Here is a 57,671-nt window from a genome sequence, read left to right as displayed (position 1 = left end):
GCTGATCATTATTACAATGCCGAAGACCTCGGTAAATTTGGGAACATCGGTGAATACCAAAAGGACATGGCCGATAAGTTTTTTTCCTATTATGGCGAAGTATTTAAGGATGGGGCACTGACGGCGAAGGAAAAATCATTAATTGCTTTGGCGGTGGCTCATGCGGTACAATGCCCTTATTGTATTGATGCCTACAGTAGCGATGCCTATGAAAAAGGCTTTAGCGAAGCACAGATGATGGAAGCGGTGCACGTGGCATCGGCCATTAAAGGTGGTGCGGTATTGGTACATGGCGTGCAAATGATGAACAAGGTGAAAAAAATTAGTATGTAATGATCAAATCCTTAAAAGTTCTGCAAAACCCTTTAGCTAATAGTTCATACCAACTGGATATATTAGAGCACAATTCTACGCAAAAACATACTTCGTTCAAAGAGAAAGTTGCGGACATAGGTATGTTTCCACTGTTGGCCAGTGGTGTAGATATTTTCCAGGTAAACATGGGTAAAATGTGTAACCAGGTTTGCAAACATTGCCATGTTGATGCAGGACCCGATCGTAAAGAGATAATGACGCAAGATACCATGCAGCTTTGCTTGAATGTGTTAGCCAAATCTCCAATTAAAATAGTTGACTTAACAGGTGGTGCCCCTGAACTAAACCCTGATTTTAGATGGTTTGTAGAACAGATTAAGGCTTTAGGGAAGCACATAATTGTGCGCTGTAACCTCACAATTATCTTAGCCAATAAGCGTTTTCATGATCTGCCAGAATTTTTTAAACGACATCAGATAGAAGTAGTTTCCTCTTTACCTAGTTTTACGCAGGACAGGACGGATAAGCAACGTGGTGATGGCGTTTTTGATGATTCTATTAAAGCACTTCAAATGCTGAACGCTGTTGGGTACGGGATGGCCGATACCGGGCTAACCCTAAATTTGGTTTATAATCCGGCAGGTGCTTTTTTACCGCCATCGCAGGATGCTTTGGAGAAGGAATACAAGTTTGAATTGATGAAAAATTATAACATCAGTTTCAATAACCTTTTTGCTATTACCAACATGCCTATCAGCCGTTATCTGGATTATCTGTTGACGACTGGTAATTATGATAATTATCTGGAAAAGCTGATTGGTGCTTTTAACCCGGCTGCAGTTAAAAATGTGATGTGCCGCAACACCATTTCTGTAGGGTGGGACGGTTACCTTTACGATTGTGATTTTAACCAAATGCTTGACTTGAAAGTTATCCCGAATACCTCGCAGCATATAGCAGATTTTGATTTGAGTTTATTGCAAAACCGCGAGATCATTTTAAAACAACATTGCTACGGCTGTACCGCGGGTGCTGGTTCAAGTTGTGGCGGTGCAGTTGCTGAATAAATATAGACCGAATGAAAAAATACCTGGCAGAGTTTATGGGTACCTACATTATGGTTTTTTGCGGTACAGGTGCGGTTGTTATAGATGAGCAGGTACATACCGTTACCCATTTAGGAGTAGCAATTACTTTTGGTCTTGTGGTGATGAGTATGATCTATGCGTTAGGTAGTGTTTCAGGTGCGCACATGAACCCGGCAGTAAGTATCGCATTTACCCTGGCTAAACGCTTTCCGGCTAAATGCCTTATTCCTTATATTATTAGTCAGTTTACTGGTGCAACACTTGCTAGTTTAACTTTAAAATACCTTTTTCCACTAAATACAGATTTGGGCTGGACAGTGCCTTCCGGGTCAAATTCACAGTCATTTATATTGGAATTCATACTTACCTTTATTTTAATGCTTGTAATTATAAATGTAGCCACTGGAAGTAAAGAACAAGGCATGTTTGCGGGTCTTGCCATAGGAGGTGTTGTTTTATTCGAGGCGCTTTTTGCAGGGCCTATATCTGGTGCTTCTATGAACCCTGCCCGGTCTTTTGGCCCTGCTCTTATTACTGGAAATTTAAACACCTTATGGATTTACATATTAGCGCCTGTTGCAGGAGCGGCACTCGCTGTGTTGTGCTGGATGTACTTTTTTAAACAATCTCCGCAGCTTAAAGAAAAGCATGATGAGTAATTTTAATAAAGTAACGAGGACAGCACTCATCATATTTGTACGGCATCCGGAGTTAGGTAAAGTTAAAACCCGCCTGGCAAAAGGGATAGGTGATGAAAAAGCGTTGGCGGTTTACAATTTATTATTGAGCCATACCCAGCAGATCACTATTCCTATTAATTGCTATAAATTTATTTATTACACCGATCAGGTGATAGAAAATGATATTTGGACTTTCCCTGGTTATACCAAAAGACAGCAATTTGGGGCTGATTTAGGCGCAAGGATATCCAATTCTTTCAAAGAATTATTTGATCAGGGTTTTAAACGGGTAATGATTATTGGCAGCGATTGTTATCAGTTACAAACAGCCATAATTGAACAAGCGATGGCTAGGTTGGCAGTTAATGACGTAGTTATAGGCCCCACTTTCGATGGCGGGTATTACCTGTTGGGTTTAAATCGTTACGTGCCGGAGTTATTTAGGGATAAAGCCTGGAGTACAGACCAGGTAACTAAAGAAACCATAGCAACCGTAAACCAGCTGGAATTAACTTACAGCTTAATGCAAAAGTTGCATGATGTAGACGAGGCGGCAGACCTAAACTTAAACGGGATAGATATTTAGCGGTAATGAAGCATCTCCTTATATTTCAAAGCCATGCTTTCTTGACTTGCCCCATTTAGATACATTCTTACAATGGTATAGTTAGCCTTTTGAACGTTAAACCATCCATTGGTATCATACTTTCTGGCAGAGATAAGTACTGGCTTTTTGATGATCTTATATTTTCCCAGCTTCCTTGCCCGTGCACAAAATTCAAACTCTTCCATTATCTTCATCGTTCCGTCAAAACCACCAGTTTGCTGAAATAGTTTTGTCGTAATAAATAGCGTTTGATCTCCACCCATACCTCCAAAGGTATCTAAACGGCTCAGAAAAGCGTTAAGTTTAAGCAACCAAGATTTACTATTATAAGTAGAAAGATACCTGCCCATATCAAAGCCGGCTTCAATAGCATCTATAATATCAGTTATGTAGGTTTCCGGTGGTAAAGTATCTGCATGGACAAAATAGAGTAGATCGCCTTTAGCGATTGATGCGCCAAAATTCATTTGTGCTGCACGGCCCTTTTGAGGGGAGACCACACTTATTGCACCAGCTTGTTTGGCACATAAAGGTGTATCGTCGGTACTGCCGCCATCAACAACAATAATCTCTTGTAAATTATTACTGCCAAATCGGATTAAATATTTGGTTAGTTTGCCGATATGCTCGGCTTCATTGAAAACAGGAATTATTATGCTTACTTTCATGGATGGTTCTTCCTAATCTGCTCAGGTGAAATCTACGTATATAAAATCAGTACTTGATAAAAATTATAAAAGTCATGACAAATAAACTCTTATATATCATCGGTTTTTACTTGCTGTTATCGTTCAATTTACAAGCACAGCAGGTTAAGCTCATTAAAGTTTCACAATTAGAAAGCCGTATTAAACAAGGTAAGGATACTACTTACGTGATTAACTTTTGGGCAACCTGGTGCAAACCTTGTGTAAAAGAATTACCTGAATTTGAAAAGTTTAAAATGGCGGTAAAAGGTAAACCGGTAAAGGTTATCCTAATTAGCACCGACCTTAAATCCAAGCTGGAAAGCGGTGTGCAGCCTTTTGTAAAAGCCCACCACTTAACCGGCGAAGTGTATTTGCTTAATGAGGCGCCAAACTCTTACAATGAAAAAATAAGTGCTGATTGGTCTGGTGCGCTACCGGGAACCCTCATTGTTAAAAATGGCAAAAAGAAGTTTCACGAAGCGAGTTATACTTATGATGAATTGGTGGCAGCTGTTAAACAGGTTGATTAAGCCAATCAAGCGTTTTACTTACTCCTTCTCTTAAAGGAATTATGGTATAACCTATTTCCTGCTCGGCCTTTTCAGAGCTAACGATCCATTGCTTATTATATTTGCGAACAAAAGGAGGGGTAATCATTGGCTTTTTTCCTAATAAATGCGCCAATATTAACTGTATTCGAGATAGAAACAGCATAACAGGTAAAGGAACATTATACATTTTCCTTTTAATACCAGTAAGTTCATCTACCATGCTGAAAAATTCATTGTAGGTAGCATTTATACCACCCAGCAAATAACGTTCACCGGATTTAGCTTTTTCCATAGCAGCTATCAGTCCGTTTATCGTATCATCGATATAAACGTAGTTGCCTATGCTTTTTCCGTTACATGGTTTGATCTTCCAATGGCCGCTGATATACATTTTCATCAAACGGGTAAAGCCATTACTTTCGGTTAATAATCCGGGGCCATACACCCGGCTGGGGTTGACAATAATACCCCGGATACCTTTAGGAATATAGGCCTTAAGCAGTTTTTCAGCATCCACTTTGCTTTGCTCATATAGCGTCTCCAGTTTGGGGTCAGGGTTGGTTAATTCACACACGGGTTTTCCATCCATTGAATCTCCTACAACCCCGGCAGTAGAGGTGAAAAGTACATCGGTAATACCCAAGTGCAAACAAGTATCTAAAACGTTTTGAAGCCCTTTTACATTTATGATATGAAAGCGCTGCGGATCTTTATGCCATACCGATGCCAAGGCTGCGAGGTGGTAAACTTGCTTGCAACCAGCCATTGCAGTTAACAGAGAATCAGGTTCTAAAATATCTCCGGTAAATAACAGGATATTTGGATGATTCAATAACGATCTTCCTTTTTGCTCATTACGTACCAGCGCGTGTATGGTATGCCCATTAGCTGCCAATTGTAAAGCCAGTTTTTGCCCTAGATAACCAGTAACACCTGTGATAAATATTTTCATAGGCTGAGTTAATTAGCAACAGCCACCACCGTCATAAAACCAGGTAGAGTTTGAGATAAAAATATCATCATGTTTCAATGCGGCTAAATTCCCGGCCGTTTTATCGCATACTGCTAAAGGTTGGTTAGGCATCAAAACGTGACCTTTTTCATCATCAAAATATTCTTTTTCTCCATAATAGATTGCCGCTTTCCCGGTAAATATACAAGGGCCGTCGGCAGGCATTGGGTCTTTAATGGCGCAAACCTCCACACTTTCAATATAAAGCAATTCATCAGTTGGGTATTGACCAGGAGCTAAAATGCGGTAGGGTCTTTTAGCCCTTATTTCTATGGTACCGAAGCCGATGTCGGTTATGCTTTTGATATAATCACTTAATGTCAGCGAGCCAGTAAGGCATAAGGCACGTAACCTATCGTCATTACGTAAGGCTTCATTCATAGGCTGGTCGCAGATCGGATCAGACATCACCAATCTGCCGCCAGGCTTTAGCACCCGGTATATTTCGGCTAATGCTTTTTTGAGGTCATTTTCTTTAAAAATATTAAAAAGGCAATTTTGACCTGCTACATCTATGGAATTATCCGCTACAGGTAAAGCTAAAGCAGAACCTTTTCGCAGATCAATAAACTCCTTTTTGAACCAGGGATTTAACTTTTCCGCTTCCAGTAAATTGTTGGCACAGCTTTGCAGCATTTCTTCCACAATATCAACGCCTATAACACCCCGGTCATTTCTGTTAAAATAGGAAAATTGCAAAAGCTCCATACCACCACCAACGCCAACATAAAGTATAGTTGGTTCATTAACTAGATCATTGGCACTTACTATAGCACCACAGCCGTAATTCATTTCCTGCATTATCTTGGGTATTTCCAAGCCAGGAAAGGCGTTCATGGGTGTTGTAGTACAACAAAGGCCAACATCAGGTTTTAACGCGGCGTTGCGATATACGTTTTCCGTTTCATCAAGATAGCTACCCATTTTCTTAAATTTATAGTAAATATACGTTGTTTATTAAACGACGGCTTTTTAAATTGATAAAAAACCGAACCATCTTCCAACTAATGAACCAGGAAATAGTGTCAATTGCCTCGGGGACAAATAACCAAAGCAAAGAGTTAATTTTAATATATTAAAAGTACATTGAAGTCTTATAGTATCAAAATTTAGGATTTCGCAGCCAGATAAGCCAGCTAGGAATCACTTTCAGTTTAAACATTAAGATTAACCTTCTTTCCTGTTTTGGCAGCAAGGTAAATGGCTTCAATAATTTTTAGATCTTTCAATCCTTCCTCACCGTTAACAGGTACTACTGGCTTGTTATCTTCAAAAATAATAGTTGCCATTTCATCCATTTGTACAGTTTGATGAGTGGTTATGGGCTGTGTGAGTTCACTTTTGTGCGTTCTACCCTTAATAGGGCCATAACCGGTAGAGGGTTGCATTTCTGCAAACCCATTATCGCCACTCATAAAAAATCTATCCAGGTAGTTGATGTTATAGCTAGATAAGCAGGATGCTACTGCACCGCTTGGAAAACCAAACTGAAATTGTATGGTTTCATCTACACCTTCTTTAAACTTTAATGGGTCGGTTTTGGTTTCCTGTGCCGTTACCCAGATTGGCTCTTCGCCTACCATGTATCTTGCTCCGTTAATGGCATAGATGCCAATATCCATCATTGCTCCACCGCCCGCAAGTGCTTTGTTTAATCGCCACTGATTAGGATCGCCTGCCTTAAAACCACATTGCGCCTGAAAAAACATAATCTTACCAAATTCTCCTGCTTTTCTCATTCTGATCACCTCCAACGTGCGGGGCTCAAAATGCATTCTGTAGCCAATTAATAACTTTACATTTGCTTTTTTGCAAGCATCAATCATTTCCTGTGCTTCTTTTGGATTTAAGGCCATTGGTTTCTCGCATATCGCATGTTTGCCGGCTTTTGCCACACGGATAACCTGACTGTGGTGCAATGCATTCGGCGTTATCACGTAAATCGCATCTATATCTTTATTATTTTTTACCTGATCGAAGTTCTCATAGTTATAGCAATTCTTTTCCGGGATGTTGTATTTCGTTTGCCATTCTTTAATTTTTGAAGGCGTACCACTAATAACACCGACCAATTTGGCTTTGGTGCATGCTTTCATGGCTTCAGCTACACGGGTGCCATAGCCACCTAATCCCATGATGGCTACACGGAGCACCTTGCCATCGTAAGGCTGTTCGAAATGGTTTGGAGTATCTGCAAACGATGCTACGGAACCTAACTGCAGCATTAATGCTGAAACACCCATTTTTTGTAGAAAATCTCTTCTGCTATTCATATTTGAACTTTTGCTGTGTATCGAATTTAGTAAAACACTAAGCAATTCTTAGAATCACACGGTTTGTATTGCTAATTAACTGATTTACATCATGTAATTTAACAATAAGTTTTTCTATTTAGTTTTTGCGATGCGATTTTCCATTCTGTTTGAATGATAATGGAATCGAATTTTTCATAAAATCAACCTTATTGCCAGGATTATGAAGTTTTATTGCTATCCAATTATATTGCAAAGGCATCATTAAAACAAATTCTTAGTTTGCAAGGTTGATATGTAAAACCCATAACAATGAAAGCAATCTGGAACAATGAAATTATAGCAGAAAGTGATGATACAATTGTAATTGAAAACAATCATTATTTTCCTGCGTCATCCATAAAAAAAGATTTTTTTTTGGATTCTAACAAACATACCACTTGTCCGTGGAAAGGTGAAGCTTCGTATTATACATTAGTAGTTGATGGAGAAAAAAACAAGGATGCGGCATGGTTTTATCCAAATCCTAAAGATGCTGCCAGAGAGATTAAAGATTACGTTGCTTTTTGGAAGGGCGTAAAAGTTGAATAATCAAAAATTTTAATAGCAATATTAAAATCAGAAGCCCCTTAACATTTCAAGTTAAGGGGCTTCTTTTTGTTAAAACTATCCAATCATTTAAAAAAGTGCATTTATCGTGGCTAACACATGCATCTAAAGATTTTCCAAACTTTCTATCTATTCTAATGGTTTTAAGATTAGTTCAAACCATGAATTATGAAAAACAATTTGAATTTTTTAAAATTGAGCGTTAGCCTTTCATTGCTTTTTGCTGTATCTACTACGTCACTAAAAGCATATTCTAATGCGATAAAATCTATAACTATTCAAGATAGTTTAGGTTCTTCAATGTTTTTACAACAGGCTGCAATCTTAACCAATGAAGCACTTTTAACATCTAAAATTGCTGCGGATAGGGCAAATAATAGCCAGTTGAAAAGTTTAGGACAACAAATGGTAGATAAAAATATTCAGTTGACGGATGAACTTCGTAAGCTGGGTAAAATTAAAAATGTTAATGCCGTTAATACTAGTCCTCAAAGCGGACTAAGACCAGATGGGCGTATAGATTCGGCACCTATAAATCTGCAAGATACTTCTAGGCTTAATAATGCAACAGGTGAAGCTGTGGGTTCATCTAAAACTGCTAATTCAACACCTACCGATGATGTTGATGTGGCTAAAGAAATTGTTATGCTTAAGGGTTTAAATGGTTCAGCCTTTGATAAGGCATATCAAACAATTGCCGTAAATAATCAGACTAAATTAGTGGCAATATTACAGAAGGGTACTATGTCAACCGATATTGAGATTAAAAAATTTGCTAAAAAAGCGTTAACAATTACTAAATCAAATTTAAAAAAGTTAGAAAAAATGAGTTTGTAATAGCAATATTCTAAACCTTAAGTTTTAGCAATTGTAAATATTTCCATCGAAGTATTGCGACCTTTAAGCAAATGCTCGCCTATCGAGGTTATGTTGAATAAATCAGATATTTCCAGTTCCTGAATAAGATTTTTTGAGATTAAAATATCTACATTAAACTGGTTACAGAGTGCTTGTATTCTTGCGGAAACATTTAGAACATCTCCAGAAAAAATAATCTCTTTCTTTAACGAGCCAATTTCTCCAGCTGTAACTTTCCCTATATGTAAGCCAGCCTTAAATTCGGGCACAATGCCAAAAGTATCGCTATAAATTTGTGATTGTTTTGCCATTAATGACTTCATGGCGAAAAAACATTCGATGCAATTGTTGTTTTTTATTCCATCTTTAAGTTTCCAGCTTACAATCATTTCATCACCAGCGTATTGATAAATTATTCCACCATAATCAATCACAGCATTCGAGAGATCAAAGAAGTATTCCTTAAGCATTTCAAAATATCTTAAATGGCCAAGATTCTGTGCTATTGTTGTTGATGATTTCATATCTAGAAACATAAATATCCGCTCTTCTTCTATTGGATGATGATATTTTCCTAGAAAGAAATTGCTTAATGTTCCAGGACCGATACTGTCGTTAAATTCAGCATAGAATTGAGTGATTATGATTATTGACGCTATATAGAGCAAAATACCAACTAACGAGTAATTGGTGAGAAATGTCCAAACCGGAACAAATAAATTTAATGTTTGGTTATTTCTTTGAACGATTGTAGCATTTATAAGTAAAGCTATGGTGAGGAAAATGATTACAATTGCCAGATAAATAATCGATTTAAGGACTATCTTTCTCGTAAAGCTTTTTCTAATAAACCATCTACTAAAAAAACGAATCTCTAATACCCCTGTAATCAAACCCATTATTAGTCCTGATATGGATAGTGTTAAAATATTTCTTAAAAAGTTATATTCAATGCCAGTGGAAGGATAATAATCTAGATTTCCAAGAATGCCAACCTCTAATGCTGCATAAATCAAGCTAAAAATAAACCATAGTATCCCGAAAGGAACGACTCGATTAATATTTCTTCGGGTTTTAGGTGAGAGCATAAATCAATAGGTTTATCAATAATAGTATTTATTATAGAAATACCAATGCGAAGTATAAGGGTAAATTCCAGAATCACTATAAATAATAATTTCTTAACATCATTATAACTGAATACCTGCAATTATATGATAGGTTTGATGGTATCGAACGAAGGAATGGTCTGGTTAATTGGTTCGTAATTTAGACAATCCATCAACTTGTATTTCAATATAAATCCTGTGATTATATTTGTTTAACTTACTAAAATAATAATCGATGAATGCCCTAATAATCGATAATAATTATATCGCCAGTTGCATGGAGAGGATGATCAAATTGTTCCTTACCAAAATGCATGTGTGAAATCGGCCGAACTATTAAAAAATGGTAAGCTAATTATCTATCCCGGATTTCCTCATGGAATGCCAACTACAGAAGCTGCAACCATTAACAAAGAACTTTTAGCTTTTATTGAATCTTAATCAGTAGCTTATAAATATTTTATCGCGTAGAAATACTAATAAACTTCAATATGAGCTGAATGGGTATAAAACATTTAAATTTTTTATACCCATTATTTATAATTTTTAATTTAACCAGGTGCAAGATGGCTTTATTGCTATTTAGATGATGAAATGGTGGAATATTAGAAGTTGATTGTATTTAATATCAACAGTTTCTTTATTACCTCAAAATCTTGCGCATCATGATATCAGTTTGTATATCATCGCCCATTTTAAAAACATGTTTATCAAAAGCTAGAAATCCGTTTTTTTCATAGAATTTAATTGCTCTTGGATTTTCTTCCCAAACGCCCAGCCAAATCGATTTTAAACCTTTTTGATGCGCTACTTCCAAAGCTTTATCATACAGCAATTGACCAATTTTTTTCCATGATAACTCGCTTTAACATAAATCCGTTCAATTTCTAAAGCAAAGGGATCCTGAAGCTCCGTCTGAGCTTTTCCAATATTAACTTTCAAATAACCGATTGGTACATTATTATCCCATGCTATAAAAAACATCGATTCTTTATTTGAAAGTTCGTCTATTATTTTCTCATCACTAAAACTTTCTGACAGATATGTTTCCATGTTCTCTCCGGTGTTACTCTATGCAAATGTTTCAAAAAAGGTGTCCTTACCGATTAACTGTAGGGATTTATAATCCTCAACAGAGGTCGGAGTGATACTATGAGTTTCCATACTTAGTTACTAAACCTCAAATTTAAAATTAGAAAGAACATTTTTAATAAATTAATATTTTCTAATAATCTATAATATTTAAGAAATTGTTAACATCGAGTTGGTAAGAATGATGCATTTAAGAATTATTGAAACTTACAATGCAAAATGCTTAACAGAAATTCCTTTAGGGAATGAAAACTTTGAGTAGTTTTTTCTTGTTATAAGTCCAAGAAATAAACAAATGAAGAATATATTTTTAATATACATTTTGCTTTTATTTAGTAAATCGCTCTTGGCTCAAGATAATAAAAGCAAACCTTATACTCTCTTTCACCCTGTTCCAAAAGCTACTGTCCGGGAAATGGAAACAGACAGACCAGGTATTACAGAATCTCCAATAACGATTGATGCTGGTCATCTTCAATATGAAAGTGATTTGTTTAGATTAGAGAGACAGCAGAGCGATGAAGCTTTAACCAATACTTTTCTTTTTAATCAGTCAAACCTAAAACTAGGACTTACGAACTCAACAGCTCTTCAACTTGTAGTTCAAAGTTATACCTATCAAACAGAAAAGTCAGGTGATGGAACAATAGAACGTGCTCAAGGATTTGGCGATATCACCTTGCGCATTAAGCAAAACCTGTTAGGAAATGATAAAGGGAATTTTGCAATCGCAGTATTGCCTTACATTAAATTTCCGACCTCGAAAGTGGAAAAAGAAAACCGATATGAGGGAGGTCTTATCATACCAATGGCTTTAAAGCTGCCTAATGAATGGAAACTTGGCATCCAAATGGAGGTTGACAGATTGCAGAATACTGAGGATGCCGGGCTACATACAGAACTTCTTCAGTCCCTTTCCATCGAACATGACCTAGTAAAACACCTTAGCGGCAGTGCTGAAACCTATTATAGTTATGACTTAGCACATCACCACTGGAATAATTTTTTAAATGCAGCACTACAACTTGAACTTGCAAAAAACGTTAAGGTTGATGGAGGCTTAAACTATGGAATTCAGCACGATGCCATGAAAAGTTATTTCTTAGGTTTGTCATTTAGACTTTAGAAAATAGAACTATAAGTAATATCAGAGATAATTTATCATAAGATCAATCATTTGCTTTTTATCAATTTGCTAAAAGTGGATAAAGTTGTTTTGCAACCTAAAACAAAGTTAAAGCGCAGTTTGAATCAGTTTGTCAATCTCGTTATTAAATGATTCAACAAAGTCCGTATAATATTTTCCGGTTGCTGGTCCGCTATAACCGGTATGGATTTGCGCTACCTCTCCTTTTTTATTAATAATTATCATGGTAGGGAAAGAGATAAAATTCTTGAGTCCTGGAAGCGATTCGGCAACCTGTGTTTTATCTGGTGTACCAGCAATAACCTGGTCATACTTTATGTTGAATTTCTCCCGAAATCTTGTAAGCGCCTTTCTAACATAGGCCGAATCAAGCTGCCTTTCATAATGTATGCCAATCACTTCAATGCCACGGTCGCGATTTTTTTCATACCAGGGTGCAATAAAAGAAGCTTCATCAACACAGTTTGGGCACCAGGTTCCGGTAATGGTTAATATAACCACTTTGTTTTTGTATTTCTCATCAGTTAACGAAATCTTTTTTCCATTAACATCTGGAAGTGAAAATGACAATGTTTGATATCCATCTTTTAAAAAGGTAAGTTTTGTTGCATCAGGTAGTGCAGCATTTTTATTTTTATTACCGTCAAAATTAGTGTCTCCTCTGGCACTTATTATCGCTCCAGATAGGGTTCCATCATCTGCAAATGAACCTTTATAATAGGAGGGATTAGAACCAATAAAGCTCGATAGGTAAAAATTTCGACCATCTACAATGCCTTCCAAGTACCTGGAATCGCCAGTTATACGTAAAAATGTCCCAGTTAATTTGTTACCTGTTTGCTTGAACAGTCCAACCGCTTTTTCATCCTTTCCATCTTTGGATTTAAAGCTGATGTCATATTTTCCAGAGAAATCTGCAGCAGGAGTTTTGCCACTTTCTTTAAATCTGTAACTATCTTTTCTATTTGCTGATAGAGATATTGGTTTGCCAGTTTTATCTTGTTTTCTAAGCACTCCAACTAGTGAATCATTTTGAATTTTAAAAGCAAGTTCGTTGTCAAATTGGTCAAGCTTAATCAAAAGTGAATCATCTTTTTGAATCACCCATCCACCATCAAAATGTTCTTCCGCATTAATAAAGGATAGAAATGGTTTATCATCTTTTTGTTTTACCTCGAAATTGAAAGGAACTTCCGTGCCAGGTTTAATTAAAAATATGCCTCTCCAATTTCCAATAGCAGAAAATTTGCTTGCAGCATTTATTGTGGACTTTGGACCATTAGATTTTAAGTTCGCCTCTTGCGCACTGGCTTGAAGTTTAAAAAGTGATGCAAAAATTAGTAAGGATATAGAAGTAATTTTCATGGATGTATTCTTGGGAATGTCAAAGGTAGTTATCATTTCATCCTTAAAAAAATTAATTCAATAAAATCTATAGAATTTATAGACTATTGAATTTAAATATTATCTTTGCGCCAGTTGTTTTGAAATACTTATCAAGAAAGGTGGAGGGAATGGCCCTGTGAAACCTTAGCAACCAGTCTATAAAAGATATGGTGCTAATTCCATCCCAAATTATATGGGTTAGTTAAGTCAGTTGAATGCGAAATTATTAAAATAATATATGAGAGCACTCCTGATTTACAGGTGTGCTTTTTTTGTTTAGTACAATCTAATGTTATAGAATATTTAACTTTTAAAAATAAATAATATGAAAAAATCTAACGAGCCAAATTCTATCTATTGCTGTAAATCAGCCATCCATTAACACACTTATTTTATATGGATAAACCCATCACAAGCATCAATTGATGCTATGAATTTTTAAAAACCAGTCTTCAATTTTAAATGTAAAATGCGCCAAAAAAGGCGATATGGGATTGTTTTGCCCAAATTTTTGCAAATTTTTTAACTAATTATTTTTTATTTCTATGTACAAAATTTTTAAGCGACTCATTATTTTAATTTTGCTTTTGCTCCCCGCAATTGTTGATGCTCAAAACGTTTCCATTACGGGTACGGTGAAAAGTTCAACAGGAGAAACCCTCCCGGGTGTATCTGTATTATTAAAGGGAACAAAACAAGCTGTAACCACTAATAATGCAGGCAGTTTTAACATCACTGTTGCGGGTAAAGGCATTCTGATTTTCTCCTATATCGGATTCTCATCTAAAGAGGTTGAGGTATCGGAAAGCAATAAAATTGTAGAGGTTGTTTTAACGGAACAAAATAATGCCTTAAACGAAGTTGTGGTTACAGCGCTTGGCATTTCGCGACAAAAGAAATCTCTAGGTTACGCCGTTCAGGAATTAAAAGGAGAGAATTTTACTGAAGCCAGAGAAACCAATCTGGTAAATGCCCTTGCTGGTAAAGTTGCTGGTGTTCGGGTTACCAACAGTCAGGGCGATATGGGTTCATCAAGGGTGGTTATCCGTGGTGAAACCTCAATTTCTGGCAATAACCAACCGCTTTTTGTTGTAGATGGTATTCCGGTAGATAACTCTCAACTTAATTCGGCAGGAGCGAGAGATTACGCAAATACAATTTCTGATATCAATACTAACGATATCGAATCGATAAGTGTTCTTAAAGGGCCAAATGCTGCGGCTTTGTATGGTTCCAGGGCAGCGGCCGGGGTAATCATTATCAAAACCAAATCTGGTAAAAGCCAAAAAGGTCTTGGCGTATCCTTTAACTCCAATGCGGTAATAGAAGGTTTATTAACGCTTCCGAAATATCAGGATGTTTTCGGTCAGGGCTCTGAAGGAAAGTTTAGTTATGTGGATGGTAAGGGCGCAGGTATAAACGATGGCGTAGATGAAAGCTGGGGTCCAAGGATGGATGGGCGGCTGATTCCACAGTTTTTTTCTAAAGGCGTTGCTGTACCTTTTGTAGCCAATCCAGATAATGTTCGCGATTTTTTTCAAACAGGTTACGCTCTTTCTAATGGCATTGCGATAGAAAACGCGAGCGAGAAGTTTGATTACAGGCTATCTTATAATAATTTAAAACAGGTTGGTGTGGTACCAAATTCGGGGCAGGATAAAAATTCATTTGCTTTAAACACAACTTTAAGGGTTACTCCGAAATTAACGCTTACCGCAAATGCAAATTATAGCAAGCTTGGGTCGGATAACCTTCCGGGTACAGGCGGATCGAGGTCAACAAGTACCATGCTGCAATTTACCTGGTTCGGCCGGCAAGTTGATATCAATCAGCTCAAAAATTATCTTGATGAAAATGGTAACACTTTTAATTGGAACAATAGTTATTACAGTAATCCGTATTGGGTAGCTTATGAAAATACAGTTTCGCAAAATAGGAACAGGCTTATTGGAAGCATCGGCTTAAATTATAAAATTATCGATGGACTGAACTTCAATTTTCGTTCTGGAACAGATTATTATAACGACCGGCGTAAAATAAAAGTTGCTTATGGAACTAACGGCACCCCATTCGGATCCTATACCGAAAGTGCATTTACCGTAAACGAAAATAATACTGATGCAACGCTAAGTTACACCAAACAATTAAACGATGATTTTAGTCTGGAAGCGTTATTAGGAAGCAATATCCGTTCGAGATATATAGAGCAAAATGATCAGAGTGCCCCAAGGTTAGCTGTGGCCAAGTTGTACACATTGAACAATTCAAGAGATCCACTTACATCATCCAACAATTACAGTAAATTAAAATCTTACAGTGGATACGTGTCCGCTCAACTCGGATATAGAAACTATCTGTTTGTAAATGTTACGGCCCGTAACGACTGGTCTTCAACGTTGCCAGCGCAGAATAGATCATATTTTTACCCTTCATTTAATGGTAGTATCGTGCTTACTGAAGCTTTTGATATCAAAAGTGAAGTGTTAGATTATGCCAAAATCCGCGGAGGCTGGTCTAAAGTTGGTAAAGATGCCGACCCTTATCGGTTAATCAATACTTATTCCTTTAGCGCACCATTTGGCAGCAATCCTCAACTTACTGCATCAACAACAGATTTAAATGCTGATTTAAAGCCAGAAACAACAACTTCATCCGAATTGGGAGCAGAAGGGGTTTTGTTTAAGAAACGCCTTCGGTTTGATCTGAGTGTTTACAATACCAATAGTTATGATCAGATTTTAAGTGTTGATGTAAGCCAAAGTACGGGTTTCCGTTCTAAATTGCTTAATGCAGGAAAAATTAACAATAAGGGAATAGAAATTCAATTGGGTTTAACGCCAATAAAGAAGCAATTCACCTGGGATATTGATGTAAACTATGCGGCTAACAGAAGTAAGGTTATAGAATTGGATAAAGCAGGTTTACTGCAAAACTATGTGGTTGCTACCAGTTCTGCGCAGGTTATTGCAGCAGTTGGGCAACCCTATGGAACCCTTTTTGGAAATGCATTTTTAAGGGATAACAATGGAAATATTGTGGTTAATGCAACTGGCGCTCCCCAAACTGACCCTACAAAAAGGGTGTTGGGCAAATATACGCCTGATTGGATTGGAGGAATATCAAACACATTTAGCTACAAAGGGGTAAGCCTGGGTGTTTTAATCGATGCGAGCTTCGGTGGCTCCATTTACAATGGTACCTATTCAACCGGAACATATACAGGCGTTTTGGCGTCAACCTTACCAGGAAGAGCCGCAGAATTTGGTGGCATATCTTATTACTATCCAGGAAATGTAAAAGCCAATGGTGCGGTAAGGCTTTCTACTGGAACTGCCGCCCCGCAGGGTGTAACGGTTTATGATGACGGGATCATATTTGATGGTGTTACAGCAGATGGCAAACGGAACGATAAAATAATTTCTGCACAAACCTATTACAAATCTTTTCGCACCATTGATGAGGCTAATATTTTTGATGCCTCTTACGTAAAATTACGCGAGGTAAAGCTAAGCTATAACTTGCCTTCAACTTGGGTTCGTCAATTAAAACTTCAAGGCGTTTCGGTTGCTTTGGTCGGAAGGAACCTAGCCATACTACATCGTAATGTAGAAGATATCGATCCTGAAGTGGCTTTTAATACAGGCAACGGACAAGGACTGGAAAGCCTTTCAAATCCTACAACCCGAACTTTTGGCATTAACCTGAACATTAAATTTTAATCACACATGAAAAATAATTTTATTTATATACTGATTTTATTTGCCGTTTTGTCTGGTTCTTGCAGTAAAGAGCTTGATGAGGTAAACATCAACCCGAACGCGACAGAGAATGCTCAGCCCGACTATTTGCTGACAGCTGCAATAAAGAATACGACAGATGCCTACTGGGGTACAACCAACAATATGAACTCCAGTTTGTTATTTGCGCAACATTGGGCCAAAATTCAATACACCGAAGAAGATAGATTTATTTACTCCAACAGTAGTTTTACCTCACTTTGGTCTACCTTGTATTCACAAAGTATTAACGGCTTTAATAAAATTATAGAGATAGGTAACAGCACTTCAAATTCTAACTACATAGGTGTGGCGCTAACGCTGAGATCTTGGTCATTCCTGCTGCTTACAGATGCTTATGGAGATATTCCATATACCCAGGCCGGTAAACTAAATGAATTTATTACCCCGAAATACGATAAACAAAGAGATGTATATTTTGGCCTGTTGGACGATTTAAAGGCTGCGAAAATTGCGCTTGATCCTGCAGGGAAGAGCATTGCAGGCGATATCATCTACAATGGGAATATTACTAGATGGAAAAAATTTGCTAATGCCTTGCGATTAAGAATCGCCTTAAGAATTGCAGATAAGGAGCCTGCAAAAGCTAAACAGGTTTTAGATGAAATAAAAGCTGACGGTGATGCCTATTTTAGCGATAACACCGATATAGCGCAACTAATATATCAGATATCGCCTCAACAAAACCCGGTAAGCGCACAGTTTGATACGCGTGATGATTACCGCATTAGCAAAACGATTGTAGACAAATTGTTTACGCTCAATGATCCACGCTTGCCAATTTTTGCAAGTAAAACCCAAACTGCTACACCAGAAGAGTATGTAGGTGTACCTAACGGATTAACCAATTCGGAAGCCAGCAACCTGGGTTTTGCGAAAACATCCAAACCTGGCGTTTACTTTCTTGCTCCACAATCGCCTGCTGTGATTTACAGTTATGCCGAACTATTGTTTAATAGGGCAGAGGCGGCTGCCCGTGGATTGACTACTGAAGATGCCTCGCTTTTATATAGGCAAGCGATAACAGCTTCTTTAAAACAATACGGCATTTCAGATGCGCTGGTAACCAATTATCTTTCCCAGTCAGCGGTTCAGTATGATGCAACAAATTATAAAAAATCAATTGGTGAGCAAAAATGGATTAGCCTTTTTGGTCAGGGTTTAGAAGCCTGGACAGAACAACGAAGATTGGATTATCCTAAGTTAACGGTTTCTGTAAACACAGTATTAAATGGTCAGATTCCGGTCCGGTTCATATATCCAGGCACTGAGCAATCTTTAAATGCACAAAGTTATAGAGATGCGGTAGCTAGCCAGGGCGCTGATTTACTTACAACAAAATTGTGGTTTGATGCTTTTTAGGTAGTAATTTGAATAACTAAGCAGTTTTTTAATGTTAAAATTGCTTAGTTATTTGCTAAAAACTATGTTATAAATAAAGCCTTTTAACAAATCTACCTTTAAATCCTATAGCTACCATAATATTACAATCCACTAAAGGCCAATAATTCAATACAGTAAAGTTTGGACATGAAGTAATGTTTTAATACTTTTAGGGTTACCTTAACCAAATTTAATGTACCCTATTTCATCCTTTCACTCTTATCGTGTAAAATATATTGGAATTAAATGTACATTAATTTTGTTGATTTTAATTTGCTACGGGCAAATGACCCATGCGCAACAAGCTGTGCGAATTCAGAATGATTCACCACATACAATGCTTTCGTTTGGTCAGATTGATGTTTTGGAAGATGCTAAAGCTAACTTGAATTTTAGCCAAGTAATAAGTAAAGAATTCCAGTATAAATTCCGTTCAAATACCCTTAGAATTCCTAAAAATGATAATCCACAGTCAGCTTATTGGTATCGATTTAAAATCAAGCATAATCAGGAGCGCTCAAAACAATGGATACTGGAGTTTTTTGATCAGTCAATAAGCGAGCTAACATTATTTGCACCTGATGGATCTGGGAAATACAAAGCAAATTATTATGGTACCAATTATAATTTCTCGAAAAGAGGATACGACCACAAAAATTTTATTTATGACCTAAATAACCACACTAATCAAACCCTCACATATTATCTCCGGATCAAATCACCGCATTCAGTGAGCACGATTATTGTTTTGCGGGATCTTAGGTGGTTTGTCAGCTACGCGCTGGGAGAATATCTGTTGTTTGGGCTTTTTTATGGGATGATAGCGGTATTTTGCCTATATAACCTTCTAATGTACTTTGCTGTAAAGGGAAAACAATATTTGTTTTATGTGCTGTATAACTTAAGTATCGGTATGTATGAAATGTGTAATGATGGTATAGCCTTTCAATACCTGTGGCCAACAAATCCTCATATCAATGTTTATGGATTTGGCATTTCCCTTTTTTTAAGCAGCATTTTCGGGTTATTATTTACCAGTAATTTTTTATATCTGAAGTCAAAATCACCATTTTTTTATAAGTTGGTGATACTTACTATTGTTCTAAGAAGTATTTTCTTTATCGCCTGTCTGATTTATACCCCTTTATTTAATTTTAAAATAATCGAATTTATTCCGCTGCTGGTTGCATTTAGCGCCGGAATTTCCGTACTCTCATCTGGCTATAAGCCGGCCAGCTTTTTAGTAATTGGTTATGGATTTCTGGTTGCAGGTTTTGTGCTCAAAATCTTACTGCTTTTAAAGTGGATTCCTTACGGTACCCTTACCTATTATAGTCTAAGTATCTGCTTTGTTGTTGAAATGATATTGGTTTCCTTCGCAATAGGTAATGCGATACGTACCCTCCGAAAGAAAAAAAGCAGAGTACAAAAAAGGATTATTGAACAGCTTAGAATAAATGATGATTTACACCAGAACCTAAATGAGCAATTGCAGGTGCTTGTCGATGAACGTACGCAGGAAATTCAGCAAAAGACTTTTACCATCGAAAAACAAAACGCAGAGATCTCGGTGATGAACCGTTTGCTGAAAAAAGATATTTCTGAACTTCATCTTAATATAGAGAAAGTTACACGTGCAAGAGTTATGCAAAAGGGTTTGGATTTTGAAGAATTCAGCAGGATATATCCAGATAAGGATAGTTGTTTTAGATACCTTTCCGAATTGAAATGGAGTCATGGATATGCCTGCAGAAGGTGTCAGAACACGCAACACTCTGCTGGTCAAACCGCATTCAGCAGAAGATGTACCAAGTGTGGTTATGATGAATCGGCAATTGCCAACACCATCCTGCAAAATTCAAAGATTCCCATAAACAAGGCACTGTATATGTTTATCCTTATTTATACGTCTAAGGGTACCATCTCTTCCTATAAATTATCCGAGATTTTAAACATTCGTCAAAGCACTTGCTGGACCTATAATTCGAAAATGCAAAAGCTTTTACTTGATAAAAAAGCTTTGCTTAAAAAAAATTCAGATGGAGATTGGGGAAAGCTGCTTTTGGATCCATCAGTTGCATAATCCTCTCTGTTGACATTTCAAGCTGCATACTTTCTAGTTTGTAATACTGATTAGTTGATTATTAGAATTCAAGAAAATCCTTTTCATACCGAGGTTTAAGGTTGAATTCCATATCAAACAAATGATATAGAAGGCAGCATCTCCAGTTTATTTAATATAAGATAAGTTTTGTTAGCCTTATCGGCCTTAACGTGTCTATTCAGATCTTAATACAATATTCGATTGTATATTTTTCTCCAGCATTTTGTCCTCTTTCCTCGTACTGTTTTTAAATTCCAGTTGATAGTTGAGCAAATCAAGTCAACCAGCTATGCTTGTTTTTTTGCATGATTGATATAGCATAAGCACTCCAAAAACGGCATAGAACTGATAGGCTGAAAAAAAATTACCAAATAATAAATGTTGCTCAGCCGTATTAATCAAAATTAAGCATAGTTGAAATGGAACGTATAGAGTGCTTTTTTTAGGAGATACCATTGTTGCTATACCGCATTATAAATTTGTATAACTATCTATTTTATAGGTAGTTATGATTTATTTTTGTTTGGAAAATGGAATATTTAGAATAGGTTTGTATCATCCAATTATTCTAAACCAAATATAAGATGAGAAAAACCATTACCCTACTAATTGCATTGGTTTGCTTTGTATTTACGCTATGTTTTGGACAGAGCATATCTATAAAAGGAACTGTAAAAGACAAAACCGGGGCAGGCATGCCGGGCATTTCGGTAAAAGTTAAAAATGCTCAAATTGCAGTATCTACAGGAGCTAACGGAAGTTTTTTGATAGCTGTTCCACCTAATGCAACACTTGTTTTTTCTGCTGTAGGATTTACCACGCAAGAGATTTCAGTTGGCCAGAGAACAAGCATTTCTGTTACCTTGGCTGAAGAATCCAGAAGCCTAACTGATGTTGTTGTAATAGGCTATGGTACCACAACAAAACGCGACGCTACCGGTGCCATTTCCAGCGTTAAAGCAACCCAGCTTGAAAATGAAAATCCACAAAGTATAGCAGATGTATTGAAAGGTAATATTCCAGGCCTGTCTGTTGGATTGAGTTCGAGTGCCAAGGGTGGCGGAGACTTGTTGGTAAGGGGGAAGTCGACCTTAAGTGCAGGAACCTCACCACTTATTGTTTTGGATGGTGTAATTTACAATGGGCAGCTTGCTGATATTAATCCAAATGATATTGATGGAATAGACGTTTTAAAAGATGCAAGTTCTCTTGCGGTTTACGGCGCTAAAGCTGCAACAGGAGTTATTGCAATAACGACCAAAAAGGGTAGAGGTGAATCGCCAACCATTACTTTTAATACCAATGTTGGTCTTGCCCAGGTTGCTAAAAACATGCGGCCTTACCAGGATGAAGCATTTTTAGCATGGAGAGGTGATGTGTTGCGCAGCGGCGCCACAACCCCAGATTATTTGTATACCGATCCTAGAAATCTTCCTGAAGGCGTTAACCTCACCCAATGGTTGAATGGGCAAACTGGCGATCCAGTTGACTTATGGCTTAACAGACTTGGCCTTGTTGCAAATGAGAAGGCAAATTATCTGGCCGGAAAAACAGTTAACTGGTATGATGATATCTTTAGAACTGGTTTCCGTCAGGATCATACCCTTTCTTTAAGTGGTAAGAAGCAAGAAATTACCTACTATATGTCTTTAAACTACCAGAAAAACCAAAATGTTATAGAAGGTGGTGATTATACCGCAATCAGGGGAAGGATAAATCTTGAAGGCGAAGCAGCCAAATGGTTAACCCTGGGTATGAATGTCCAATTCGCCGATAGAGATGAAGCCAGAACAGGAGATGGATCAACCGAGGCAGACTGGACGCAGATATTAAACTTGTCACCTTACGGGGATAAATTCCTTCCAAACGGACAATTGAGGCGCATTCCAACAGATGATAGCGGTTTGAATGCCAGAAACCCTTTTTTAAGTATGACATACAATGAACGCATGAATAAGCAGAATACAATTTTTGCAAGCGTTTATGGCCGTGTAAAATTACCTTTCGGAATTACCTATCAATTGAATTTTAGTCCAGGTCTGGATTTCTACAGAACGTTCGATTATCGATCTTCCAGAAATCCGGATGTCGTAACTCCAGGAGGATCTGCAACACGTGCCAACGAAACACGCTACAACTGGCAAGTGGATAATCTACTTAAATGGAACAAAACCTTCGCCAACATTCATAACGTGGATGTTACGCTATTGGCAAATGCTGAAAAATACCAGACCTGGTGGACACAAGCTTCAAATGAAGGCTTCGTTCCCAGTGATGTATTAAGTTATCATAACCTTTCAAGCGGAATCAAACCCGTAACAAATAGTGAAGATAAAGTATACACAGGAGATGCATTGATGGCAAGAATAAATTATAGTTTGTTGAGCCGTTATATATTAACCCTTTCGGTTCGTAGAGATGGTTATTCTGTTTTTGGTGTAAACTTCAAGCGGGCTACATTCCCGGCAGCAGCATTAGCATGGGTATTTACAGATGAAGCCTTTATGAAAAATCAGAAATGGTTAGGCTACGGTAAGCTTCGTCTGTCGTATGGTATAAATGGTAACCGCGATTTACGTAACCCTGATAATGGAACCGTTGATCCCTATGCTGCACTTGCTCAGTTAACAAGTGGTAAATACCAAACCGTAAACGGTAGTGGTGCTGCCTCAGATGTGAACACGGTTCAGATTGGAGCGAAAATGGCCAATTCAGACTTAAAGTGGGAAGAAACCACTGCAATGAACGCCGGTTTGGATTTTTCAATTTTTAACGATCGCATTAGCGGCTCCATTGATGCCTATAACAAGAAAACAAGTGATTTATTGGTTAGACAGACACTGCCGAATGTGAGTGGCTATTCTAATGTTTATTCAAACCTTGCCCGTATCAATAATCGTGGAGGAGAGCTGAACCTGAATAGTAAAAATCTTGTTGATGGTCCTGTTAAATGGAATACCAATTTCAATTTTTCCTTCAACAGAAATAAAATTGTTGCCCTTGCTTTGCCAACGGATGACCCTGGAAATGGATGGTTTATAGGTAAAGATATCGACATCATATGGGATTATAACATTCAGGGCGTGTGGCAGCAAAGTGAATTGGCCGAAGCGGCAAAATTTACAAAGGCAGCCATTAAACCCGGCGATTTTAAACTGGAAGATGTTGATGGAGATTATGCCTATTCTGATAATGATAAAAAGTTTTTAGGTTACCGTACACCACGCTATTTCTTCGCGATGCGAAATGAATTCAATATTTTCAAAAATTTTGATTTTTCATTTCAATTGCTTGCCAACTGGGGGCAGCTTAAACAATACAATTCGGCAAAAAACCAACCTGGTAGCGTAGGCTTTGCCCGCTCATCATCGTATGTTTTGCCATATTGGACGCCCGCAAACCCAATAAACGATTACGCCAGACTAAATTCTGGTTCGAGCGGTACAAGCTACAATGTGTATTGGGATAATTCTTTCATACGCTTAAACACCGTAGCCGTATCGTATTCGGTACCATCAAATTTGCTTACCAAGCTTCGTGTAAAAAGCGCTAAAATTTATGCCAATGTAAATAATGCAGGCTACTATGCACCAACATGGACATTCTGGGATCCGCAAAATAATGGTCCTACGCCAAGATACTACACTTTAGGTCTTAATGTTAATTTATAACTTAAATGAAAATGAAAAAAATAAATCAAAATATATCCATCCTATTTGCTTTTGCTGCATTATTGGGCTTTGCAGGATGTAAAAAAGCATACCTGGATTCAGAACAACTCTCCGCTTATGCACCAGAGAATTTAAACAACCTTACCGCAATGAAAGCCGCACTTAATGGTCTTGGATTGGCAACGCGAAGAGAGTTTTTTGGCGATTCTGCTCCACTACTAACGGAATCGATTTTTTCAGATGTTGCTGTAGATGGAACAACCGATAAAAACACGCCTGCTCAGGATTTAATCTCCAGAATTACTCCGGATGCGAATCTTAATAGTGATGACTTCAACAAAATCGGTTGGTACTGGGATAATGAATTTGTCGCGGTACGCCAAGCCAACACCATCATTTCAAACATTGATAAACCAACATATGCGTCTGAAGCTGAAAAAAATCTGATTTTAGGTTCAGCATATTTCTACCGGGCATATTATTACTACAGGCTTGTTCATCAGTTTGGTGATGTACCATTGCTTTTAAACGATTTGGAATTTCCAAAAGCGAATTTTTATTCCACAAAGAGAGAAGTAATCCTGGGTAAAATGAAAACAGACCTTGAATTTGCACAAACCTGGGTTACCGATGGAGGCAATAAGGGCGATGTAACCAAAGGTGCTGTTAGCCATTTGCTCACTAAAGTTAACCTGGCACTTGGTAAATTTGATGATGCAATTGCTTCAGCTTCTAATGTAATTGCAGGTGGAAAATACGGTATGATGACCACCAGATTTGGAAGCACCGCTTCTGATTTAACAAAAAATGTGATTTGGGATTTGCACCGAATGGATAATAAATCGCTTACTACCAATAGAGAAGCATTGTTTTTAGTGATTGATAGAGAAGCTTTTGCCGGTTTTACAGCCCTGGGTTCACAACTGATGAGAAACACCGTTCCGGCATGGCATTTTGCGAACGTAAAAACACCATCAGGAGCGACTGCAATTGTCGATTTGGTTACTGCAGAAATTCCACTGACCAGAATGTACGGTAGAGGAATTGGCCGCTACCGCGGCACCCCTTACAGCACAAAATACATCTGGACGGATAATACCGATTACCGACATGCAAAAGGCATGTGGATGGATATGACAGATTTAGTGTACAATAACCCGGCATTGAAAACCTCAACAAATGCTGCGGATAGAGCCTTATATGGTCAGCCTTTGCAAATGTATTCGGATGCAAATATCAAACAACGTTTTACAAATGGTGCACTTGATACCATTCGTCACTGGTTTGGATGGCCACATTATAAGGTGTTTATCAATTCGACCAATGCTTTAGCAAATGACCCATACTGGACACCGCCACGCGGAACAAATACCGATTGGTACGTATTTCGTTTGGCAGAAACCTATTTACTTAGGGCAGAAGCTTACTATTGGAAGGGTGAACTTGGATTGGCTATGGCAGACTTGAACGTAGTGAGAAGCCGGGCCAATGCAACGCTGTTTACCAATGCCTCACAAATAACTATAGGAACTATTTTAGATGAACGTGCCCGTGAATTGTATTGGGAAGAGCCTCGTAAAACAGAACTTACCCGCATTGCATACATTTTTGCACAAACTGGTAAGCCTGCCTATAATGGTAAGAGTTATAGCCTTGCTACTTTTTCTGATAATAATTTTATGTACGACAGGATTATAGAAAAAAATGATTTTTATAAAAACCAGGTGCCAACATTACAAGGTGTAAACTACAAAATTGCACCTTACCACGTATTATGGCCTGTTCCGGCAAGTGCGCAGCGATTTAATACGGAAGGAAGAATCAATCAGAATAAGGGCTATGCAGGATATGATCAGAATGTACCTGCATTGGATAAATTACCTTAAAATACGATAAAGACCATGCTAAGTTGTACATGGTTTTGGTTAGAATGGGCAGTCCCTTAAGCAAGTACTGCTTTTTTACCTGATCCGAAGTAATGAAAATATTAAAAAACCTAATAACCCAATTTAGAAACTAAACTAAAAATATTCCATTCCGGCTGTCCAGGATAGCAATGCATTAATAAGAAATATCTAACCAGATTTAAACCTAAACCAAAATTACAATGAGTATTAAAATTATGACATCTAAATTAATTGGCATGGCCATGTTAATTTTTTTCAGCGCTATTTTAGGGTGTTCGAAAGATTCTTCTGAAACAAACCAAAACATTGTGCCGGTTGAGAAACTTTTGGTAAATAAAAGTATGGCAGTGGCTGCAGTGCAAGCTTATCCAAGCAACATCAATACCAGTTTTAATCACCCTGATGGTGCATATTCATATAATGAAGCAAGTAGCGATTTTGGTATGGCTGCGCTTACCGGCTGGAATGAAGACCGTGCATACATTTCAGGGGGCTGGGCCAGGGCAACCTTGGCTCCAAACGCTGTTTCAAATGGATTAATTGCTGGTGCAGATTTGTCCGATGGTTCTGCATATGAGGCCACATTTAAGGTTCGTTTTCACAGTCAATTCGATTGGAGTAGGGGAGGAAAAGTTGGCTTTGGATTTCTTATAGGGGAAGGCAACACTGGCTGTGATATTCCCACCGATGGAAATGGAGGAAGTTTGCGTTTAATGTGGTATAATAATGGTAACAGGGTTTATTTTCAACCCTATGTGTATCATAGAGATATGGCTGGTCCATGTGGAGACACTTTCGGAAAATCTTATCCAACAAGCGGAAGCCTTGTTAAAGGAGAGACCTATACCGTACACCTTTATGTGAAAAGTAATACCGGATCAACTAAAAATGGCTGGGTACAAGTGCTTATAAATGGAGCAACAGTACTAGACCAATCCATTCGCTGGACTACAAATGATGCGCAGCGCTTAATCAAGCGACTATCCTTCCATAATTTTAGGGGTGGTAAAGACGTCGCTGTGTGGGGTTCTAGTCAGACCAGTTACATTTACTTTGATGATTTAGTGGTAAACAAAATTCAATAGCATTTTGGTGGTAAAGCTTGATGGTCACGACAAAATCATAGAAAAACAATAAGTCGGATGAAATGCCGACTATTAATAAAAAAATAAGATAGAACGGGATCTGATTAATTAAGAAGGGTGAAACTTGAGATGTTGAACTGCAAGCAGCCCAGGCTGGCAACATGAAGTTTGAACAAGATAAAAATAATTAGATTAAAGGATACGAATAAAAATATGTTGAAGCACAAATCACTTTTATGGATATGGTTAGTCATTATTTCTGGTTACAATTGTGCTGCACAGCGCACAGGAAGGGAAACTATAAGTTTAAATGACCAATGGGAATTTCAAAAACCAGATGCTCAAATAGAAAAAATTATCCTGCCGCATACCTGGAATGACAAAGATGTGTTGGATGATGTTCCTGGATATTACCGTGGTGTTGGTGTTTACAAGAGAAAATTAAAACTTGATGATTCGGTAAAAGAAAGAGCAGTCTTTCTGGTTTTTAATGGCGTTGCGCAAGAATCTGAAGTGTTCATCAATGGTAAATCTGCCGGGAAACACATTGGGAGCTACACTAAATTTATCGTTCCGATTTCTGCATTTCTAAATTATAAAGAGGATTTGGTAGAAGTAAGGGTGAATAACCGTTTTAACGAAGATATTCCTCCACTAACTGCCGATTTTACCTTTTTTGGTGGAATCTATCGAAATGTAAGTTTGCTTATTACTAGTCCCATTCATTTTTCTCAAAAAGAAAATGGAAGCTCAGGGATTTTCATCACCACCCCAGCGGTTTCAGCCTTATCAGCAAGTGTTCGGGTGAATAGTGTTGTAGAAAATTCATCCTCTTTTGATAAGAAGATTAAAATAATCAATAGCATCTATAATGCAAACGGAGGACAGGTAACATCAGGGTCATCAACAATATCACTGATAAGAGGAGAAAAAAAATCTATTGTTCAGGATATAAAGTCTATTAAAAATCCTTCCCTTTGGTCGCCAAAAAATCCTTACTTGTATCGGGTTGTAACCAAGATTGTTGATGTTAAAACAAGTGAAGTAATCGATCAGGTTTCTAATCCCTTAGGTTTTCGCTGGTTCAGATTCGATGCAAATGAAGGTTTTTTCCTGAATGGCGAATCAATGAAGCTAATGGGCGCTAGTCGCCACCAGGATTATGATAATTTAGGTAATGCTACACCTGATGCACTTCAGATAAAGGATGTAGAATTGCTAAAAGCCATGGGAGGGAATTTTTTACGGGTAGCACACTATCCTCAGGATCCGCTGATTCTGGAAGCTTGCGACAGACTGGGTATTTTAGCCTCAGTAGAAATTCCGGTTGTTAATACCATTACCGAATCCGAAGCCTTCACCAACAACTGTTTGAACATGCAAACAGAGATGATCGCCCAGAATTTCAACCACCCCAGTGTGGTCATCTGGGCATATATGAACGAAATTTTGCTGCGTCTGAAGTTTTCAAATGATAAACCCCGACAGCAGATTTATTTTGATCACGTTCGAGAACTCGCCCAAAAGCTGGATAGTTTGACAAGGAAACTAGACCCATCTCGTTATACTTTACTGATAAACCATGGGGCATGGGATATTTATAACAAAGTTGGTTTAACTAAAATCCCAATGATTGTTGGCTGGAATTTATATTCAGGCTGGTACTCCGGCGCACCTGAAGATTTTGCTAAATTTTTAGACAAACACCATAAAGAACTTCCAAATACGCCTTTTATGGTTACTGAATACGGCGCAGATGCTGATCCCCGGATTAGAACAAACCAGCCGGTTCGCTTTGATAAAAGCGTTGAATATGCGCTGAAATTTCATCAGGTTTATTTAAACGCCATGTTAAGCAGGCCATTTGTAGCCGGAGGGATGGCCTGGAATTTAGCAGATTTTAATTCGGAAACCCGCGAAGAAACCATGCCTCATATCAACAATAAAGGTTTGCTTACCATTGCACGTCAGCCTAAAGATACGTACTTTTTATACCAGGGTTATTTACTCCAAAAACCATATTTAAAAATTGCTTCATCGCAATGGAAAGAACGAACTGCCTTAGCCGATTCTGGAAAATTGCTGAGTATGCAGAATATACAGGTGGCTACCAATTTGAAGTCGGCTGAATTGTATTTGAATGGAAAAAGCTTGGGCGTAAAAGAAGCGTTAGATCACATTATTGAATGGAAAGTGCCGTTTGCAGATGGCATAAACCAGATTAGAGTTGTTTCTGGTGACCAGAGTGATCAGGCAGATATTCATTTTCAATTGCAGCCATTTCAGTTTAGTGATCAGATTCCATTTAAAGATATGAATGTCCTTTTAGGTGCTAAACGATATTATATTGATAATCAAACGCATGAAATTTGGATGCCAGATCAGATCTATAAAAAAGGATCCTGGGGATATGTCGGTGGAGAACCTTTTAAAGGTACAAATAACAGAATCAGTTACGGGAGCGACAAAAACATACTAGGAACCGAAAATGATCCGGTTTACCAAACACAGCAGGTTGGCATTAAGCAATTTAAATTTGATGTTCCGGATGGCGAATATGATATATCACTTCACTTCGCTGAATTGGTTGGTGGAGAGACTAAAGAAGCTCTGGCTTACAACCTGGATAACAATCATAAAACCGAAGCGGTAGAAAACAGAGTTTTCAGCGTGAGCATTAATGAAACACCCTTTATGGAAAATATTAACCTGGCGGAAGATTTTGGTTACACCAGAGCAGTTCAAAAGAAAACAAGGATTACTGTAACCAGTGGAAAAGGAATTACGATTGATTTTAATGCAATTGAGGGAAAACCTATATTAAATGCTATTCAGCTGAAAAAGGTTTACTAGTAAATTTAAGCTTTTTGGAATCCAATTGATTAGATGGTTTATGCATTGCCAGCCAGCAAAAAAAATGCAATTTATTTATTTTTAGGTATGAAAAAAATAGCCAAATATCTTCTTGTTCTTAGTTTCTTGCTGTCATCCAATATCGCATTTGCACAAAAATCAATCCGGTTAAATGCTGGTTGGGAATTTCTTAAACAGGATTTAGGAGGTATCTGGGAAGCTGTCCGTCCTGTAGGATTGGGTAATCCTGAATCCGTTCCATTATGGGAAAATGTAAATTTACCACATTGCGTTAATGCTACAGATGCGGTAGATCCTGATGTGAATTATTATCAAGGACCCGCCTGGTACCGCACCAAGCTCAAAATCGAGAATCCTTATCAAAATGGTAGAACCATTTTGCATTTCGAAGGGGCTGGTCAAAAAACAGAAGTTTATGTATATACTACAAAAGTTGCAACTCATGTAGGTGGTTACGATGAATGGACAGTTGACATTACAGATGCGGTTGCCGCATTTCAAAAAGAGGAAGTTTACCAAAAGCAGTTTAAAGGGCAAGTGCCGGTTTCTATCCGTACGGATAATTCAAGAGATTTGGAAATGATTCCTTCAGATTTATCTGATTTTAATGTTTATGGAGGGATTTACCGCTATTTAAATCTGGTTTATGTACCACCATTATCAGTAGATAAAATGTTTGCTAAAGCCGAAGTGGATGCGCAGGGAAAATTGGGTAAATTAAATGTGAGCGGAAGATTTTACAATCCTACAGGCTTAAAAAATGCTACTATCCATCTTAAATTAATCGACCCAAAAGGAAAGGTTGTTGCACAGCAGGAAAAAAAGATTAACAATTTAAATGGCGATACGGAGTTATGGAGCTTGGAAGTCAGTAAACCGCTATTATGGTCGACCGATAAACCCTTACAGTATCGCTTGCAATATGATCTCGTTTCATCCACAGGCAGTTATAAGAGTGAAGATAAAATAGGTTTTAGAAATATCAATTTTGTAGAGAAAGGTCCTTTCAATCTAAATGGAAATCGTTTGCTTTTGCGTGGTACTCATCGGCACGAAGACCATGCAGGCGTTGCGGCAGCAATGAGCGAGGAAATGATTCGCACGGAGATGCAGATGATGAAGGATATGGGCGTGAATTTTATCCGATTGGGGCATTATCAGCAATCGAGAATTGTGTTAAACCTTTGCGATAGTTTGGGCATTTTGGTTTGGGAAGAAATCCCATGGTGTCGGGGTGGCTTAGGTGGTGAAACTTATAAACAACAAACCAGAAACATGCTTACAAACATGATTGACCAACATTATAACCATCCTTCCATTATTATCTGGGGCTTGGGAAACGAAAACGATTGGCCGGGAGATTTTGCTGAATTTGATAAAGAAAAAATCAGAACGTTTATGAAAGAACTTAATGGACGCTCCCATAAATTGGATTCATCCAGGTACACTGCAATCCGGCGATGCGATTTTTGTGCCGATATCGTTGATGTATATTCTCCATCCATCTGGGCGGGTTGGTACCGTGGTGCCTATACCGATTATAAAAAGGTTTCTGAAGATGAATTTTCAAAGGTTAAACGCTTTTTACATGTGGAATGGGGAGGGGATAGCCATGCCATGCGCCATTCAGAAAATCCTGATAAAGCCCTAAGTAAAATTAAAATAGGTGACAGCGCTGATGAGCGGGCAGGTGACGCTTCATTATTTGGAGGTGCCGCAAGAATATCCAAAGATGGCGATTGGAGTGAATCCTACATCACCAATTTAATTGATTGGCACCTTAAAGAACAGGAAAATATGCCTTGGCTAAGTGGCTCGGCATACTGGCCATTCAAAGATTTTTCTACACCTGTTCGTCCTGATAATCCAGTGCCTTACATGAACCAAAAAGGAGTTGTAGAAAGAGATTTCACTAAAAAGGAGGCTTATTATGTTTTTCAATCGTATTGGACTGATAAACCAATGGTTCATATTTATGGACATAGCTGGCCAGTACGCTGGGGTGATGAGGGAGAGGAAAAAATGGTAAAAGTTTATGCTAACTGTACGGAAGCAGAAATATTTCTGAACGGAAAAAGCTTTGGGATAAAGAAAAGAAACAGCCAGGATTTTCCCGCTGCGGGTTTACGTTGGAACCTTCCTTTTCTTAAAGGAGAAAATACAGTTAAAGTAATAGCTAAAAAAGGTAAGGTTATAGTAACCGATGAAATAAGATTTAACTATCAAACAGAGAAATGGACTAAACCCACTAAAATGACCTTAACTAAAATAAATGAGGAGGCAGATGTTGCAACCCTGGAGGTTAAGCTTTTTGATGAAGCTGGCATACAGTGCCTTGATGCAATAAACTGGATAAATTTTGGTTTAATGGGTGATGGGAAATTAATTGATGATTTGGGAACATCTTCCGGATCGAGGAAAGTGCAGGCTTACAATGGCAGGGCAATTATCAAAGTAAAATTAAATAAAGGCAAAAGTGTAGCTTCTGTAAAATCTGACGGCATTCCAACTGTTTTCATAACCTTGTAGATCATGAAAAAGATATCAATAATTTTAATCTCAACTTTTTTTTATCTAGCATTAAGTTCATTTTCTAATACCATTATAGATTTGGAAAATGTACCTGCAGATTTCAAAAAGAAAGCGAGCATTTTACTTACAAAGCAAATTTTAAACCAGGCAAAATGGGCAATGGAACAAGAGCCTATTACCATTACGGCATCATCTTCGCCTAGAAGTGCTGGTGGCAAACATGATTTTTTTTCGGAAGCAGATTACTTCTGGCCCGACCCCAAAAATCCGGATGGACCCTACATCAACCGAGATGGATTAACAAACCCGGATAATTTTGTTGCGCATAGGAAGGCTATGATTCGTTTCAGTAAAATCATCGGTGCATTAGTTTCTGCGTATAAAATTACAGCTGATGAAAAATATGTTAAACATGCCCTAAAACATTTTCAGGCCTTGTTTATCAATCCTGAAACGTTGATGAATCCAAACCTACTTTTCGCTCAAGCGGTAAAAGGCAAATTTACCGGACGTAATTATGGTATTATCGATACCATTCATTTAATGGAGGTTGCGCAAGGAGCTCTGGTGATGGAAAACGCAAAAGCATTTGATAAAGCAAGCTTAAAAGGAATTAAGAAATGGTTTGCCGATTATATAATTTGGCTGAACACTTCAAAACCAGGCATACAGGAAAAAACAGTTAAAAATAATCATGCCACATGCTGGGCGATGCAAGTGGCATCTTTCGCTAAATTATGTAAAAACGAGGCTATGCTGGATTCGTTGCGCATTAGCTATAAAACCATCTTATTGCCCAATCAAATGGGTACAGATGGAAGTTTTCCATTGGAAACAGTCAGAACGAAACCCTATGGATATTCCATCTTTAATCTGGATGCCATGACAATGCTTTGCCAGATTTTATCTACGCCTAAAGATAATTTATGGAAATTTGAAACAGCAGATGGAAAATCAATTAGAAAAGGTTTGGATTATCTTTATCCTTATATTTCAGATAAAAATAAATGGCCTTTAAAAGCTGATGTAATGTATTGGGAAAACTGGCCTGTTGCACAGCCCTTTTTAATTTTTGGAGCAGTTCAGTTCAATCAGCATGAATGGTATTCCACCTGGGAAAAACTAGACCATGCACCTCAAGTAGAAGAAGTCATTAGGAATTTACCCATTCGCAACCCTTTAATATGGTTATAAATATGAATTTAAAAATTAAGATAACGTTATGTTGTATGGTATTAGCTGGCTCAGCAAATGCTCAAAAAGTTAACGTTAAAGAAGCTTTTGCTGCAGCAGCAAAACAAACTGATGTTTTGGTTAAAAATGTTGATTCAGCCCGTTTGTTAAAACCCAACCTAGTATCTCCAAGAACCGTTGAAAAAGGACAGTTTAAAATGGTGGTTTCAAGAGATTGGACAAGTGGGTTTTTTCCGGCAGAACTGTGGTATTTTTATGAATACACAAAAGATAAAAAGTGGCTTAATCTTGCCAAAAAATATACTGCAGATATCAAGAAAGAACAATACAATCGCGGTACTCACGATTTGGGTTTTATGATTTACTGCCCGTTTGGAAATGGCTATCGCTTAACAAAAGATACTGCCTACAAAGCAGTTATCATTCAGGCGGCTAAATCGCTTTCTACCAGATTTAACAAAACTGCAGGTGTGCTAAAATCATGGGATCATAATGGTGATAAATGGAAATATCCGGTAATTATTGATAATATGATGAATCTTGAATTGCTGTTTGAAGCGACCAAAATGACGGGTGATTCATCCTTTTATAAAATAGCGGTTTCTCATGCAGATAATACTATTAAAAACCACTTCCGAACAGATTTTAGTTCTTATCACGTAGTTGATTATGATACACTTAAGGCTGGGAATATACTTCAGAAAATAACTGCACAGGGTTATGCAAACGAATCGGCATGGGCCCGTGGACAGGCTTGGGCCTTATATGGATACACACTATGTTTTCGCGAAACAAAAAACAATAAATACTTATCTCAGGCAGATGGAATAGCAGGTTTCATATTAAACAATAAAATTACACCGGCAGACGGTATTCCGTATTGGGATTACAACGACCCTGGTATTCCAAATGTTCCTAGAGATGCTTCCGCTGCAGCAATCACCGCTTCTGCACTTTATGAGCTCGCAAAATATAGTGAAAATGGAAAAAAGTATAAAGCTGCAGCTGATAAAATTTTATACAACCTCAACACAAAATATACCAGTACAATTGGTGATAACTTTGGCTTTATTCTGGAGCATAGTACCGGGCATCTTCCGGCAAAATCAGAAATTGATGTGCCTATAAATTATGCTGATTATTATTATCTTGAAGCGCTTTTGAGGAGTAAGTAATATGAGGAAGCTATTGGCTTTCGCCGGATTGTGCTTACTATTTTTGGTTGCAATGCGACAAGAAATGATACCCCAACACATACATTATCAAGAAATACATTAAGCATATAAACATTTAACGCACAATGAAAAAAAATATAAGTCTCCTATTGGTTTTTGCGACCACATTTGCTGCAATGGCACAGAACAAAAAAACTGCAGCAGTAACCAGTAAATCCCCTCAGGGATATGTGATTGGAAATAAAAAAGTTGTAGTTTACACCACAGCTAACAAATCTGACTATCGCATTAGCAAAACTGAAACATTAAGTTTCGTAGAAAATAGACAGCCCTTTGAAACGGAACCAACAATTTTCGTAGATCCGAACATCAGATATCAAACTTTGGTAGGCATCGGCGGAGCATTGACTGATGCCTCTGCAGAAACCTTTGCCAAACTTTCCAAGAAAAACCAACAAGAATTGCTTACTGCCTATTACGATAAAGATAAAGGTATAGGTTACACCTTGGCCCGTACAAATATTGCGAGCTGTGATTTCTCCAGCGGAAGCTATACTTATGTGCAGGATAATGACAAAGATTTAAAAACCTTTAGCGTTGCTCACGATAAGGAGTTTAAAATTCCCTTAATTAAAATGGCAACTGCGGCTGCCGGGGGTAAATTATCATTATATGTAAGTCCTTGGTCGCCACCTGCCTGGATGAAGGACAATAACAGTCTGATTAATGGAGGGCACTTATTACCCGAATATCGCCAGAGTTGGGCGAATCATTATGTTAAATTTATTAAAACTTACGAAGCGATGGGTATTCCAGTTTGGGGTCTATCGGTTCAAAACGAGCCGATGGCTAAACAGAGATGGGAATCCTGTGTTTACACAGCAGAAGAAGAGCGTGATTTTATAAAAAACTTCTTAGGTCCTACACTGCAAAAATCAGGTCTATCTTCTAAGAAATTGATTGCCTGGGATCATAACCGCGATCAAATCTTTCAAAGAGCAACTACCATTTTAAATGATAAAGATGCTGCGAAATACGTTTGGGGTATTGGCTTCCACTGGTATGAAACCTGGACCGGAAGTGACATGCAGTTTGGAAATGTTCGGCAAACACATGAAGCCTTTCCGGATAAGGCGCTAATTTTTACAGAGGGATGTAAAGAGAAGTATGATGTAAAAAAGGTAGATGATTGGACTTTAGGTGAGCGCTATGGCTATTCGATGATCAATGACTTCAATGCCGGAACTGTAGCATGGACGGACTGGAATATTCTTTTAGATGAAAACGGTGGACCAAACCATGTAGGGAATTTTTGTTTTGCCCCGGTTCATGCCGATACCAAGAAGGATAAACTAATCTACACCAATGCATACTATTACATGGGGCATTTTTCAAAATTCATTCGTCCCGGAGCTAGAAGAATTGCCACAGCATCCAGTCGTGACTTATTGCAAACAACCTCTTTTTTGAATACAGATGGAAAACTTATTGTCGTTGTGATGAATCAATCAGATGAAAAAATTAAGTATAGTCTATGGATAAAAGGTCAGGCAGCCACAACCACCAGCTTGCCGCATTCGATTGCCACGTTAGTTGTTGAATAGGCTGATTTAGGACTTGGTTTAGATTTTGAATGGTGAATAGTTTTTGTGTCTATTTTTTGTCCATTGTTTCCAGATTTGACAGAAGTTAGCTTTGGCTAAAAAGCTAAGCATTAATGGAAAAAAAATTAGGATCGGGGGGGTATGAATAAATAGAATAGAAAAACCAGTTGGTAATCACATTATTTCGAACAGTATTTCTTAAAGGATTGCCTGTTAAAAAACTGCCATAGTAGAAAATTCGAGATGTTACAAATTCGCTAATAGAACCGGAATTTCGCATACGGTAACCACGAAACTGCTCAATGGAGACAATTTTATAATTTTTTTTTAAAAAAATACAGATAGAACGGGGTAATATGTTCTCTTTATAAAACATTTACGCTTTCGCCTGTTAAATCAATGTTGGCTTGTGTCTTTAAATTGCCACAGTACATTGATAATTTTCCAGGATCCATTTAGTTTAACAATGTGCAGGTAGTCTATCCATTGGTCAGCAATTAATTTTACAGAAGCGGTTCGTTCAGAAACATCAAGCAATTTTACTTCTTTCTTAGGCGAAGGAGGAAATTTATCATTGTTTTTATTATAGCTTTCGGCCAGCAAAACCATAGATTCTGTTGTGGTTTCCCGAATGTAGTCTTTTCCTGTTGCCTTATCTTTCCAAAATGTTCTCTTTACCATTCTGGGATGAAGGGCATGTTCCATTTGTGCAGGGTTTGGTTTGTGTTGCGATTCGATATAATCGATTGCTGACTGCCTTATTTCTATGCTATCTTGCTTGGTTTGCGAAAAAATAGCGTTACTGATTAAAATAAATATCAGGATAAAAAAATAGCGTTTTGTAGTCATTCTGTTTTTAGTTTCAAAAATGTTTAAGGATTCTGGTCTTTTACTCATAGCTTGGAATTTAATTTACTGCAGGTGAGGTGTTTAATACTGCCGGAAGAATATATTTTTCCAATATCTGATCTGCTTGTTGATGGGCAAACGAAGTTCCGTAGGCTGATGCGTTAACCACTACTACCAGGTCTATCTGCTTAAAGATGTAAATCTTATTACCGCCATTTCCGGAGCTGTACCAGGCTTCCAGATTTTCACCATTAATTTTAAAGATCTTATTCCAGAAAAGAAACCCATAAAAACCTGGCCTATCCGCAGGAAGGTTTTGCAAATGGCGGAACGATTTGTTTACCCACGATTTTGGAACGATTTGTTCACCTTTCCAGAGGCCTCCATTGCAGTAAAGTTGCCCGAATTTGGCAAAATCTAGTGCTTTTAGCCGTAAGCCTCCACCGGTGAATGGCTTGCCCATTGGTGTTCTTGCCCATTGGAGCGAGTCAATTCCCAATGGATCAAATAATTTCTTTTTCGCATAGGGTTCCAAACCACCTGGTATTACCTTATCCATAATGTCTCCAAGAAGCATTGTACCAACAGTGAAATAAGACCATTGTTTTCCATTCTGCTTATCTACTGCCATGGGCAGATCCAGCGCAAATTTGACGTAATCGGCAGTAGGATACATATGCTCTTCATTACCGGGAGATTCCATCACATCATCATTTCCATCAAAAGCAGCGCTCATTGTTAAGAGATCAATTAGCTTTACACTATCTTTTTTCGCTGATGGATGTTCGAATTGCTCTAAGTTATAAAACTCACCCAATTTCTGCTGCTCGGATTTAAGGTATCCATCTCTAATGGCCAAGCCGAGCAAAGTGCCCGTAAAGGATTTGCTAACTGAGCGTGGATCGTGAAGGCTTTCTCTGGAAGATCCATTAAAATACTCTTCCAATAATAAGGCTCCCTTTTTAACCACAACAATCGAATTGATTTTTTTATATGATTGATCGAGGATTTTTGTGTTAAGCTGTACGATCAATTCCTGATTATACTTACCTGAATATAATGGCCAACCGCTTTCTGGCTTAATTGGTTGGGGTCTAATTAACTTTGCATCAATGGGAGGAAGGATTCTGGTTACGATAATATCGGCTCCTAGCAAAATTGGAGAGTATACTCTATGTCCCGAATCGATATAGACCCCGATTTGTATGGTCAGTTTTTTTGGTGCCTGTCCGAACAAACTTATACCCGAATTGATCATAAATCGATCCCACATATTCAGGCTCCACAGCCCTGATCTGTTCCCGCTGATTAGGACTACCGAAAGCGGCTTTCCAACCATTTTATCCTCTAAGAGAATGGCACCAGGATGTAAATCTTCCTTGTAAACGGGTTTACCGTCTATCAAAAAAGAAAACCGAAAATTTCCGATTTTTAATGCAGAATCTATGGGAAGGCCGGGTGCCAGCTTTTCGAGTTCTTCAGCAAGTGAGTTTCCGGTATTGAGCTTTAGGTAAAGGTCTTGATTACTCCCAATATTATAACTCGCAATTGCGGAATTTTTTGATAAGGTATCAGTTAAATTAGGCCGATGATCAAAAAATTCCAGGGTTTTTAATTGAGCGTTTGCGGTAAAGCAAAGGCTGATGGATGCGGTAAATACGGTTAAAAATAAAAATTGTTTCATAAGGAAATATTACCCGACAAGGTTAGCTTTTTTGCATGCTAAAAAATAGTACAGAATTAACATCTAACAAATCATCTCATTTTCACTTTAGATAATGCTGATATTGGTGCGGGGTAAATCGAAACGCTTCTTTGAAACAACGTATAAGATGGGTCTGGTCGTAAAAGCCACATTCAAAAGCAATCTGTGTGGCTGATTTTTTTCCTGCATGGAGTTCTGCGGCTGCACGGCAAACTCTGATGCTCCTGATGTACGCTCCAAGGTTACATCCAAAATATTTTGGAAAATATCTGGATAGATGAACCGGGTGTATGCCAATTGCACTTGACAAAGATTTCAAAGAATGACTTGATTGAGGACTGTCATTAAGCATTTGGGTGAGTTTATCAATCCATACTGGAGGTTGTTTGTATTTGCGATAATCCGAAAGACCAAAAAGCCTATCAACTGCACTAAGTGCAAGTGAATGAAGGGATAGTGGCGAAGTATCATCGGGATTTCTAGTAGAAATTAAGATTTGATGGAAAAGCGATTTTACCAAGGGATTAATTACTTCAAGGCTACCTTCAACCATATTTTTACCAGCGAATTCTGATAGCCATTTCGGAGACAATTCCAGATGCATTCCTCTAGTATAGCCTTTAGGCTTCACATTGTAATGCAGTTCTTGGCAATTATGGAAAAGTAAGGTGCCCGGAACGCACTTATGTTGATCATTTTTATTTATTTCGGAAACCTTGCCAGCGATTAGGAAAGTAAAGTAAGCATTATCATGATAGTGCCAATCGACGAATTCATGTGTATATTCTGTGTTGGTGATGATTAGCCCATCTATTCTGATGGTTTGATCGGTATTGCCAAAAAAGTTTCCCGATGTGAGCTTTTCCATTAATGATTTTAGCTTTAAGACGCAAAAAGTAGGTTATCGTTACAGCCAACAAAGTTTTCGCCAGTTCTTCAGATACAAGTAGTTCTCATCGCTGGCGCATGCGTGCCGCGTGCAAATAATGAATGCATGAAAAGAAAAAATATAGAATTAGCCGTAGATTATAATGGAGTAAAGAATTAATTGAAATTGAGTATTTAGATGGTTTAGTTGAAGTAAATGTACACGCGGCACACTTGCACCAGCAATGTGGCGATTTTTAATGCTTTGTTGCTACAACTTCTGAATTTCTACAGAATGTTACCTTAGATTTGTTTATGGTGCTACCCAATGGATTAAACTTAATCTAATGCTATGGAAATACAAAAAAGGTATTTACCTGAAAGTTTACTGTTATATGCGATAGCAGTTATTGTTTTCATCCGCATTCTATCAATATTTATATTGGGACCAATGCCTCAGGATGCCTATTATTACCTCTACAGTCAGCATCCATCGCTTTCATATTTCGATCATCCACCTGCAATTGCAGTCCTTTTGGGGTTTTTCACATGGCTTTTTGGTTCTAATGTTTTGGCGATAAAACTAGGGGATTCAATCCTAACCATAGGAACTGTTTTGCTTTTCTATAAGCTTGCCCTCGAATTTTATTCCAAAGGGCAAGCGATCCGCTCAACAATAATTCTGTTGTCTACGCTCATGGTTAGCATACTGTCCCTGGTTTCTACACCCGATACACCCCTAATTTTTTTCTGGACACTGTCGCTTTTTACACTTTACAGGGCTATAAAGCTTGATAAAAAGATTTACTGGATATTTGGCGGGATTGCCATGGGGCTGGCATTTGACAGTAAGTATACTGCCGTTTTCCTACCCTTTGGATTATTGTCATTTTTGGTGCTATCCGCTTTTCATCGCAGACTTCTTGCTACGGTTTGGCCATGGCTTTCCTGTATAATTATGATCCTATTTTCTGCGCCTGTCATTATCTGGAATTTTCAGAATCAATTTGCTTCCTTTGTCTTTCAGGGGGGGGAGCGCATTGGACAAATATCAGCATTTTCAATAAAGCCCAGATTCATATTTGGACTACTTGGCCATCAGCTTGCGCTATTAATGCCGATACTTTATATCACCCTTTTCTACGGCCTGGTCTCACTTGTGAAAAAATACCGTAAAAAAACTGTTGAACTGCCTGAAAATGATCTTTTTCTACTTAGTTTTTTTCTGCCGGTTTTTCTGCTGTTTCTTTTGATCTCGCCTATTTACTGGATCAAGATCAACTGGATGATGCCAGCCTATATTTCCGGAATACTCTGGGCGAATAACTATTTAAATGAAAAATGGTTTAAATGGCAAATAGTACTTTCTATAATCGTTCACTTAGTGCTGATTGTAGAGGTTGTGTTTTATCTTTTTCCTGTAAGATCAGATGACACCTGGATAGGGTGGGGAGAACTTTCCGAAAAGGTATTGATTATCAAAAAGGAGCAGCATGCAGATTTTGTGTTTTCAGCAGATGGGTATAAGACCTCAGCTGAACTGAATTTATATAGTAAAAGTTTTATATATGGACAGAATGTGCTTGGAGAGCCTGCACTGGAATTTGATTTTTTGGGAACTGACCTGAATAAATTAAGCGGACAGGATGCAATCTTCATCGATTCAGACCCCGATTTTAAGGATCTTGGAATGGATTACGTCATCCCTAAAAAGCTTATGCGGTATTTTAGCTCGGTTCAGCAGCTGCCACCGATTATTATTAAAAGAAACAACAGGGCGATAAGAAAATTTCTCATTTATTTATGCAAAGATTACCATCGTCCCTTTCAAAAGAAATCTAACAAGCCAATTTATTAACCCTGAAAAATCATTCCTGTAGAAAAGGCAGTTTTTAGCAAAGGTTTATTATTTATTTTCTTTTTCTTTTTTATTGGTCCTGCAGTTAAAGCTGAACGTATTTTACCGGCATACTGTATACTAGGTAAATGGATAGCAAAGGAGAAAAATCTAATTGTATTGGTATACCGCCAAGATAATAGTTATAGATTAAGGATATTATGGTTCAGTGATCTTGATGACTTTTCCAGGCGAATGGCCAACAGTACCGATTACCATAATCCCGACCTGGCTCTTTGCAAAAGGAAGCTCATCGGAATGGATGTTGCAGGTGTACGAATATTTCACGGCATAAGGACAGCAGGTTCTATGGCAGGAGGAGATGTAAAGTATAGCCATGCTTAAATGGCGTGTCCGTTAGCTATTTTCTATAAAATTAAGTGTGAGGGAAATATATGTTATGTTACTCAACTACAGAATTACTACATAATTGCATTATAGTTTTGATTAAAAATAAAGACTATGAAAAAGCTTTTAGGAATTTTTTTATTGATGTGTGGTACACTTACCATAACAATGGCGCAGAAATTATCAATAGGAAAAGTGCCGTCTGCAGTTAAAACGACTTTCGTTAAAAATCATCCCGGTGTTAAAGCAAACTGGGAAATGGAGAAAACAAATTTCGAGGCTGGTTTTAACCTAAACGGCAAAGAAACTTCCGAGGTTTATTCTACAGCCGGCTCTCTACTAGAAACAGAGGTTTCGATTCAATCAAGCGAACTTCCTGCAGCTGTGTTGGCTAAACTCAAAGGCATGAAAATTTCCGAAGTAGCAAAAATTACCAAGGCCGATGGTAAAGTAAATTACGAGGCTGAAGTAAAAGGTAAAGATCTGTTGTTTGATGCGAATGGAAATGCTATAAAACCTTAGTATGGCGAAGTCAATAAACTTAATGTTGCTGTTTATCGCGGCAACACTTTCTTCATTTGCCCAAAATGCAGACTCTTTAAAAAATATCATTACATCAGATTCGCTGGGTAAGTGGTACACAGGTAATCCTGTACCAAAAACGAAATTTAAAGTGGCAACATTTATTGCCCCGGCAGTTCTTATGGGCTATGGTTTTGCTGCAGTTTATGATAAGGGTGCACTCAAACAGCTTGACTTGAGCACTAAGGCTGAACTGCAGGAAGATCATCCACTCTTTGCAGCGCATGTAGATGATTACCTGCAGTTTGCGCCTGCGGCAGCGGTGTATGCATTAAATCTTTCCGGGATAAAAGGAAAACACAATCTCTTCGATGCAACTATGCTTTACGTAACCTCTGCGGCGATTATGGGGGTATCTACTCATTTTGTTAAGCAAGGTGTGGGCAGGGAAAGACCTAACGGAAATGACGAAAATTCTTTTCCTTCGGGGCATACTGCTTCTGCTTTTATGGCTGCAGAATTTTTGCATCAGGAGTACAAAGATGTAAATCCCTGGATTGGCTATGCAGGCTATTTTGTTGCAACCGCAACCGGTACACTCCGAATGTACAATAATAAACATTGGTTTAGTGATGTGGTGGCTGGTGCCGGATTTGGAATTGCCTCAACAAAAATTGCTTACCTGGTTTATCCTTATATGAAACAGATTTTTAATAAGAAAAAGGATAGCAAATTTACTTTGATGCCTTTTTATCAACCGGGTGCATCGGGCTTGATGCTTTCAGGGAAGCTATAAAATCTGTTCAGGGCAAAATTCTGAAAAGCTGGTTTTGCAGAACTGAGTATTCAATTTAATTACAGCTTACAACAAAATCATAAAAGCTTTATCTGGCCTGAATTAATTTTTAGCAAATGAAAATGAAATTTAAATATTTTCTTCTTTTTGCACTCTTCTGTTCTTCTGTTTTTGTAAAAGCACAGGAGAGAATTAAAAATCTTGATTTTTATCTTAACGAGGCCAAAATATCAAGTCCAGTGCTTAAGGATTTAGAGAATCAACTTAAATCTGCTGGTATTGATAGTCTTATTGCCCGGGCGACAGCAAAGCCGCAGATTACCGGGACATTGAATGGGCTTTACGCACCCATTATTCGCGGCTATGGATATGATGAAGTCCTTAGCAATGGCCAATCGTTAGATGCATTGCTAAATTTAAACTATGATTTATTGAATAAAAAACGCATAAATAATCAGTTGAAAAGCGTAAAGCTGCAAAGTGACTCTATTAAGTATGCTGCTCAAATGTTTACTTTCGATTTGAACCGCTCTATTGCCGACCAATATATTATTGCTTTTGCCAGTCAGGATCAGGTCGATTTTAACAGTGAAGTAGTTCGCTTATTGCGAAAGGAGGAAGCTTTGCTCAAAACTTTAACAAGAAGCAATATCTATAAACAATCAGAATACTTAGCTTTTTTGGTAACATTCAGGCAACAAGAACTTGCCCTGATTCAAGGGGAATTGCAGTTTAAAAACGACTTGGCTGTCCTCAACTATCTATCGGGAATTAAGGATACTGCTATAGTTCGCCTTGAGGAGCCGAAACTCAAATCTGACAGACTAATTATCGAAATGAGTTTTTTCAAACGAAAATTTGAACTTGACAGTCTTAGAAACGACAACCAGAAGAGTTACTTAGATCTTAATTACAAGCCCAAGTTAGGTGTATATGTAAATGGAGGGTACAGCTCATCACTGGTACTTCAGCCTTATAAAAACTTTGGTACAAGTGCCGGCCTTACTTTTTCTGTTCCGATTTATGATGGAAATCAGAAAAAAATGCAGTACAGCAAACTCAGCCTGGCATCTGAAACGATAAACAATTATCGTGGTTTTTTTAGCAAGCAACAGCAGCAACAACTCAATCTTATCCGCCAGCAAATTGCCCAAACAGATGCCTTTTTTGGAAAAATTAATGAACAGATAAGGTTTAGCAAAGGATTAATTGATGTAGATGCCAAACTAATGCATACGGGAGATTTACGTATTGCGGATTTTATAATTGCCATAAATAACTACATGTCTGCCCAAAACTTGTTCAGGCAAATCACCATTAACCGCTTAAAGCTTATCAATCAATACAATTATTGGAACCGATAATGAAGAAACACCCAAAATTGATTTATGGTATCCTGACTACTTTAATATCACTTTCATCCTGCAATAGCCCCGAGCCAGAAACTACGGAAGATACTCCATCCACCGTTACGCCTGTTCAGGTAACGCATATAGCTGATAGTTCACTATCGGAGTATGTTGAACTTTCAGCAGTATCGGCTTATTTAGAGAAAAGCTTTGTTAAAGCAAACATCAATGGTTATATCGAAAAAACCAGTGTAGAAACCGGTCAAAAAGTTATTAGTGGCCAAAATCTTTTTTCTCTGATTACAAAAGAGGCCAGGTCGATTGGTAATACGGTAAATAGTCTCGACCCAGGGTTTAAGTTTTCGGGTATTTCAACTATTCGGGCAGCAAAGGGAGGGATTGTTGTTCAGGTTAATCATCAGAAAGGAGATTACGTGCAGGATGGAGAGGCTTTAGCAATAATCAGCAACAGAAACAGTCTGGTTTTTCTTTTGGATTTGCCTTATGAGCTGAATAACATCATCAGGCAAAATGGAAACTTAACGGTACTATTACCTGATGGAACCGCCTTACCAGGTTCCATTTCCGGTACCATGCCCTCCGTTGATTCTCTGGCTCAAACGCAGCGTTACATTATTAAAGTGCCCTCGGGAAAAGATATTCCGGAGGGATTGATTGGCAAGGTTAGGTTGAGCAAGGTAAGTCATACCAATGCTCAAGTGCTACCCAAATCGGCGGTACTTGCTAACGAAACTGAGGATGAATTCTGGGTGATGACACTCATTAATGATTCTACAGCAGTAAAGATTAACGTCAAAAAAGGTATTGAGAACAATAATATAACAGAAGTGTTGAGCCCTAAATTTTCAAAAACCGATAGAATTATCACTTCCGGAAATTATGGACTTGCAGACACCGCTAAGGTAAAAATTGAGAAATAGCAATGAAAAACTATTTTATTTCCCATAAAAATCCAATTCTGGCGGTGCTGGTTATCATCATTGTTGGCGGTGTTTATTCTTTTCAGCAGTTGAAAACAGGGCTATTTCCTGAAATCACTTTTCCCAAGATTAAAATCATAGCAGATGCAGAACTGCAGCCAGTAGATAAAATGGTGGTTACGGTAACCCGTCCTTTAGAAAATGCTGTAAAACAGGTTCCAAATCTGCAGTTGGTTCGAAGTACAACCAGCAGGGGCAGTTGCGAATTATCTGCATTCATGAATCCGGGAGCGGATATCAACTTATCTCAGCAGCAGATAGAATCTCAGATTGCTAAAATAATTGCAAGCCTTCCTGCCGGGGTAAACATCTCAGTTGAGAAGATGAATCCATCGATTTTGCCTGTCAGCGGATATAGTTTAGAAAGTCATAACTATTCCTCTGCAGCACTGAAAAAAATCGCTACTTATACCGTAAAGCCCTTTCTTTCTCAGGTTTCCGGTGTGTCTGAAATTCGTATAATCGGAGGGAAAAATAAGGAATTTTGGCTGGAACTGGATGTGCAGAAGATGCAAACATTGGGCATATCGCCTGACCAAATTAGCAATGCGCTTTCTCAAACCAATTTTATTAAATCAAATGGTTATTTAGCAGACCATAATTACCTGTATCTTTCAGTTACCGATGCAACCGTAAAAACCAAAGGCGACCTCGAAGAATTGGTATTGGCCAGAAAGGGAAACCGCACCATAAAGATTAGTGATATTGCAAAGGTTAGTATACAACAAAGTGTTGAATATACCAGAATAAATGCTAACGGAAAAGATGGAATTCTAATTGCTGTTATCAAGCAACCCAATGCAAACCTGGTTGATCTTTCTAGCCAAATGGCAGCGAAAGTTAATCGGCTTAAAAATATTCTTCCACCAGGCATCGCCATTAGACCCTATTATGTGCAAGCCGATTTTGTTAACGAATCAATAAAAAGTGTTGGTGATAGTTTATGGATTGGTTTGGCTTTAGCCATTATTGTGGCCATTATATTTCTTCGTTCACTTAAAGCTAGTGTAACTATACTCATTACAATACCGGTTACGCTGTGTTTAACCGTAATTGTGCTTTACTTTATCGGCTACTCTTTAAATATTATGACTTTGGGTGCGATAGCTGCAGCAATCGGACTCTTAATTGACGATGCAATTGTGGTTGTAGAACAAATTCATCGTACACACGAAGAACATCCCGATGAACCAACCGCTCCTTTACTTGGACGGGCTATTCATTATCTTTTTCCTGCAATGCTTGGCTCATCCATAAGTACCATCGTAATTTTTATACCCTTTGTGCTCATGACTGGTGTTGCCGGTTCTTACTTTCAGGTGATGACCAATACGATGATAATTACCCTGGTATGTTCCTTTTTTGTAACCTGGATTGGTCTGCCAGTTATTTATTTGCTTTTAACTAAAGATTCATACAACAACACATCGGGCAATAGGTCGGCTTTTCATGAAGTTAAGTCTCAAAACTGGGTGCGTTACTTCATCGTACGTCCATACATCAGCTTTATTTTTATACTGATGTTAATGGCCTCCATTGCAGTCGTTTTTCCGCATTTACAAACAGGATTTTTACCTGAAATGGATGAAGGCAGTATTGTTTTGGATTATGCATCACCTCCGGGAACCTCGCTTGAGGAAACCGACAGAATGCTAAGGGAAGTGGAAAAGGAAATTGTTAAGATTCCCGATGTTCAGGCTTATTCCAGAAGAACGGGTACTCAAATGGGTTTTTTTATTACCGAGCCAAATACAGGCGATTACCTCATTCAGCTAAAACCTAACCGAACAAAAAGTACAGATGAGGTTATCTCGGATATCAGAACTTATATTGAAGGCACTCAACCTGCACTTAAAGTGGATTTTGGTCAGGTTATTGGCGATATGTTAGGCGATTTAATGAGTTCTACACAGCCTATAGAAATTAAGATCTTTGGTAATGATCAACAAAAACTGCAGGCACTCTCTAGGCAGGTGGCCGAACTGGTTTCTAAAGTGAGCGGAACGGCCGATGTTTTTGATGGTATTGTACTTTCTGGACCTACTGTAAATGTTCAGCCAAATTTTGCAATGCTGGCCCAATATGGCATAACACCAGCATCGTTTCAGTTGCAGGTTCAAACTGCCATGCAGGGAAATGTTATAGGCGATTTGTACGATAAGCAACAGCTTTCTCCAATAAGAATGGTTTATCCGGGCAGCAGGAAATTTAGTATTTCTGATATTTCAAGAATGAAGATTTTTTTGCCCGATGGCATTGCAATTCCAATTCAAAGCCTTGCTAAAGTTGAGCTTAAATTAGGTAGTGCCGAAGTGGAGCGGGAAAGTCTTCAAACCATTGGCGCAATTACAGCAAGGTTAGATAACAGAGATTTGGGAGGTGTGATGAAAGATATTCAAACAGCGGTTAAATCAAAAGTAAACCTCCCATCAGGTTATCATATAGAATATGGTGGCGAATATAAAGAACAGCAGCAATCGTTTTCTGAACTGTTAACCATCCTTATCGCATCCAGTTTGCTTGTTTTTAGTGTTATATTATTTCTTTTCAAGGATTTCAAAATTGCCTTTTTAATCCTGATGATTTCTGTTCTGGGGATATCAGGTAGTTATTTTGCGCTTTTTATAACAGGCACCCCACTAAATGTTGGAAGCTATACTGGTCTGATTATGATTGTTGGCATTATTGGTGAAAATGCAATTTTTACGTTTTTACAATTTAAGGAATCTTTGCACGATAAGGATGTAGATGATGCCATCACTTTTGCCATTTCAACACGTTTAAGGCCTAAATTGATGACAGCGCTTGGGGCGATTATTGCATTGATGCCATTAGCATTAGGTATTGGTGCCGGGGCACAGCTTCACCAGCCATTGGCCATTGCTGTAATTGGTGGGTTTATTGTTGCATTACCATTGTTGCTCATTGCGCTACCAAGTTTTATCCGTAAGTTTTATTCAGAAAATTCTTTAAAAATTCAACTCAAAAAATAAGATGAAAAAGAAAATTTTAACTATGGTTTTTATGTTGGCAGCTGGCCTTTCCGTAAATGCACAAAAGAAAATGGGCCTTCGTTTATTGGCTACACATATTATTGGGGCTAGCGGTGGATGGGATTATTTAACTATCGATGAGAAAAATAACAATCTGTTTGTTTCTCACGGAAGTCAGGTAAATGTTTTGAATAAAAGCACCGGTGATTCGGTTGGCGTTATCCATAATACGCCGGGGGTACATGGAATTGCCATTGTAAATGCTTTGGGTAAAGGATATATCACAAATGGCAAATCTGCAACCTGCACTGTTTTCGATTTAAAAAACCTTACCGTTAGGTCTCAAATAAATGTTGGGGAGAACCCTGATGCAATATTTTATGATGATTATAGTAAGAAGGTATTTGTATTCAACGGAAAAAGTCATGATGCCACTGTTATCGACCCGCAAACAGATAAAGTTGTAGCAACTATTTCACTAGGTGGAAAACCAGAGGCCGGTGTGTCTGATGGAAAAGGAAAAATTTATGTAAACATTGAAGACATCAATGAAATTGTTTGTTTTAATAGCAAAACCTTTAAAATAACGACTCGATACAAGCTCACTGGTGGTGAAGAGCCGTCTGGATTGGCTATTGACCGAGCCACTTCTAGATTATTTACCGTTTGTTCGAATAAGGTTATGCTTGTTTTGGATGCGAAAACGGGTAAGCATATTGCCAAATTACCAATTGGCGATGGTGCAGACGGTGTAGTTTTCGATGCAGCAACAAAGCTTGCCTATGCCTCTAACGGAGAGGGAACAATTACCGTAGTGCGAGAAGTATCAGCAGATAAGTTTGTGGTAGAAAAAACCGTTAAATCTGAACCAGGAGCGAGGACTGTTGTGCTTGATAAGCTTACACATCACCTTTTTCTGCCAACAGCAAACTTTGAAAAAAGTGCTGTTGAAGGACAGCGACCTAAAATGATTTCTGGCACTTTTAAAGTTTTGGAGTTTGGCAAGTAGGTATTTATGAATCATTTAGACATGTATCTCGTCCCATCTAGCGCAAGCGTCTCGCTTGTGCTTAAATGGTAATAGCTTTTGGTTTCAAAGGCCAATTGATATTCTATTAATAATTAGTTTTTTAATATATTTTTAGTCATAAGCACGTGCGCCATAGGAGGAGAAAGGAACAATTCTTTCTGTTTTTATACTGAGAGCCTGTTTAAAATTTATCTAATAATTTGCTTATACTTCTTTTCGGCTGCAACATCGTTAAATATTTCGAGATAGGTTGACTATCTCTGCAACATTTGGCTTGTTTCGCTCAAAAAATAAGCGATAAACATTTTCACAATATAAATTTAAACAGGCTCTTACAATCCGATGAAGAACCAGCCGGGTATTTTATGCGTAAATGAAATTACCTGAGCCGCTTAGATAAAATATTCCTCCGGCTTTTGTAAGGATTTAAATTATTTAACGACAAAAAGATATGAGAAATTTAAAATTATTAAGCATACTATTCCTGGGGCTGGCATTTAATGCCTGTGGTCAGAATAAATCCTCAGATAAAGAAGCATTATCAAGAGATATTAAAAAATATCCACAGGCAAAAACAGCAGCTTATTGGAAGCAGGTACTCTCTGCGCAGGCCTACGACATCATGGTGAACAGTGGAACGGAAACGCCATATAAAAACCCCTTTTGGAATAACCACAAAAAAGGGATTTATGTTAGTGCCGCTACTGGAAAACCACTATTCAGTTCGGACACTAAATTTGAATCAGGCACAGGCTGGCCTAGTTTTTTTAAGCCCATTGATGCCAAAGCAATTAAAATTGTAAGCGATACATCAGACGGCATGGTTAGAGATGAAGTTGTAGAGGCAAGCACAGGCCTCCATTTGGGGCATGTATTTGATGATGGGCCACAACCCACCGGGCAGCGTTACTGCATGAATTCTTATGCGTTGAAGTTTATTCCATCAAAATAATTGGAGAATCATGAAAATATATAAATTATGTCTGGTTGCATTGGTTTTCTTTGGATCATGCACGGACGCACAAACGAAAAAGAATCAGCAGGCCTTCGCGGATTTACCCAAACCAAAGGCAAATGAGAAAGTGGCAACTTTTGCAGGCGGATGTTTCTGGGCACTGGCCGAAGGTATGAGCGAATTGAAAGGCGTGGATAAAGTAGTATCCGGCTATTCAGGGGGAACTGTAAAAAATCCGACCTATGAAGAGGTATGTTCAGATAATACAGGTCATGCAGAGTCTGTCGAGGTTTATTATAACCCTGAGGTAATCAGCTATAGCCAGCTCACCGAGGCATTTTTTTATGCCCATGATCCAACGACACTGAACAGGCAGGGGCCAGATGAAGGAGAAGATTATCGCTCAGTTGCATTTTACCGTAACGCTGAAGAAAAGAAGATATTGGAAGAAGTAATGGCTAAGGTAAATGCCGGTCATCATTATAACGATAAAATCGTAACGCAGGTTGTCCCCTTTAAAATATTTTATCCTGCAGAAAATTACCACCAAGGCTATTACAGGCTAAATCCTAACAATGGCTATATTCAAGGTGTTTCAATGCCTAAAGTCTTAAAGCTCAGGAAAAGCATGAATGCTTTGATAAAGCCTGAATTCAAAGATAAAATCTAATTACCTGGGGAATTTTTTATTCCCCATTTTTTATAAACCCGAATAGTAGTCATATCCTTGTTCCGCCCAATAATCTCTTGGACGCTGGTCGCTGAAAGACATTACACCGATTCTTTTAAGGTTTTTGATGCCGTATTTTACCGGAATAATTAACCTTAAAGGTGCGCCATGATCATTGGTTATCGGTTTTCCATTCATCTCGTAAGCCAAAATTGTTTGGGGATGAAGTACGCTATCCCTCTCAAGCCCGATATAATACTCCCCATTTGGGGTTTCCAACCCCATATAATTTTTTTCGACAAGTGCATCAAGTTTGTAATGCAATAAAAAATCAGTCAGTTTTACACCTGCCCAGTGCTGTATCTGATCCCATCCCTCAACACATTTAAAATCAAAAATGATTTCCGTTTTTGGTAATGCCTTGATTTCTTCAATACCGATTTTTAATGATTTGCTCTGACTGATTTTAACTTCCAGCTTCCAATTCTTAATGTCGAAATCCTCATCATCCTCAATGCCAATCAGACTATTAACTCTTATTGTCTTTGCCGCTCTTTCTTTTGGATAGGTTTTAACCAGGTGATTATTGCTAAAGAAATTACGGAAGAAAAGTTCTGTCTTGTTTAGCGCCCTTCTCAGTGGTGCCCGGGTACCTCCCGTAATGCCAGCATTTTCTTCAGGTGAGTTAAGCAGCCATTTCCAGCCTGCTGCCGCTCCACCACCCAAGGCAAAGAACGCACCAAATGAAATAAAATTCCTTCGCTTTATTTTTTGCTCGATGGTTAGTGGTTTTTTAATTTTCTTTTGCTCCGTTGGTTTCATTTTCTGCGTGGTTTGCTGTTAGTGTTTTTTCATCTCGGATTTGTGGTTCGGTTTCTATTACCTCGAAACCAGAGACGACAGACCGGAAATTGTTCCATCCGGCAAGTACCACCTGCAGGATATGTATGACAAAGAAAAGGACATAACCAATGGTTAAGGCAAAATGGATAATCCTTGCAAAATGATAGCCGCCGCAAAGCCAGCAAAGCCAATAAAGTTGTACAGGTTTATAAATTGCCAGTCCAGTAATTACTGAACCTACACCCATTAAAATAATTGCGCTGTAGGCAATCCTTTGCGCCGCATTGTATTTTTTTTGGGGCGGAATGGTTTTTCTGATATGCAGGTCATGCAAAAGTACTTGCCATGCTTCTTTGAATGAGTTTCTTTTAGGAACAAGTTCCCGCCATGCGCCGGAAAATATAGTGTAAGCAATGTAAAGCAGTCCGTTGATGAAAAAGAACCACATAAAAAGAAAGTGGAAAGCCATACCCTCGGCAAGTCGCTGGGGGATGTGAAAATAGGTATAAAACCATTCGGGAAAAAATTTGATCAGGGTAAAACCGAAAATCGAAATTCCGTATGCATCATTTGCCCAATAAATAAATAAGCCACTCCAGATCATTACTGTTAGTACCGGGAAGTTTACCCAGTGTGTCCAGCGCATTAGAAATGCGTGCTTTTCCTTGATTTCTTTCATCGAAATATTTTATATCATTAACGAAAATCTGCCCTTAAAAGATCTGACCTTCCAAGCCTTAAAATTTAAGCTTTGCCGCTGCGGTTATCTGTCCTGTTTTTTCATTTTGTAATAAGGCGATGATTTCGGCACTGCCTTGCTGTATTCCTTTTGCTGGAAGGAAATTTACACTTCCTTTATCTTTTCCATTTAGGCTGAAATTTTCCAGACTGCGCACTATCTGCACATGCGAAAGTGTTCTTCCTTTATTTTCTCCGCGTTCAATTTTATTGCTTGCATTTGGGGTGATGATGGCGACAAGTAGATTGTAGCCCAAGGTTGGCTGGTTGATTTGATAATCGATAATGTTTTGCCCACTTTGTAACGAAAGGGAGATTGCAAGTTTTGTCTTGCCTGCTTCAGAAAGCGAAGACGTAATTGCGCCCCGTAGTGTTTTTTCTTCCGAACCGACAAATTCCTTACTACCGTTGATTACAATCTGCGGCGTATAAACGCTGCTTAAGTTTAACCATTTTGCATATTGATTTTGCCTTTGGGAAAATATGCGATTGCTAAAGGTGTCTTTCCAGCCAAGACGATCCCAATAATCGACATGATAGGCCAGGATGTAAACAGGTCTGTCTTGATTTTCCTTTTCTATTCTGGCAACCAATGCATCAGCTGGCGGACAGCTTGAGCAGCCTTCTGAAGTAAAAAGTTCTACTACCGCAAAACCGCTCGGAGCCGATTCCTTGCGCTTAGTAGCGAAGGCAATACTTATCGTACATATTGAAATTAAGATCAATGCTATTTTTCTGGACATAAGTTTATTTTTTTATCATTGGTCGCTCTTCCGGTGGATTCCTTACAAAAAACTAAAAGAAAATGTAAGGAATTATTTTTTCAGCGACTAAGCGCTTAAGTACTATATTTATACAATGTAATAAAAAAAATGGAACAGGAAAAGACCGCAATAAATAGTCCTTTAAAGAGCGATCCTGTAACCTGGGTTGAAAAGTATGCTGATTACTTATACCGCTTTGCATTTTCCAGGCTCCGCGATGAGGAGATAGCAAGGGATCTGGTTCAGGATACTTTTCTGGCTGCACTTCAGCAGGTTTCCAGGTTTGAGGGAAAAAGCAGCGAGAAAACATGGCTCACTGGCATCCTTAAAAACAAGGTTGCCGATTTCTACCGTAGGCAGGCATCAAAAGGTATTACCACAATCAGAACTGCTGAAACAGAACAGCAAAATTTCTTTGATGCAGATAACGGACACTGGAATACACAGCATTATCCCAAGGCTTTTGGATTGGACGAAAACAACCCGCTATTGTTAAAGGAACTTGGCGGTATTTTAAACACTTGCCTCAAAAAACTACCTGCATTATGGTTTTCTGTATTTTCAATGAAACATATGGATGACCTTGCATCGGAAAAAATCTGCATGGAACTTAAACTGACAGATGCTAATTTCTGGGTAATTATGCACCGGACAAAACTTAATCTGAGGGCCTGCCTTCAAAAACACTGGAACTAATATGACAGGAGCACTTAAAAAAATAATATATAATTGTAAACAGGCTACTTTCCTTATCGAAAAAAGAACATTGGGGAAAATTACGGCGGCGGAGGCACTACAGTTGCAGGTTCATCTGGCAGGCTGTTCAATGTGCAGAACCTATCAAAAGCAAAGTATGCTTATCATCCGCCTATTTACCGGTTTTCCATCCGATAAAATCAGACTGGATGATGCCTTTAAAGTGAAGCTTCAGCAACGGATTGAAAAAGAAATGAATAAAAATTGATTTTTATTGTAAGGAGTTCTCTGGATAGGCGACGAATAGGGAAACAAAAACACAATAACATGAAAAATCAAATCTTAAAATCGGCAGGTAAGCTTTTTCTTACTGCTTTGGTAATTGTAAGTCTATCTTCATCAGGTTTTGCAAATGTTCCACAACAGGAAAAGGAAAAAATGTCAAAAATGAAACAGGACAAAATGGGCAAAAAGAAAATGGATAAGATGGAGAAAAGTAAAATGTCGAAAATGAAAACAGATTCGATGAAAAAAGCTAAAATGGAGAAATCTAAAATGTCTGACAGTAAAATGTCAAAAGGAAAAATGTAGAAAACAGGCAGGAAAGTATTTTCTTTCCTGCCAATATTTTAATATAAATGAAAAGAATTATACTAATTTTTGCCCTGTTCATTTTGCTGGGTTTTAATGCAAATGCACAAAAAGGATTATCAGCAGGTACTAAAGCCCCTTCCTTTAGCGGGGTAGATCAAAATGGGAAAAAAATAAATTTGCAGGGCTTATTAAAGGAACACAAGTCGGTTGTACTCTTCTTCTACAGGGGTCAGTGGTGTCCATACTGCAATAAGCACATCAAAGAACTTCAGGATTCTTTGCAATTGCTTACCGGCAAAAATGCTTATGTAATTGGGGTTACACCTGAAACGAGCGATAACATTGCGAAAACAATAAAAAAAACGAGTGCAGGTTTCTCCATTATTCAGGATAAGGATGATAATATAATGAAGGCATACGGTGTAAACTTTATGATGGATGATGCAACCTTTACCAAATACAAGGGCTACGGAATTGATCTGGAAGCGAATAACGGCAATAGTCGGCACACATTACCCGTTCCGGCAACTTATATCATTGACCGTTCTGGGAAGATCAAATATGTGCATTTTGATCCCAATTATCAGAAAAGAGCATCTGTAAAATTATTATCGGCCGAGCTTTAGTAGAGTTAGAAATTTAAAGGAACTAAACTTACTCCTATTGTTAATTACAATGCCCCGAGCCTTTTTAAATTCAACTGTATGCAAAAAAGCCTGCCAATTATAAGATTTGCAGGCTTTTTGTTTGGCTTACATACCATTTATGCGGAGAGTGGTGGAAGTGAACACAAACCAAAATCCGCGTTCAAAATAATCTAAGCTGCCAGATAGTGACATGCTTTTATAATCAAAGAATCTCAAGAATACCTACTGATTTTGTCCTTAAAGTTTAGAAACATCGTATATTATGTAGTCTTAAATTGCCATGGCTCCAACTAATGAAACATACGCTTAAAAGAGTAAAAAAGATATGGACTCTCCAGTCAATACGTAAAATCTTGGAAAATGTTTTAGACTATTCTTGTTCCACTCCATCGCAGCAGGTGACCACTATAAAAGGAACATAGTTCTGAACTTACAACACCGTAACGGGATATTTTCAAAATGTCAGAAATGTTCCGAACGAGGAGCATAAATTTAAAAGTATCATATAAAAAGCAGGTATGCAGCGTGTTCAAATAATATTTAACTAATGCCTGGACTTTGCAAGCTTTGGGAAAAATTAACCCCAATTAGGCCGGTGATGAAAATCCATCGGCCTAATTCTTCGTATTCTCCTGGGAGAAACTCCGCGTTTAGGTGAGGTTAAACCATATCCTATGCCAATCTGTTAATTCAATGGGAGTCAGACTACCTCTCAAATGAAATTTTGCATGAAGATACGCTTGGCATTAATTTGTAACTTTAAATAACATTGAACTTAAATCATAATTATGGAAGAGGTATTCAGGCAACTCAAAATTCTAAAAGTTTATTCAGGTGTGCTCACCCTTGTTGTTATCATTTTTATTATGCTTTCTTTAAAAACGAAAACGCAAGGAGATTTTGAAATGCTAAATGCTGAAAGAATCAACATTGTACAAAGCGATGGAAAAATCAGGATGGTTTTAAGTAATAAGGATAGACAACATCCTGGAAGAATGGATGGTAAAGATTTGCAGGCACGCGACAGACCTGCGGGTTTACTTTTTTTTAATGATGAAGGTGATGAATGCGGAGGCATAGGGTATAATGGCAGCAAAAAAGACGCTGCAATGTTCTTTACCATGGATCAATATAAGAATGATCAGATTTTGATGTTGAGCTATGATCAGGACAATACATCAAAACCGAACACTAAAACTTATGGTTTAACGCTTAACGATCGGGACGATTTTTCTTTCAAAAATCAAATCAGATATTTCGATTCATTAAAAAAGCTTAACGATACCAGTGCTTATGCAGACGGTGTTAGAAAATACAAATCCGCAGGTCATTTAAATCAACGCATGTTTATTGGTAAAAACAAATCAGGAGATGTGGGATTATTTTTAGCGGATGCCAAAGGCAAGCCACGCTTAAAGATTTTTATAAACAAAGACAATCAGCCCGTTATTCAGAAATTGGATGAACATGGAAATATAGTAGATAGTAAATGATTTTAAAAAAAATGAGCTTTCAGTGAATAAGGTAAGAGATTTCAACTGTTTCATTGTGAAAGTCTCTATCCAATAAAAAAAGACGTTTTTTTATGAAAGATTTAGATAGGTCTTTTCAAATCCCACTAGCTTATGCTGACTGATGGGCATCTCAGTTTTGAAAACAAAAAAAGCTAATCGGTTGCTGCTAATC

Annotated in this window: 48 protein-coding genes, 1 pseudogene and 1 riboswitch (2 of these 50 cut by a window edge); of the genes and pseudogenes, 36 read left to right on the top strand and 13 right to left on the bottom strand. The window is 38.0% G+C overall.

Going from position 1 to position 57,671, the window contains the following annotated elements:
* Positions 1 to 5: the end of a DUF547 domain-containing protein gene (locus IEV50_RS04895; RefSeq protein WP_188412123.1), read on the top strand. The gene continues 745 nt to the left of window position 1, outside the view; the window shows 5 of its 750 coding nt (coding positions 746–750); its start codon lies beyond the left edge, outside the window; it ends in the stop codon at positions 3 to 5.
* Positions 1 to 333, top strand: partial view of an arsenosugar biosynthesis-associated peroxidase-like protein gene (locus IEV50_RS04890; RefSeq protein ID WP_188412122.1) — the 3' portion only. It extends 3 nt beyond the left edge of the window; the window shows 333 of its 336 coding nt (coding positions 4–336); its start codon lies off the left edge, out of view; its stop codon occupies positions 331 to 333. The genes IEV50_RS04895 and IEV50_RS04890 overlap by 8 nt, the downstream gene beginning before the upstream one ends.
* Complete coding sequence (arsS, locus tag IEV50_RS04885) at positions 333 to 1,382, top strand: arsenosugar biosynthesis radical SAM (seleno)protein ArsS (protein WP_229746634.1); 1,050 nt, start codon at positions 333 to 335, stop codon at positions 1,380 to 1,382. The genes IEV50_RS04890 and arsS overlap by 1 nt, the downstream gene beginning before the upstream one ends.
* 11 nt (positions 1,383 to 1,393) lie before the next feature.
* Positions 1,394 to 2,062, top strand: a complete 669-nt coding sequence (locus tag IEV50_RS04880) for an MIP/aquaporin family protein (RefSeq protein ID WP_188412121.1) — start codon at positions 1,394 to 1,396, stop codon at positions 2,060 to 2,062.
* Positions 2,052 to 2,669, top strand: a complete 618-nt coding sequence (locus tag IEV50_RS04875; protein ID WP_188412120.1) for a TIGR04282 family arsenosugar biosynthesis glycosyltransferase — start codon at positions 2,052 to 2,054, stop codon at positions 2,667 to 2,669. The genes IEV50_RS04880 and IEV50_RS04875 overlap by 11 nt, the downstream gene beginning before the upstream one ends.
* Here the strand turns inward: IEV50_RS04875 and IEV50_RS04870 are convergent.
* The gene (locus IEV50_RS04870; protein WP_188412119.1) at positions 2,666 to 3,358 is read right to left on the bottom strand and encodes a TIGR04283 family arsenosugar biosynthesis glycosyltransferase; all 693 of its coding nucleotides are present in this window, start codon (positions 3,356 to 3,358) and stop codon (positions 2,666 to 2,668) included. The two genes, IEV50_RS04875 and IEV50_RS04870, sit on opposite strands and share 4 nt — an antisense overlap.
* A gap of 74 nt (positions 3,359 to 3,432) precedes the next feature.
* Between IEV50_RS04870 and IEV50_RS04865 the strand changes: the two genes are divergently transcribed.
* Positions 3,433 to 3,909 (top strand): TlpA disulfide reductase family protein, encoded by a 477-nt coding sequence (locus IEV50_RS04865; protein WP_188412118.1) that lies wholly within the window; start codon positions 3,433 to 3,435, stop codon positions 3,907 to 3,909.
* Here the strand turns inward: IEV50_RS04865 and IEV50_RS04860 are convergent.
* The 3 genes from IEV50_RS04860 to IEV50_RS04850 form a co-directional block, all read right to left on the bottom strand.
* A complete protein-coding gene (locus IEV50_RS04860; RefSeq protein ID WP_188412117.1) occupies positions 3,893 to 4,882 on the bottom strand; it encodes an NAD-dependent epimerase/dehydratase family protein in 990 nt (329 codons plus the stop codon). The genes IEV50_RS04865 and IEV50_RS04860 overlap by 17 nt on opposite strands.
* Before the next feature lie 12 nt (positions 4,883 to 4,894).
* Positions 4,895 to 5,866 carry an arsenosugar biosynthesis arsenite methyltransferase ArsM gene (gene arsM, locus IEV50_RS04855; RefSeq protein ID WP_188412116.1) on the bottom strand — a complete coding sequence of 324 codons (972 nt, stop codon included), beginning with the start codon at positions 5,864 to 5,866 and terminating at the stop codon, positions 4,895 to 4,897.
* A 230-nt stretch (positions 5,867 to 6,096) separates the two neighbouring features.
* Positions 6,097 to 7,215 (bottom strand): Gfo/Idh/MocA family protein, encoded by a 1,119-nt coding sequence (locus IEV50_RS04850; protein WP_188412115.1) that lies wholly within the window; start codon positions 7,213 to 7,215, stop codon positions 6,097 to 6,099.
* 291 nt (positions 7,216 to 7,506) lie between these two features.
* Between IEV50_RS04850 and IEV50_RS04845 the strand changes: the two genes are divergently transcribed.
* Both IEV50_RS04845 and IEV50_RS04840 read left to right on the top strand, forming a co-directional pair.
* The gene (locus IEV50_RS04845; RefSeq protein ID WP_188412114.1) at positions 7,507 to 7,785 is read left to right on the top strand and encodes a DUF427 domain-containing protein; all 279 of its coding nucleotides are present in this window, start codon (positions 7,507 to 7,509) and stop codon (positions 7,783 to 7,785) included.
* Between the two features lie 186 nt (positions 7,786 to 7,971).
* On the top strand, positions 7,972 to 8,640 hold the full coding sequence (locus tag IEV50_RS04840) for a DUF4142 domain-containing protein (protein ID WP_188412113.1): 669 nt from the start codon (positions 7,972 to 7,974) through the stop codon (positions 8,638 to 8,640).
* A gap of 17 nt (positions 8,641 to 8,657) precedes the next feature.
* Here the strand turns inward: IEV50_RS04840 and IEV50_RS04835 are convergent, their stop codons facing one another.
* Positions 8,658 to 9,749, bottom strand: coding sequence for an adenylate/guanylate cyclase domain-containing protein (locus IEV50_RS04835; protein WP_188412112.1), 1,092 nt, complete (start codon positions 9,747 to 9,749; stop codon positions 8,658 to 8,660).
* A 294-nt stretch (positions 9,750 to 10,043) separates the two neighbouring features.
* Between IEV50_RS04835 and IEV50_RS04830 the strand changes: the two genes are divergently transcribed.
* Positions 10,044 to 10,211 (top strand): alpha/beta fold hydrolase, encoded by a 168-nt coding sequence (locus IEV50_RS04830; protein ID WP_229746633.1) that lies wholly within the window; start codon positions 10,044 to 10,046, stop codon positions 10,209 to 10,211.
* Positions 10,212 to 10,413: 202 nt separating this feature from the next.
* Here IEV50_RS04830 and IEV50_RS19880 read toward each other — a convergent pair.
* A pseudogene (locus IEV50_RS19880) lies at positions 10,414 to 10,754 on the bottom strand (GNAT family N-acetyltransferase).
* 403 nt (positions 10,755 to 11,157) lie between these two features.
* Here IEV50_RS19880 and IEV50_RS04820 point away from each other — a divergent pair.
* Positions 11,158 to 11,988 (top strand): transporter, encoded by an 831-nt coding sequence (locus tag IEV50_RS04820; protein ID WP_188412111.1) that lies wholly within the window; start codon positions 11,158 to 11,160, stop codon positions 11,986 to 11,988.
* A gap of 108 nt (positions 11,989 to 12,096) precedes the next feature.
* Here the strand turns inward: IEV50_RS04820 and IEV50_RS04815 are convergent, their stop codons facing one another.
* Entirely contained in the window at positions 12,097 to 13,374 is a 1,278-nt protein-coding gene (locus tag IEV50_RS04815) for a peroxiredoxin family protein (protein ID WP_188412110.1), read from the bottom strand.
* Positions 13,375 to 13,499: 125 nt separating this feature from the next.
* Positions 13,500 to 13,604, top strand: a riboswitch (SAM riboswitch).
* Positions 13,605 to 13,940: 336 nt separating this feature from the next.
* Here IEV50_RS04815 and IEV50_RS04810 point away from each other — a divergent pair.
* The 11 genes from IEV50_RS04810 (at position 13,941) to IEV50_RS04760 (ending at position 36,721) form a co-directional block, all read left to right on the top strand.
* Entirely contained in the window at positions 13,941 to 17,114 is a 3,174-nt protein-coding gene (locus IEV50_RS04810; RefSeq protein WP_188412109.1) for a SusC/RagA family TonB-linked outer membrane protein, read from the top strand.
* 6 nt (positions 17,115 to 17,120) lie between these two features.
* Positions 17,121 to 18,554, top strand: coding sequence for a SusD/RagB family nutrient-binding outer membrane lipoprotein (locus tag IEV50_RS04805; protein WP_188412108.1), 1,434 nt, complete (start codon positions 17,121 to 17,123; stop codon positions 18,552 to 18,554).
* Between the two features lie 214 nt (positions 18,555 to 18,768).
* Positions 18,769 to 20,658, top strand: coding sequence for a 7TM diverse intracellular signaling domain-containing protein (locus IEV50_RS04800; protein ID WP_188412107.1), 1,890 nt, complete (start codon positions 18,769 to 18,771; stop codon positions 20,656 to 20,658).
* Positions 20,659 to 21,263: 605 nt separating this feature from the next.
* Positions 21,264 to 24,350 (top strand): SusC/RagA family TonB-linked outer membrane protein, encoded by a 3,087-nt coding sequence (locus tag IEV50_RS04795; protein ID WP_188412106.1) that lies wholly within the window; start codon positions 21,264 to 21,266, stop codon positions 24,348 to 24,350.
* A gap of 11 nt (positions 24,351 to 24,361) precedes the next feature.
* The gene (locus IEV50_RS04790; protein WP_188412105.1) at positions 24,362 to 26,236 is read left to right on the top strand and encodes a RagB/SusD family nutrient uptake outer membrane protein; all 1,875 of its coding nucleotides are present in this window, start codon (positions 24,362 to 24,364) and stop codon (positions 26,234 to 26,236) included.
* 221 nt (positions 26,237 to 26,457) lie between these two features.
* Positions 26,458 to 27,342 (top strand): polysaccharide lyase, encoded by an 885-nt coding sequence (locus IEV50_RS04785; protein ID WP_188412104.1) that lies wholly within the window; start codon positions 26,458 to 26,460, stop codon positions 27,340 to 27,342.
* A 213-nt stretch (positions 27,343 to 27,555) separates the two neighbouring features.
* On the top strand, positions 27,556 to 30,195 hold the full coding sequence (locus IEV50_RS04780) for a glycoside hydrolase family 2 TIM barrel-domain containing protein (RefSeq protein WP_188412103.1): 2,640 nt from the start codon (positions 27,556 to 27,558) through the stop codon (positions 30,193 to 30,195).
* A gap of 87 nt (positions 30,196 to 30,282) precedes the next feature.
* Positions 30,283 to 32,745: a glycoside hydrolase family 2 TIM barrel-domain containing protein gene (locus IEV50_RS04775; protein ID WP_188412102.1), complete on the top strand. Its 2,463-nt coding sequence runs from the start codon at positions 30,283 to 30,285 to the stop codon at positions 32,743 to 32,745.
* 3 nt (positions 32,746 to 32,748) lie between these two features.
* On the top strand, positions 32,749 to 33,942 hold the full coding sequence (locus IEV50_RS04770) for an alginate lyase family protein (protein ID WP_188412101.1): 1,194 nt from the start codon (positions 32,749 to 32,751) through the stop codon (positions 33,940 to 33,942).
* A gap of 2 nt (positions 33,943 to 33,944) precedes the next feature.
* Complete coding sequence (locus IEV50_RS04765) at positions 33,945 to 35,117, top strand: glycoside hydrolase family 88 protein (RefSeq protein WP_229746630.1); 1,173 nt, start codon at positions 33,945 to 33,947, stop codon at positions 35,115 to 35,117.
* 125 nt (positions 35,118 to 35,242) lie between these two features.
* A complete protein-coding gene (locus IEV50_RS04760; RefSeq protein ID WP_188412100.1) occupies positions 35,243 to 36,721 on the top strand; it encodes a glycoside hydrolase family 30 protein in 1,479 nt (492 codons plus the stop codon).
* Between the two features lie 396 nt (positions 36,722 to 37,117).
* Here IEV50_RS04760 and IEV50_RS04755 read toward each other — a convergent pair whose 3' ends face one another.
* The 3 genes from IEV50_RS04755 to IEV50_RS04745 all read right to left on the bottom strand — a co-directional run bounded on the left by IEV50_RS04755 (position 37,118) and on the right by IEV50_RS04745 (position 40,143).
* Entirely contained in the window at positions 37,118 to 37,618 is a 501-nt protein-coding gene (locus IEV50_RS04755; RefSeq protein ID WP_229746629.1) for a nuclear transport factor 2 family protein, read from the bottom strand.
* Positions 37,619 to 37,628: 10 nt separating this feature from the next.
* The gene (locus IEV50_RS04750; RefSeq protein WP_188412099.1) at positions 37,629 to 39,254 is read right to left on the bottom strand and encodes a serine hydrolase domain-containing protein; all 1,626 of its coding nucleotides are present in this window, start codon (positions 39,252 to 39,254) and stop codon (positions 37,629 to 37,631) included.
* An 82-nt stretch (positions 39,255 to 39,336) separates the two neighbouring features.
* On the bottom strand, positions 39,337 to 40,143 hold the full coding sequence (locus IEV50_RS04745) for an AraC family transcriptional regulator (RefSeq protein WP_188412098.1): 807 nt from the start codon (positions 40,141 to 40,143) through the stop codon (positions 39,337 to 39,339).
* Between the two features lie 351 nt (positions 40,144 to 40,494).
* Here IEV50_RS04745 and IEV50_RS04740 point away from each other — a divergent pair, with 351 nt between their 5' ends.
* The 10 genes from IEV50_RS04740 to msrA all read left to right on the top strand — a co-directional run bounded on the left by IEV50_RS04740 (position 40,495) and on the right by msrA (position 51,703).
* On the top strand, positions 40,495 to 42,000 hold the full coding sequence (locus IEV50_RS04740; protein ID WP_188412097.1) for an ArnT family glycosyltransferase: 1,506 nt from the start codon (positions 40,495 to 40,497) through the stop codon (positions 41,998 to 42,000).
* Between the two features lie 234 nt (positions 42,001 to 42,234).
* Entirely contained in the window at positions 42,235 to 42,384 is a 150-nt protein-coding gene (locus IEV50_RS04735) for a hypothetical protein (protein WP_188412096.1), read from the top strand.
* A 117-nt stretch (positions 42,385 to 42,501) separates the two neighbouring features.
* Entirely contained in the window at positions 42,502 to 42,909 is a 408-nt protein-coding gene (locus IEV50_RS04730) for a hypothetical protein (protein WP_188412095.1), read from the top strand.
* A 1-nt stretch (position 42,910) separates the two neighbouring features.
* The gene (locus IEV50_RS04725; protein WP_229746628.1) at positions 42,911 to 43,705 is read left to right on the top strand and encodes a phosphatase PAP2 family protein; all 795 of its coding nucleotides are present in this window, start codon (positions 42,911 to 42,913) and stop codon (positions 43,703 to 43,705) included.
* A gap of 116 nt (positions 43,706 to 43,821) precedes the next feature.
* Positions 43,822 to 45,069 (top strand): TolC family protein, encoded by a 1,248-nt coding sequence (locus IEV50_RS04720; RefSeq protein WP_188412094.1) that lies wholly within the window; start codon positions 43,822 to 43,824, stop codon positions 45,067 to 45,069.
* On the top strand, positions 45,069 to 45,995 hold the full coding sequence (locus IEV50_RS04715; protein ID WP_188412093.1) for an RND family efflux transporter: 927 nt from the start codon (positions 45,069 to 45,071) through the stop codon (positions 45,993 to 45,995). Before IEV50_RS04720 ends, IEV50_RS04715 begins: the two co-directional genes overlap by 1 nt.
* Before the next feature lie 2 nt (positions 45,996 to 45,997).
* Positions 45,998 to 49,048, top strand: coding sequence for an efflux RND transporter permease subunit (locus tag IEV50_RS04710; protein WP_188412092.1), 3,051 nt, complete (start codon positions 45,998 to 46,000; stop codon positions 49,046 to 49,048).
* A 1-nt stretch (position 49,049) separates the two neighbouring features.
* Positions 49,050 to 50,057: a YncE family protein gene (locus tag IEV50_RS04705; RefSeq protein ID WP_188412091.1), complete on the top strand. Its 1,008-nt coding sequence runs from the start codon at positions 49,050 to 49,052 to the stop codon at positions 50,055 to 50,057.
* Between the two features lie 472 nt (positions 50,058 to 50,529).
* Entirely contained in the window at positions 50,530 to 51,030 is a 501-nt protein-coding gene (gene msrB / locus IEV50_RS04700) for a peptide-methionine (R)-S-oxide reductase MsrB (RefSeq protein WP_188412090.1), read from the top strand.
* 10 nt (positions 51,031 to 51,040) lie between these two features.
* Positions 51,041 to 51,703, top strand: coding sequence for a peptide-methionine (S)-S-oxide reductase MsrA (msrA, locus tag IEV50_RS04695; RefSeq protein ID WP_188412089.1), 663 nt, complete (start codon positions 51,041 to 51,043; stop codon positions 51,701 to 51,703).
* Positions 51,704 to 51,733: 30 nt separating this feature from the next.
* On the opposite strand, the gene IEV50_RS04690 is transcribed toward msrA, so the two are convergent.
* Genes IEV50_RS04690 through IEV50_RS04680 form a run of 3 tightly spaced genes read right to left on the bottom strand, consistent with a single transcriptional unit; the run spans position 51,734 to position 54,027 of the window.
* Positions 51,734 to 52,525, bottom strand: coding sequence for a molybdopterin-dependent oxidoreductase (locus tag IEV50_RS04690; protein ID WP_188412088.1), 792 nt, complete (start codon positions 52,523 to 52,525; stop codon positions 51,734 to 51,736).
* Positions 52,497 to 53,225, bottom strand: coding sequence for a cytochrome b/b6 domain-containing protein (locus IEV50_RS04685; protein WP_188412087.1), 729 nt, complete (start codon positions 53,223 to 53,225; stop codon positions 52,497 to 52,499). Before IEV50_RS04685 ends, IEV50_RS04690 begins: the two co-directional genes overlap by 29 nt.
* A 58-nt stretch (positions 53,226 to 53,283) precedes the next feature.
* Entirely contained in the window at positions 53,284 to 54,027 is a 744-nt protein-coding gene (locus IEV50_RS04680) for a DUF1223 domain-containing protein (protein WP_188412086.1), read from the bottom strand.
* Positions 54,028 to 54,156: 129 nt separating this feature from the next.
* On the opposite strand from IEV50_RS04680, the gene IEV50_RS04675 reads away from it, so the two are divergent.
* From IEV50_RS04675 to IEV50_RS04655, 5 genes are all read left to right on the top strand, one after another.
* Positions 54,157 to 54,744 carry a sigma-70 family RNA polymerase sigma factor gene (locus tag IEV50_RS04675; protein ID WP_188412085.1) on the top strand — a complete coding sequence of 196 codons (588 nt, stop codon included), beginning with the start codon at positions 54,157 to 54,159 and terminating at the stop codon, positions 54,742 to 54,744.
* 1 nt (position 54,745) lies between these two features.
* Positions 54,746 to 55,012, top strand: coding sequence for a zf-HC2 domain-containing protein (locus tag IEV50_RS04670; RefSeq protein WP_188412084.1), 267 nt, complete (start codon positions 54,746 to 54,748; stop codon positions 55,010 to 55,012).
* Between the two features lie 59 nt (positions 55,013 to 55,071).
* Positions 55,072 to 55,335: a hypothetical protein gene (locus IEV50_RS04665; protein WP_188412083.1), complete on the top strand. Its 264-nt coding sequence runs from the start codon at positions 55,072 to 55,074 to the stop codon at positions 55,333 to 55,335.
* A gap of 47 nt (positions 55,336 to 55,382) precedes the next feature.
* Positions 55,383 to 55,964 (top strand): peroxiredoxin family protein, encoded by a 582-nt coding sequence (locus tag IEV50_RS04660; RefSeq protein ID WP_188412082.1) that lies wholly within the window; start codon positions 55,383 to 55,385, stop codon positions 55,962 to 55,964.
* 809 nt (positions 55,965 to 56,773) lie between these two features.
* The gene (locus IEV50_RS04655; protein ID WP_188412081.1) at positions 56,774 to 57,478 is read left to right on the top strand and encodes a hypothetical protein; all 705 of its coding nucleotides are present in this window, start codon (positions 56,774 to 56,776) and stop codon (positions 57,476 to 57,478) included.
* Positions 57,479 to 57,671 lie beyond the last annotated feature (193 nt).

It is taken from the genome of Pedobacter mendelii (assembly GCF_014635725.1).
Taxonomy (GTDB): Bacteria; Bacteroidota; Bacteroidia; order Sphingobacteriales; family Sphingobacteriaceae; genus Pedobacter; species Pedobacter mendelii.
Note: the sequence above shows the minus strand (reverse complement) of the source record. Positions and strands in the feature narration are given on the sequence as shown.

Coding starts and splice junctions, on each gene's coding strand:
- IEV50_RS04800 (WP_188412107.1), top strand. CDS start 18,769: ATGTACCCTATTTCATCCTTTCACTCTTATCGTGTAAAATATATTGGA.
- IEV50_RS04820 (WP_188412111.1), top strand. CDS start 11,158: ATGAAGAATATATTTTTAATATACATTTTGCTTTTATTTAGTAAATCG.
- IEV50_RS04785 (WP_188412104.1), top strand. CDS start 26,458: ATGAGTATTAAAATTATGACATCTAAATTAATTGGCATGGCCATGTTA.
- msrA (WP_188412089.1), top strand. CDS start 51,041: ATGAAAATATATAAATTATGTCTGGTTGCATTGGTTTTCTTTGGATCA.
- IEV50_RS04850 (WP_188412115.1), bottom strand. CDS start 7,215: ATGAATAGCAGAAGAGATTTTCTACAAAAAATGGGTGTTTCAGCATTA.
- msrB (WP_188412090.1), top strand. CDS start 50,530: ATGAGAAATTTAAAATTATTAAGCATACTATTCCTGGGGCTGGCATTT.
- IEV50_RS04665 (WP_188412083.1), top strand. CDS start 55,072: ATGAAAAATCAAATCTTAAAATCGGCAGGTAAGCTTTTTCTTACTGCT.
- IEV50_RS04795 (WP_188412106.1), top strand. CDS start 21,264: ATGAGAAAAACCATTACCCTACTAATTGCATTGGTTTGCTTTGTATTT.
- IEV50_RS04655 (WP_188412081.1), top strand. CDS start 56,774: ATGGAAGAGGTATTCAGGCAACTCAAAATTCTAAAAGTTTATTCAGGT.
- IEV50_RS04710 (WP_188412092.1), top strand. CDS start 45,998: ATGAAAAACTATTTTATTTCCCATAAAAATCCAATTCTGGCGGTGCTG.
- IEV50_RS04720 (WP_188412094.1), top strand. CDS start 43,822: ATGAAAATGAAATTTAAATATTTTCTTCTTTTTGCACTCTTCTGTTCT.
- IEV50_RS04790 (WP_188412105.1), top strand. CDS start 24,362: ATGAAAAAAATAAATCAAAATATATCCATCCTATTTGCTTTTGCTGCA.
- IEV50_RS04715 (WP_188412093.1), top strand. CDS start 45,069: ATGAAGAAACACCCAAAATTGATTTATGGTATCCTGACTACTTTAATA.
- IEV50_RS04865 (WP_188412118.1), top strand. CDS start 3,433: ATGACAAATAAACTCTTATATATCATCGGTTTTTACTTGCTGTTATCG.
- IEV50_RS04760 (WP_188412100.1), top strand. CDS start 35,243: ATGAAAAAAAATATAAGTCTCCTATTGGTTTTTGCGACCACATTTGCT.
- IEV50_RS04810 (WP_188412109.1), top strand. CDS start 13,941: ATGTACAAAATTTTTAAGCGACTCATTATTTTAATTTTGCTTTTGCTC.
- IEV50_RS04685 (WP_188412087.1), bottom strand. CDS start 53,225: ATGAAAGAAATCAAGGAAAAGCACGCATTTCTAATGCGCTGGACACAC.
- arsM (WP_188412116.1), bottom strand. CDS start 5,866: ATGGGTAGCTATCTTGATGAAACGGAAAACGTATATCGCAACGCCGCG.
- IEV50_RS04735 (WP_188412096.1), top strand. CDS start 42,235: ATGGCCAACAGTACCGATTACCATAATCCCGACCTGGCTCTTTGCAAA.
- IEV50_RS04690 (WP_188412088.1), bottom strand. CDS start 52,525: ATGAAACCAACGGAGCAAAAGAAAATTAAAAAACCACTAACCATCGAG.
- IEV50_RS04840 (WP_188412113.1), top strand. CDS start 7,972: ATGAAAAACAATTTGAATTTTTTAAAATTGAGCGTTAGCCTTTCATTG.
- IEV50_RS04755 (WP_229746629.1), bottom strand. CDS start 37,618: ATGAGTAAAAGACCAGAATCCTTAAACATTTTTGAAACTAAAAACAGA.
- IEV50_RS04880 (WP_188412121.1), top strand. CDS start 1,394: ATGAAAAAATACCTGGCAGAGTTTATGGGTACCTACATTATGGTTTTT.
- IEV50_RS04730 (WP_188412095.1), top strand. CDS start 42,502: ATGAAAAAGCTTTTAGGAATTTTTTTATTGATGTGTGGTACACTTACC.
- arsS (WP_229746634.1), top strand. CDS start 333: ATGATCAAATCCTTAAAAGTTCTGCAAAACCCTTTAGCTAATAGTTCA.
- IEV50_RS04870 (WP_188412119.1), bottom strand. CDS start 3,358: ATGAAAGTAAGCATAATAATTCCTGTTTTCAATGAAGCCGAGCATATC.
- IEV50_RS04725 (WP_229746628.1), top strand. CDS start 42,911: ATGGCGAAGTCAATAAACTTAATGTTGCTGTTTATCGCGGCAACACTT.
- IEV50_RS04750 (WP_188412099.1), bottom strand. CDS start 39,254: ATGAAACAATTTTTATTTTTAACCGTATTTACCGCATCCATCAGCCTT.
- IEV50_RS04815 (WP_188412110.1), bottom strand. CDS start 13,374: ATGAAAATTACTTCTATATCCTTACTAATTTTTGCATCACTTTTTAAA.
- IEV50_RS04660 (WP_188412082.1), top strand. CDS start 55,383: ATGAAAAGAATTATACTAATTTTTGCCCTGTTCATTTTGCTGGGTTTT.
- IEV50_RS04770 (WP_188412101.1), top strand. CDS start 32,749: ATGAAAAAGATATCAATAATTTTAATCTCAACTTTTTTTTATCTAGCA.
- IEV50_RS04775 (WP_188412102.1), top strand. CDS start 30,283: ATGAAAAAAATAGCCAAATATCTTCTTGTTCTTAGTTTCTTGCTGTCA.
- IEV50_RS04705 (WP_188412091.1), top strand. CDS start 49,050: ATGAAAAAGAAAATTTTAACTATGGTTTTTATGTTGGCAGCTGGCCTT.
- IEV50_RS04860 (WP_188412117.1), bottom strand. CDS start 4,882: ATGAAAATATTTATCACAGGTGTTACTGGTTATCTAGGGCAAAAACTG.
- IEV50_RS04745 (WP_188412098.1), bottom strand. CDS start 40,143: ATGGAAAAGCTCACATCGGGAAACTTTTTTGGCAATACCGATCAAACC.
- IEV50_RS04765 (WP_229746630.1), top strand. CDS start 33,945: ATGAATTTAAAAATTAAGATAACGTTATGTTGTATGGTATTAGCTGGC.
- IEV50_RS04835 (WP_188412112.1), bottom strand. CDS start 9,749: ATGCTCTCACCTAAAACCCGAAGAAATATTAATCGAGTCGTTCCTTTC.
- IEV50_RS04845 (WP_188412114.1), top strand. CDS start 7,507: ATGAAAGCAATCTGGAACAATGAAATTATAGCAGAAAGTGATGATACA.
- IEV50_RS04875 (WP_188412120.1), top strand. CDS start 2,052: ATGATGAGTAATTTTAATAAAGTAACGAGGACAGCACTCATCATATTT.
- IEV50_RS04670 (WP_188412084.1), top strand. CDS start 54,746: ATGACAGGAGCACTTAAAAAAATAATATATAATTGTAAACAGGCTACT.
- IEV50_RS04675 (WP_188412085.1), top strand. CDS start 54,157: ATGGAACAGGAAAAGACCGCAATAAATAGTCCTTTAAAGAGCGATCCT.
- IEV50_RS04805 (WP_188412108.1), top strand. CDS start 17,121: ATGAAAAATAATTTTATTTATATACTGATTTTATTTGCCGTTTTGTCT.
- IEV50_RS04740 (WP_188412097.1), top strand. CDS start 40,495: ATGGAAATACAAAAAAGGTATTTACCTGAAAGTTTACTGTTATATGCG.
- IEV50_RS04680 (WP_188412086.1), bottom strand. CDS start 54,027: ATGTCCAGAAAAATAGCATTGATCTTAATTTCAATATGTACGATAAGT.
- IEV50_RS04780 (WP_188412103.1), top strand. CDS start 27,556: ATGTTGAAGCACAAATCACTTTTATGGATATGGTTAGTCATTATTTCT.